This is a genomic window from Streptomyces sp. NPDC005435, from assembly GCF_040703155.1.
Classification (GTDB): Bacteria; Actinomycetota; Actinomycetes; order Streptomycetales; family Streptomycetaceae; genus Streptomyces.
The window spans coordinates 112,646-166,198 of sequence record NZ_JBEXEQ010000018.1; the positions used below are offsets into that span (position 1 = coordinate 112,646).

The following is a 53,553-nucleotide window of genomic DNA, read 5'->3' on the forward strand; positions in this document are numbered from 1 at the left end:
GTGGCCTTCGGCGCGCCGCCCTGGGAGCAGCCCCGCTTCCGGCCGGAGTCGCCGTTCGGCCGCGCCTGGTCCCTGTGGGCGCTCAGCTACCACGCCGACCCCTACCGCTTCCTGCCCGAACCCGTCCGCCACTCCCTCGTCCGCCGGGTCCTCGGCCCGCTCGGCGCGTGGTGGCTGCGCGACCGCTTCGAGGGAAAGGTGCAGGTGCAGGAGGTCGAACGGGTCCTGTCCGCCGACGTGTCGGACGGCGCCCCCGTCCTGCGGGTCCGCACCCACGGCGGCCGCACCGAACACCTCACCGCCGACCACGTCATCGCCGCCACCGGCTACCGCGTCGACGTCTCCGCGATGGACTTCCTCAGCCCCACCCTCCGCACCCGCCTCACCACCACCCGAGGCACCCCCCGCCTCGGCCCCGGCTACCTCTCCTCCATCCCCGGCCTCTACTTCACCGGCCTCCCCGCCGCCTCCTCCTACGGCCCCATCATGCGCTTCGTCTGCGGCACCCAATTCGCGTCCCCCCGCCTGGCGAAACACTTGGCCGCGGCACACGGGTGAGGCGCGCGGGGTGGAAGCCCTGCTGGGCTGCCCCTCGGCGGGGCCACGCACGCTGTCATCCCGGTGCCGTGTTGTCCTCGCTGGCGGGACCGCCCGGCACGCGGCCGGGCGGCGATGTCGTCAGGCATCGCCTTGTCCCTGCCGCGCTTCGCACGGCACCCGGAACCGTGTCACCGCCTGTCGGTCGATCGTGCAGCTGCTCCGGCTGTCAGACCTGAGGCTGTACCGTCTTCAACATCTTCAAGGCAATGCTGATCTCTTCGACCGCACTTGCGCGATCGTCATCCAGCTCGTGGAAGTGCATCGTCATATTCCGGATCGCCCTCACCCGGTCCATCCGTTCGGCAAAGCTCTGCTGCGGGAACTGCCAACCTGTTGCCTCCCACACGTCAGGGCGCTTCAGCAAGTTGACGTAGTCGATGAAGTTCATGCCACTAGTCGCGAGTTTCTGGATCTTCGCGGGGTCGCCCGGCAGCCCGTATTCCCCGGTCGTCTCTTTTATTCGACGCAGCGCGGCGGCCAGAGCCCGCCGCAGCCGACGCTCCAGTTCCTCCAGAAGCGCGTAGGGGCGCAGTTCCTGCTCAAACCGGTGCGCCAGGTCATGCCCCGTCACAATGCCCGACAGGGTCCCGTCCGGATTCACCACGAACACGCACCCGTGGTCCGCTACGTCGGCCAGGCAGTCCACCATCGGCTCGTCGGTCCTTACTGCCCGGACCTTCAAGATGGCAGCGTCCTTGACAACCGCATTCGCGGGACGGTTCGTCGCCCCGATCTCCCGCCAGGTGATGGAGCCCCGGAGATGCCCGTCATCGTCCAGGACAGGGAGCTGGTCGAACGAGTGCTCCGACATCAACTCCACGGCCCGCGTGAGCGGATCGGACAGACGGACCGACTTCAGCTCGCTGCGCGCTGACGGCAGCCGCCCCACGGTGACAACTACAGGCGCTGCCGACGGAGCCTCTGCCTCCTCGCCGTCCTGTTCCTCCTCACTGTCGTCCTCTGCCTCTGTCGCCTCGTCAGCCGGCGTGTCTTGGATGTCGAGGATTTCCGGTCCTGGATCGTCAGGCTCTACGTTCTCGAGCTCCAGGGTGCCTGTCTCTTGTCCCAGAGACTGCCGCTCGGCTTCCGGTGCCTGCCCGATGGGGATGACGCGGATGGTGCGATCGATCGGGACTTCGGTGAACGGCGGAACTGTGGAGAGGCCGAACTCCGCAAGGTCTTTCCGGATGGCCGTGACGGCTTTGGACGAGCGGCTCACGACGTCCCAGATGCTCAGGAAGTCGCGCAAGGTGAGTTCGATAGTCCGACCCTTGGGTGCTTCAGCAACCTTCTCGGCCAAGGCGGCAGCGCCGTCCAGGAGTCGGAGGTCCTTGGGCGCATCGGGATTGCCTGGGTCCGGCTTGCCGTCAGCCAGCGCCGCGAGCCTGGACACCGCATCGAAACGGCGCAATTCGCTCACGGTGAGGAGTGATCCCAGCGTGGCTCGCAAGTCTGCTCGAATCTCGGAGCGGGGCACGTCTTTTCGGTTCCACTTGACGCTGCGGACGTGCCGGAAGCCTGGCGCTGCATCAGCCCGGTACTGGTATTCCCCAGTGACATACCCGATGGCGAATTTGCCGTCCTTCAGTGGGAGGACCACGAGGTCACCGGGCGTCAGGGCGGATCGAAAACGCCAGAGCTGACCCTGCCAGTTGCTGAGGACACGGGGGCTCTCGCGGGGATATGCCTTGGCTATCTCGGCCCGGAGGCCTTCCCAGGACACGCAATGCGTGAGGTCACCGAGTTCCGGCCAGCCCGCGATCGTGAGGCCTTCACCGAGTGAGGCATCCTCTCGTTCACCGTCGGCGCCGGCGCGAACCATCCAGGCCCTTACCACGTCATCCCCCAAGAAGCTGTCGATGCCGATTGCTCGTGCGATTATCGGTGGGCGTTGCCTGGGCGGTCAAAGGGGATCCGGGAGCGGCCTTGAAATTCACTTCATCGCCTGGCGCACGCCAGGGCTGCTTTCAATTGGTGGTCAGTCTCGTCATCCAGGCGTCGAGTGCCTGCGACAACCGGGGCTCCCTCTGCGTGTTGGGTGAGGTTCGGACTTCGCTCGGGGGCGCTGTCGGAGGTCGAGCTGCGGCGCAGCTGGTGTGCGCTTCTTGGGTTGGCGGCGAGCAGTTGACGCCACGGATACGACTCTCAGTATGGGAGCGCATCTGGATCCGTGACCACCCGTAGCTGCGATGGCCCCAGCAACGGACAGATATTGACTGTTGTCCAGCTGTCAGACCCCGTCCTTACGCTTTCCCCGTACACGCGGTCCGAGGTAAGGAGCGGTTCATGGCTAGACAGTTGACGTATGACCAGCGACTCGTTCTGATCAACAAGTGGAAGAGCCCGCCGGGTCCTTCTGAAAAGCGTCGGCTGGAGCGAGCCGAACGCATGGTGAGGGCCGCGGTGAGTCAGCACGAGCCGTTCCAGGCACTCGACATCACGGTCGCGGCGAAGGGTTCGTACCCCAACAAGACCAACGTTCGCGGTGACAGCGACGTTGACATCATGGTGAAGCTCAACGACCCCATCCACACCGACGGCGTGGCGGAATGGTGGTTTGGCCAGCCCGCCAGGTACCGGGGGCCGTGGACTAAGGCCGCGCTCCGTGAGCAGGTCCACGCGGCACTCACCAACCACTTCGGGTGGGTGGATGCGGACCACAACCTCGCCTTCTACGTCCCGGAGGTCGTCGGCAGTCGCCCCAGTATCGACGTCGTGCCGTGCTTCAAGTGGGTGAAGTACGACTCCACGGTGCCCGGAGGTGAGTACGTGGGGAGCGTCGTCTATGGACGTGACGGCAAGAAGGTCATCAACTGGCCCGAGCTCCAGCTGGCCAATGGCCGCACCAAGAACGACAACACCAACCAGCGCTACAAGTTCGTGGTGCGGGTCCTGAAGAACGTGGAGAACGACCTCGCGGCCGAGGGCGTGATCAAGGCGTTGCCCTCGTACTTCTCCGAGTGTCTGATCTACAACGTGTCGGACCATGTCCTCCTCGCCGGCGATCTCGATGCCGCGGTCCGTGCGAGCTTGCGGGAGGTCTATCGGCAGATCACGTCCTTCTTCGGTCCTCAGCGCATGCGGGAGCCGAACGGGATGAAGAAGGTGTTCGGCGAAGGTCAGAAGTGGAGCGAGAAGGACGCACGAGCACTGATCGAAAATGCTTTGCACTACCTTGGATACGAGGAGTGACGATGAGTACCGCCACCACCATGCGCGCAGGCGCCACGATCGCGGCCACTCTGTACACAGTCGTCCTGATCCTGCTGGGCCTGTACCCGTCGCAGTTCCGGTACCTGTTCGCCTATATACCGGCCGCTGTCGGATACAGCGTCATCGTCTTCGACAAGTGGGCCTGGCGCTGGCCCATCGTTCACCGCTTCACCGGTCGCCCCTGGGTCGCCGGCACCTGGCGCGTGGTGCTGTCCCCGAGTCCGGGCAGCCGAATACCCGTGGGGGGAAACCGGGGCCCGATCGTCACCTACATGACGGTCGAGCAGACTTTCTGGAGCCTGCACGCCACGCTTCGCACGAGGGAGAGCACCTCGCGGTCGAGCAACGCCACCATCGGCTCACCCGAAATCTCCAGTACTGCTGAAATCGGGTTCCTGTACGACAACACGCCCCGAGCGGAGCACCAGCACCGAAGCCCCCGGCACGAAGGAGCATGCCGGATCTCCGTCACGGGGCTGACCCCCCGGGCGGCTGCCGGACACTACTACACCAGCCGGTTCACCGCCGGCGACATGGACTTCACCCTGATCAACCGCTCCACCGACTACAGCACCTTTACCGAAGCCCAGTCTGCCGACCCGGAGCACACCACTCTTTGACCACAGCCACCGTCGCCGCCGGCCGGGCAGAGTGCGGGAGGGCGGCCCGGCGGCCAGGGTGCGTCTCGGCCCACGGACCGTGGCTCTCCCCGCACGCTGCAGGTGCTCCCGTTCGGGTGGCCGCGCCCCACGGTCACACGTGACCGCGTACCGGGAACCGCCCGTGGCGTCCACCGGCAGCCCGGTCGCATCCCGCGCCGCCCGAGTGTGGCCCCCAGGTTCGCCTCCCGGTCGCATCTCGGCAATCCCCGACCAGCCCCTCCGCTCAGCCGCCTCTGACAAGCCGGGCGGGGTCAACTCCCTTACCCCGCCGATGAGTCGGAGACCACCCCCATCCGTATTCTCTGATCATGGCCGCACCCCCCGCCCCCGCACTGATCGCCACCGACCTGGACGGGACGCTGTTGCGCGGTGATGACACGGTTTCCGTGCGGTCGCGGGCGGCGCTCGCGGGGGCTGTGAGAGAAGGGGCTCGGCATCTGGTGGTGACCGGGCGGCCGGTGCCGAGGGTGCGGGGGTTGTTGGAGTCGCTGGGGGCGGGCGGGCTCGCGGTGTGCGGGCAGGGGGCGCAGGTGTACGACGCGGGGAGCGGGAGCCTGCTGTGGTCCGTGCGGCTGGACCGGGAGCTGGCCGAGACCGCGCTCGGGAAGATCGAGGCCGAGGTCGGGCAGGTGTACGCCGCGGTCGACCAGGACGGGGTGGACGGGCTCACGCTCATCGAGCCGGGCTACCGGATGCCCCACCCCACCCTGCCCGCCGTACGGGTGGACCGGCGTGACGACCTCTGGCGCGCGCCCATCAGCAAGGTGCTGCTGCGCCACCCCGACCTGTCCGACGACGAGCTGACCGAGACCGCCCGCTCGGTCGTCGGCTCGCTGGCCACGGTCACCATGTCGGGACCCGGCACCGTGGAGCTCCAGCCGTGCGGCATCACCAAGGCCACCGGACTCGCCCTGGCCGCCGAGCACCTGGGCCTCGGCCGCGCGGACACGATCGCCTTCGGCGACATGCCGAACGACATCCCCATGTTCCAGTGGGCCGCCCACGGCGTCGCCATGGCCAACGCCCACCGCGAACTGCGCGCGGTCGCGGACGAGATCACCCTCTCCAACGAGGACGACGGCGTCGCGGTCGTGCTGGAGAGGGTGTACGGCGTCCGGCAGGACGACGGGCGGGGCGCCCGTAGGTGAATCCCCTACGGGCGCCCCGCCCCGGAAACGTTCCCCTACGGCCTAGTACGGGCCGTTGACGTTGTCGATCGAGCCGTAGCGGTGCCAGGCGTAGTTGCAGGCCGCCGTGATGTTCGCGACCGGGTCGTACGGGTCGAGGGAGGTGCCCGCCACGTGGTACGCCGTGAAGGTCGGGTCGATGACCTGGAGCAGACCCTTGGACGGCGTGCCGTTGACGGCGTTGATGTCCCAGTTGTTGATGGCGCGCGGGTTGCCGGAGGACTCCCGCATCACGTTGCGGTAGATGCCGTTGTAGGTACCCGGGATGCCCTTCTGGCCCATGATCGCGAGGGACTCGCGGATCCAGCCGTCGAGGTTGTTCGCGTACCCGGCCGGCGTGGTCACGGCCGCCGGAGCGGCGGCGGGCGCGACGGCGGGGGCGGCGGAGGCGCTGGTGGCGCCGATGAACGGGATCGCGAGCACGGCGGCACCGGTACCGGTGACGGCGAGCGTACGGAAGACGCGCTGGGCGCGGGCACGGCGCGGCTGAGCGGCAGCAGACATGACACGTTCCTCTCCGGCGCCTGCGAGGTGAGCTGTCGGGTTCGGGCGGGGAGGTGCCCGGCCGCTCACATCCGTGTCCGTGGGACACGAACGCTCCGTGCCCGATGGACACGAAGTCGCGGCTTCACCCCGAGCCGTTGCCGGGTCGACGCGCGTCAGTCAACGCGCGTCGACCCGTCCCGGCGGCCTACCTGGTTCCCCCGCTCCTGCCGTGCGAAATGAGTTCGTCGAGTGGGTGTGTCGGGCCCGGCAGGATTCGGCGTCGCCCGACGGGCCGGAACGTATGCGAGAGCACATGTCGGGAACAAGTGCCGGATTCACACAAAGCAATGGTTGATCTTGACTTGTCCCGATTGGGATACTTGATCCTTTGCGTCCGCCCGCGCTCAACTGGCCCATGGAGCAAGGTGAACGGGGTACTTGGGACCTGTCGGCCGCCCCGGGGTGTCTGGTGACCCAACTCACGAAACCGCAAAATACGCAAAGTCAGACATGAGCGATTAGGTGGATTTGATCCGTCTGTGGGTATTAGGGAGTGTCGGTCCGGTCGGATGCGGAACCTCTGGGGTGGTCCCGTTCGTTGGAGAGACGACCCCCTCCGCATGGGGGCCGGACGGACGTCCGCCCGGCGCGCCGAGCTCCGGCAGCAGGCACATCGTCCTGTTAAGTCGATGAATGTCCGTCCATGTACGCCAAAGAAGAAGACGACCGCTGTGACCCGATACCTCCCGTGCTGGGCGGTGGGTGATGGCGGTGATGGAAACGCGACCGGATACGCTGATCCGAGTGATGGCAGCGACCTATCGACAAACCGTGTAGTCGCCAGCAGACACCAGCAGACAGGAGACCCCTCGTGACCGTCGGCGAGCCGTTCGGGCTGAGCGTGCGGGACCAGGCACTGGAAGCCGATGTCCAGGCCGGATTGACGGCTGTCGAGGAGGGCCTGCTAGAGGCCACCAAGAGCGAGGTCCCCTTCATCACCGGCGCCGCGCAGCACCTCGTGCGGGCCGGCGGCAAGCGGTTCCGTCCCCTGCTCGTGCTCCTCGCCGCCCAGTTCGGCGACAAGTACGCGCCGGGCATCGTCCCCTCCGCCGTCGTCGTGGAGCTGACCCACCTCGCGACGCTCTACCACGACGACGTGATGGACGAGGCCGCCGTGCGCCGGGGCGTGGACAGCGCCAACACCCGCTGGGGCAACTCGGTCGCGGTCCTCACCGGAGACTTCCTCTTCGCCCGCGCGACGCAGATACTGGCCGACCTCGGCCCGGAGGCCGTCCGCGTCCAGGCCCTCGCCTTCGAGCGGCTGGTCACGGGCCAGATAATGGAGACCGCGGGTCCCATGGACGGCCGCGACCCGGTCGAGCACTATCTGGACGTGCTCTCCGGCAAGACGGGTTCCCTGGTCGCCGTCTCGTGCCGGTTCGGCGCGATGATGTCCGGCGCCGACGAGACCGTGGTGGACGTGCTCACCCAGTACGGAGAGCGGCTCGGCGTCGCCTTCCAGCTGTGCGACGACGTCCTCGACATCGCCTCCGACACCCGGGAGTCCGGCAAGACCCCGGGCACCGACCTGCGCGAGGGCATCCCCACCATGCCCGTGCTCCGGCTGCGCGAGCGCGCCGCCCGGCTCGGGGACGCGGACGACATCGCGCTGTGCGAGCTGCTCGACTCCGACCTCACCGACGACGCCCGGCACGCCGAGGCGCTGGCCGCGCTCCGTACGCACCCGGCCCTGGAGCAGGCCCGCCGCGACGCCGTGCGGTACGCGGAGGAGGCCCGCGCCGCGCTGGCCCCCCTCAAGGAGTGCACCGCCAAGGCGGCCCTGCTCGAACTGTGCGACGCGGTGGTGCACCGCACCGGCTGACCGGGCAGACGTGATGCGAGGGGCGGTGCCGCCCGCGCGACCCCTACGGGTCGGGTGGTGGGCACCGCCCCTCGCGTCATACCGCAGGTGTACGCCGAGTTGGCTCCGTGGACTGACGTGTTCACGCGGCTGATTTGGTCTGATGGTGACCACGGAAACCACCACTCCTCACCGATTCGGGTGAGAATGGCGGCTGGGTGGACCAACAGCGAGGGGCAGCCGCCGCCGACCACGGAGGTAAGGCACACATGGCACCGTACGCATCCGACGACACCAGGGGCACGGCACCGGACGAGAACCCGCGCGCCGGCCGTCGCAAGGCCGTCCGGTACGTCGTTCCGGTCGCGGTGACGGGGGTGGCCGCGGCCACGATCGGACTGGTTCCGGCACTCGCCGACTCCGGTGACCCCGATCTGCCGAAGATCAGCACACAGCAGCTCGTGGAGAAGATCGCCCGCTCGGACGTCCAGCAGCTGTCCGGCACGGTCAAGATCAGCACCGACCTCGGGCTGCCCGACCTCGGCGGCCTGGAGAACAGCCTGGGCGGCTACGGCAGCCACGACGACGGCTCCTCCGCCGACCCGAGCAGCAAGATCACCGAGCTGGCCTCCGGCACCCACACCCTGCGCGTGGCCGCCGACGGCCCGGACCGGCAGAAGGTCTCGCTGCGCGAGCGCGGCGCGGAGTACAGCCTGATCCACAACGGCAAGAACGTCTGGGGCTACGACAGCGGCAGCAACGAGGTCTTCCACGGCACCGCCGAGCAGCACGAGCACGGCAAGGAGCGGCGCGAGGAGGAGCGGCAGGGCACTCCCGGGGACTTCGCCAAGGAAGCCCTGAAGGCGGTGGACGACACCACGTCCGTCACCGTGGCCGGCACCGAGCGGGTCGCCGGGCGCGACGCCTACAAGCTGCAGATCAAGCCCAAGCAGCAGGGCAGCACCGTCGGCGCGGTCACCATCGCGGTGGACGCGAAGACGGGCACGCCGCTGAAGTTCACGCTCACCGCGAAGAGCGGCGGCAAGCCGGTCCTGGACACCGGCTTCACCCAGGTCTCCTTCGCCAGGCCGGCCGCCTCCACCTTCGACTTCACCCCGCCCAAGGGCGCGAAGGTCACCGAGGAGAAGGACTCCGGCAAGCGGGAGCACGGCCCGGACCTGCGCGAACTGTTCGGCGGGGCCGCCCTCGGCAGCGATGTCGTCGGCAAGGGCTGGACCAGCGTCGCCACCTTCGACACCGGCGCCAAGGGCGGCATGCCCTCCGGCTCGGAGGGCGGCTTCCTCGGCTCGCTCGGCACCCCGGTCACCGGCGACTTCGGTAAGGGCACGGTGTTCTCCACCCGCCTGGTCAACGCCCTGATCACCGACGACGGCAAGGTCTACGCGGGCGCGGTCACCAAGCAGACCCTGGTGAAGACGGCCGACGCCGACAACTGACGGGCCGCTTCCGCGGAGGACGAGGACGAGTGGGGATCCGATGAACGAACCGTCCTCCGCGGAAGAACCCGGGAGTTCCGAGGCCGGTTCCCCGGCTCTGTCCGGCGCCGGTTCCCCCGCCCGGTCCGGCGCCGGTTCCCCCGCCCGGTCCGACGCCGACGCGGTGATCGCCACCCACGGCCTCACCAAGCGCTACGGCGGCCAGCTCGCCGTGGACGGCCTCGATCTGACCGTCCCGGCGGGCAGCGTGTTCGGGTTCCTCGGGCCCAACGGATCGGGGAAGACCACCACCATCCGCATGCTGATGGGCCTGATCGAGCCGACCTCCGGCACCGCGCGGGTCCTCGGCCGCCCCATGCCCCGCTCCACCCGCGCCGTCCTGCCGCAGGTCGGCGCGCTCATCGAGGGCCCGGCCCTCTACGGCTTCCTCTCCGGCCGCGACAACCTCCTGCGCTACGACGCGGCCGACCCCACCGCCGACCCCCGCACCCGGCGCGCCCGCGTCGCCGCCGCCCTGGAGCGGGTCGGCCTCGCGGCGGCCGCCGGCAAGAAGGCGAAGGCGTACTCCCTCGGCATGAAGCAGCGCCTCGGCCTCGCCGCCGCCCTGCTCCAGCCGCGCCGCCTGCTGGTGCTGGACGAGCCGACCAACGGCCTCGATCCCCAGGGCATGCGGGAGATCCGTACCCTCGTGCGCGAGCTGGCCGGCGACGGCACCACCGTCTTCCTCTCCTCCCATCTCCTCGACGAGATCGAGCAGGTGTGCACCCACGCCGCCGTGATGAACCGGGGCCGCCTGATCGTCCAGGGCGCGGTGGCCGAGCTGGCCGCCGGGGCACACGGACGGCTGGTGGTGCGCACCCCGGACCCGGCCGACGCGGCCCGGGTGCTGAAGGAACAGGGCGTCGCGGACGTGGCCGTCGAGGGCGGGAAGGTGTCCGGCGCCCCGCCCGCGCGGGACCTCGCCGAGATCAACGCGGCCCTGGTGACGGCGGGCGTCCGGGTCCGCGGGTTCACACTCGAACGCGCCTCGCTGGAGGACGCGTTCGTGGCACTGACCGGAGAGGGCTTCGATGTCGCGGGCTGAAACGGCGTACCGGGTCACGCGCCCCCTGTGGACGCTGGGGCTGCTGCGCAGCGAGCTGGTGATCACGGTGCGCCGGTGGCGTACCCTCGCGCTGCTCGCCGTACTGGCCGCCGTACCCGTACTGATCGGGATCGCGGTGAAGGCCCAGACCGGCGACGGAGGGTCGGCCGGAGGTGGCGGCGGGGGACCGGCGTTCCTGTCGCAGATCACCAACAACGGCCTGTTCCTGGTGTTCACGGCGCTGGCCGCGACCCTGCCGTTCTTCCTGCCGATGGCCGTCGGCGTCGTCGCCGGGGACGCGATCGCGGGCGAGGCGAGCGCGGGCACCCTGCGCTATCTGCTGGTCGCCCCGGCGGGCCGCACCCGGCTGCTGCTGACCAAGTACGCGACCGTCGTCGCCTTCTGTCTGCTCGCCACGCTCGTCGTCGCCGTCACCGCGCTGGTCGTCGGCGCCCTGCTGTTCCCGCTGGGCGACGTCACCACCATCTCCGGCACCCGGATCTCCTTCGCCGACGGCATCGGCCGCGCCCTGCTGATCGCGCTGGTGGTGGCCGCCTCCCTGACCGGTGTGGCGGCGCTCGGCCTGTTCGTGTCGACGCTCACCAACAGCGGCATCGCGGCGATGGCGACCACGGTCGGCCTCCTCATCACCGTGCAGATCCTCGACCAGCTGCCCCAGCTGCACGCCCTCCAGCCGTACTTCTTCTCCCACTACTGGCTGTCCTTCGCCGACCTGCTCCGCGACCCGATCCCCTGGGAGGACGTGGGGCGGAACCTCGGTCTACAGGGGCTGTACGTGGCGGTGTTCGGCGCGGCGGCGTGGGCGCGGTTCACCTCGCGGGACATCGAGGCGTAGGGCCGTTCGGCGCGCGGGCCCGCCGGTCAGGCGTCCTGGTGCGGGAAGCGCGCGAGGGGCGCGTCGCCCGCGAAGAAGGTCTTGGCCCGCGTGAGCGCGTCCGTGTCCTTGCTTACGTCGCCGGGCGCGGAGCCGTTGCCGAGCAGGACCCCGCCGAAGCGCATCCCCATGTACGCGGCCGAGTTGTTCAGCGTGCCCACCAGCGGGTCGGCGACCGAGGGGTTCGCGCCCGCCAGCGCCGTCACGCCCCACAGGGTGCGCCCGGCCATGTGCTCCTTGAAGCCGAGCCCGGGGATGCGCAGCCAGGCCGACCAGTGGTCCAGGTAGTGCTTGGTGAGGTACGAGACCGAGTACCAGTACAGCGGCGAGGCGATCACGACGTCCGTGGCCGCGAGGGTGGCGTCCAGCAGCCGGCCGGCCGGGGTGTCCGACGCGGGCCGTACGTGCTCGCTGTCGTGCCGCAGATCGACGAACTCCGGCAGCGGCAGCTCGGACAGCCGCAGCCACTCCTGCTCCGTGTCGGCGGGGAGCTGCTCGGCGGCGGCGCGGGCCAGGAACTCGGTGTTGCCCTCGGTGCGGGCGCTGCCCAGGACGAAGACGAAGCGGCGGTTCATGGTTCTCCCGGAGTGGTGGCGGGCGGCTTCCCTGATACAGACGCCAGCATCTTATGCGTACGCATTTATTCCGGCCGGTCCTTAGGTCGGTCCCTTCCGGCCGGTCCTCCCCGGCCGGTCCTCCTCCGGCTGATGCGAGGCTGTGACGCGCCGGTGACGGCCCGGCCGAGACGCGCCGGGCACACTGGCAGACAGGAGGCGTACGGCCGGATGGCGGCGCCGGGGGAGTGAGGAAGCGATGTCCGGACTGAGTCTGGCGAAGAAGCGTGCGGTGCCGGGGCAGACGGGGGTGCCGGTGCCTGCTGGGCGGCAGACGACCGCAGGACCGCAGACGTCCGCTGAACCGATTCAGCAGACCGAGGCCGTCCCGCCCGCGAGCCGCTTCGACACGCTGGCCGAGGACATCCTCTCCGGCTCCCTCACCGGCCCCCTGGCCCCGATCGCCGAGGCGATCTGCGGCGGCCGCACCACGGAGGCGGCGTCCCTGGCGTCCCAGACGGTCGTCCTCGCGGCCCGCGCGCTGGGCCCCCGCCATCCCGAGGTCCTCACCCTGGGCGAACTCTCGGCGTACATCGCCTACTTGACCGGCGACGTCCGCCACGCCTGCGAACTCTCCCTCAACCTCGCCTACCGCCACCGCGAATCCGCCGACCCCACCGCGGCCTACGCCAACGTCCTCAGCGCGGCGGCGGCCTGGCGGGCGATCCCGGACCCGGGCGTCGCCCTCCCCCTCGGCCACACCCTGACCACCCTCTGGACCCTCCTGACCACGGAACCGGGCCCCGCCTCGACGGACGACCCCCACCTCCTGGAGTCGGCCCACGCCCGCCTGCCCCGCCTGGCGGCCCGCGCCCGAGCGCACGGCGCGTCCGGCTGAAACTGCGGCCGCCGACGTCCTCGAACCGGCGCCGGCACTGCCCATGACCTGCGCGAACGGCCTTAAGATCGGCCAGGAGTTCCATTATCGAGGGCGCCGTCACGCGCACTCCGCTCCAGAAGGACCGCGCTTTCGTGAACGAGATCCGCCCGCACGCCCTGTTCTCCTTCGGGACCCTCCTGGACGAGCGTGTCCAGAAAACCCTCTTCGGGCAGGCGGTCCCCCGGACACCGGCCGCGCTCGCGGGGCACACGACGCGGCCCATCCGGATCACCGACCCCGAGGTGATCGCCACCAGCGGCCTCGACGTCCACCTCACGCTGGAGCGCCGCATCGGCGCCGAGGTCGAGGGTGCCGTACTGCACCTCACGGACGCCGACCTGGCCGCCGCCGACGACTACGAGGTCGACGACTACGTCCGTCGCCGGGCGCGGCTCTCCTCGGGCGCGAGCGCCTGGGCGTACCTGGACGCGCGGCCGCTGCGGTCCGCCTCCCGCATCGTGATCGTCGGCGACAGCATCGCCTACGGCCGCTGCGATCCGCAGGGCGGCTGGGCGGCCCGCCTGGCCGCCGGCCACATCGCCGCGAACGAGACCGACAACCGCGTCTTCAACCTCGCCGTTCCCGGCGCCACTCTCGCCGAGATCGCCGAGCAGACCCCCGCCCTGCTCCCGGCCCGTCTCCCCGACACCCTGGTGGTCGCGGCCGGCATCAACGACATGGCCGCGGCCGGCGACGGCCCGGTCCGCCTGGACGGACATCTCGACGCCCTGGCGGCGACGGCCCGGACCCACGGCGCGCGGCTGGTCGTCCTCGGCCCCCTCTGGCTCGACGAGGACCGGGCTCCCGCCTACGAAGGCCTCTCCTTCACCCAGGAACGCGCCTCGGCCCTCCGCGAGACCCTGCGCTCCTGGTGCGCGGCCCACCACATCGACCACCTCGACCTGTGGGAACCCCTGCGCGACCGCCCCGACCTCCTCACCGACGGCCTCCACCCCACCCCCGAGGGCCACGCCACCCTCCACCGCCACCTCATGAACGTCGCCTTCTGACACCCGCGGCTGCCGGGTCCGCGAGCACCTCCTGCCTCCTCCTGATCACATCCGGGAGGGCTTCTCCCTGGCGAAGAGCCAGGTGTCGAAGAGGGGGGTCAGGTTCTTGCCGGACTTGGTTTCGCACAGGGTGATGAACTGGCGGGTGTCGGCGTTGCCGTGGTGGTGCCGGCGGGTCCAGGTGCGGAGGATGTCGAAGAAGGTGGCGTCGCCGACGGCCTGGCGGACCTTGTGGACGACCATGGCGCCGTGTCCGTAGACGGGCGGGTCGGAGAGGCGGGCCGCGCTGGGCGGACTCGCGGGAGGGAAGGCCCAGATGCCGGCGCTCTCGTCGTCCTTGCCGTCGTAGTAGTCCCTGAAGATCTTCTCGGTGCTGCGGCCGCCCCGTTTCTCCTCCCAGAGCCACTCCGCGTAGCTGGCGAGGCCCTCGCTGAGCCAGATGTCCTTCCAGGTGCGCGGGGTGACGGAGTCGCCGAACCACTGGTGCGCCAGTTCGTGCAGGAGCAGCCCCTCGTCGGGGGCCTCGCCGAAGTAGGGCTTGGTCTGGGTCTCCAGGGCGTATTCGAGGTCGGGCAGGTGGTCGACGACGGCGCCGGCCGAGGAGAAGGGGTAGGGGCCGAAGAGCGTGCTGCCCCAGTCGACCATCTCGGGCACCAGGTCCGGCACACGGGCGGCGGCCTTGGCCTCGGCGGGGTCGGTGGCGACGTAGACGGGCACGCCGTTCCTGCTCCGGCCCCGGTGGATCTCGAAGTGACCGACGGAGACGTGGGCGACGTAGGAGGCCATCGGCTCCTCGGTGCGCCAGTGCCGGGTCACCGCCCCGCCCCGGTCCTTCTCCGTGAGCAGCTCGCCGTTGGAGATCACGTCGTACGGGTCGCCGTCCTCGTCCTTGGGCACGGTGACCGTGATGTCGTACGTGGCCTTGTCCGAGGGGTGGTGGTTGCCCGGGAACCAGGTCATGGAGCCGGACGGCTGGCCCAGGGCCGTCGAGCCGTCCTCGGTCTCCAGCCAGCCCTCCCTGGCGTCGCCGCCGCCGTACGGGAGCGTGCGCGGAGTGCCGTCGTAGGTGACGACCGTCTCGAAGACCTCGCGGGCGCGCACCGTCCTCGCCGGTGTCACCAGCAGCTCGTCACCCGCGCGGGTGAAGCGGGCCCCGGCTCCGCGCACCGTGACGGTACGCACCCGCAGTCCCGCCAGGTCGAGGTCGAAGCGGCCGAGGTCCTGGGTGGCCCGCGCCGTGATGACCGCGGTGCCCTTCAGGTGGTTGGTCTCGGGTACGTAGTCCAGCGTCAGCCCGTAGTGCGACACGTCGTAGCCGCCGTTTCCGAGCGCCGGGAACAGCCGGTCGCCCACTCCCGCCGCGCCGTGCTTTCCGGCCGCCACGGCAGCGCTGCCCGGCGGGGAGCCGGTGCAGGACGTGGTCACGGCCAGGAGGAGCGCCACGGCCGGAGCCCAGCGGGCCACACGGCCCGCGCCCGCTGCCGGACGGCCCGCGTCCGCGTCCGCAGGGATCGCGCGCACCAGCTCACCACCCGTCTCGTCCGTACGGCCCCGGTACCGCCGGAGCCGCCTCCCGTGCCGTATGGCTCACGACCGCCTAGCTCACGCAGAACTCGTTGCCCTCCGGGTCCGTCAGGATCACCCACTCGCCCGCCGGTTCCGAGACCTCGCGCTGGACGCGGGCGCCGAGGGACTTCAGGCGGGTGATCTCCTCGTCGCGGTGGTCGGGACCGGGGTGGAGGTCGAGGTGGAGGCGGTTCTTCCCCGTCTTCGCTTCGGGGACGCGCTGGAAGAGGAGGCGGCGGCCGAGGCCGGTGCCGGTGGCGGGGTCGTACGGGTCGTCGGGGTGGCGGACGCCCGCGAGGTCACGGAAGGCGGGGTGGCCGTGGTACTCCACGGTGGCCTCGCCGTCGAGCGCGCCGAAGGACAGCAGGCGTTCGATCAGCGCGCTGTTGTCCTCGGGCTCGTAGCGCAGCGCGGCGGCCCAGAAGTCGGCCTGCGCGTGCGGGTCGGCCGCGTCGATGACGAGCTTCCAGTGCAGCGGGGCGGGGGAGGGCGGGTTCGTCATGTCCCACTTATAGCCGTGGGGGCGGGCGGGTGCCCGGTGATCGGCGGAACGGGGCGCCGAAGTTCCGCGCCGTGATCCGTCCGTTCAGGACTCCGCCGTAGCCGCCTCCGCCGCGGCCGCCGTCGGCTCCACCCGTGCCCGCTCGGCCGCGGCCGACCGTGCCACCACCCGCGCCCGGCGCGCCGAGTGCATCGCGTTCCAGGTGAGGAGGATCAGGGCGAGCCAGACCAGGGCGAAGCCGGCCCAGCGCTCGGGGGGCATCGCCTCGTGGAAGTAGAGGATGCCGAGCAGGAACTGGAAGACGGGGGCCAGGTACTGCAGGAGGCCGAGGGTGGAGAGGGGGACGCGGATCGCCGCCGCGCCGAAGCAGACCAGGGGGAGCGCGGTGACGACGCCGGTGGAGGCGAGGAGCGCGGCGTGGCCGGGGCCGTCCGTGGCGAAGGTGGCGCCGCCGTGGACGGAGAGCCAGATCAGGTAGGCCAGCGCGGGCAGGAACTGGACCGCGGTCTCGGCGGCCAGCGACTCGACACCGCCGAGGCCGACCTTCTTCTTGACCAGCCCGTACGTCGCGAAGCTGAAGGCGAGACAGAGGGAGATCCACGGCGGGCGGCCGTAGCCGACGGTCAGGACGACCACGGCGGCGAAGCCCACCCCGACCGCCGCCCACTGCACCGGCCGCAGCCGCTCCTTGAGCAGCAGCACGCCCATCGCGATGGTCACCAGCGGGTTGATGAAGTACCCGAGGGACGCCTCCACCACATGACCGGCGTTCACGGCCCAGATGTAGACGCCCCAGTTGACCGTGATGACGGCCGCCGCCAGCGTGATCAGCGCCAGGCGGCGCGGCTGGCGCAGCAGCTCACCGGCCCACGCCCAGCGCCGTACGAAGACCAGCGCGGCCGCGACGAACACGAGCGACCACACCATCCGGTGGGCCAGGATCTCCATCGCCCCGGCCGGCTTGAGCAGCGGCCAGAACAGGGGGACCAGGCCCCACATGCCGTAGGCCGCGAGGCCGTTCACCAGGCCTATGCGGTGCTCACCCTTGGACGTCCCGGCCACGGGCCCCTCCTTCTCACGTTCCAGTCGCGCGAGAAAGAAGGTAGCGCCGCCCGGGCCGCATGTCATGCCCGTATCGCCATACGGTCATGACAGGCGGCCGGGCGAGGACGCTCAGCCCTTCAGCGCCGCCTCGACGGCCACGGCCAGCGGCGTCGTCGGACGGCCGATCAGACGGGACAGCTCCCGGCCGGGGACCACCAGCTCGCCCCGCTCGATCGCCCCGTCCACCTCGGCGAGCACCACCGCGATCGCCTCCGGCAGCCCGGCGCCGGTCAGGATGCCCTCCAGCTCCGGCACGGAGACCGCCCGGTAGACGATCTCCCGCCCAGTCGCCCGGCTCAGCTCCGCCGCGTACTCCGCGAAGCTCCACGCCTCGTCGCCGCCCAGCTCGTACGTCGTGTTCTCGTGGCCCTCGCCGGTCAGCACCGCGACCGCCGCGGCGGCGTAGTCGGCGCGCGCGGCCGAGGAGACGCGGCCGTCGCCCGCCGCCGCGACCACCGCGTCATGGGCGAGGACCGGGGCCAGGTTCTCGGTGTAGTTCTCGTGGTACCAGCCGTTGCGCAGCAGGGAGTACGGCAGCCCGGAGGCCACCAGCGCCTTCTCGGTGGCCCGGTGCGGGTCGGTGAGCCGTGCGTGCAGCGTGCCCGGCGCGCTGGTGTACGCCAGCAGCGCGACGCCCGCCGCCTTCGCCGCGTCGATGACGACCCGGTGCTGGGCCGCGCGGTCCTCGGCCAGCTCGTTGCCCGAGATCAGCAGCACCTTGTCGCCCTCGGCGAAGAGGCCGGCGAAGGTCTCGGGGGCGTTGTAGTCCGCGACGGCGATCCGCACCCCGCGCGCGGCGAAGCCGGCGGCCTTCGCCTCGTCCCGTACGACGGCGGTGATCTCCCCGGCGGGGACCTTCTCCAGCAGCTGTTCGACGACGAGACGGCCGAGGTGTCCGGTGGCTCCGGTGACGACGATGCTCATGGGATGCGCTCCTTGAGGTGACAAGCGGGGTCGGTATGACACTCACCCTAGGAGCGGCACTAACCAAATGAAAGTACCCACTTTGAAGTAAGGTACTGGCATGGCAGTAAGTGACATGGCGGAGGCCGAGGCCCTGTGCCCGTACCGGCTGATCCTGGAGCACGTCACCAGCCGCTGGGGCGTCCTCGTCCTGATCGAGCTGCTGGAGCGCTCCTACCGGTTCGGCGAGCTGCGCCGCGCCATCGACCGGTGGAACGGCCGGGGCGTCAGCGAGAAGATGCTCACCCAGACCCTCCAGACCCTGGAGCGCGACGGCCTGGTCCACCGCGACGCCCGGCCCGTCATCCCGCCCCGCGTGGACTACTCCCTCACCCCGCTCGGCCGCGAGGCCGCCGAACAGGTCCGGTCGCTGGCCCAGTGGACCCACGACCGCATGGAGCGGGTGGACGCGGCGCGCCGGACGTACGACGAGGCCCGGGCCGCGTCCGCCGCCCGGGTTTCCTGAACCCGGCCGCGCGGACCCGCCCGGGCCCCGTCACCTCGGCGTGGTTCAGCCGATGACCGTCCAGCTGTCCCCGCCCGCGAGCAGCGCGGCCAGGTCGCCCTTGCCCCGCTGCTCGACCGCCGTGTCGAGCTGGCCGGACATGAGCGTGTCGTAGACCGGACGCTCCACCGAGCGGAACACCCCGATCGGGGTGTGGTGCAGGGTGTCGGGGTCGGCAAGGCGGGACAGGGCGAAGGCGGTGGTGGGGGAGTCGGCGTGGGCGTTGTGGACCAGCAGGTCGGCCTCGTTCTCCGGGGTGACGTCGACGACCTTCAGGTCACCGGTCGCCCGGTCGCGGACGACCCCGCGCTCGCCGTCCGCGCCGCCGAACCGCACCGGCTGCCCGTGCTCCAGGCGGATCAGCGCCTCCTCGGCGCGCTGCTTGTCCTTCAGGGCGTCGAAGGCGCCGTCGTTGAAGATGTTGCAGTTCTGGTAGATCTCGATCAGGGCCGTGCCGGGGTGGTCGGCGGCCTGGCGCAGGACCTCGGTGAGGTGCTTGCGGTCGGAGTCGATCGTGCGCGCCACGAAGGACGCCTCCGCGCCGAGCGCGAGCGAGACCGGGTTGAACGGCGCGTCCAGCGAGCCCATCGGCGTCGACTTGGTGATCTTGCCCAGCTCGGAGGTCGGGCTGTACTGGCCCTTGGTCAGGCCGTAGATCCGGTTGTTGAACAGCAGGATCTTCAGATTGACGTTGCGGCGCAGCGCGTGGATCAGATGGTTGCCGCCGATGGAGAGGGCGTCGCCGTCGCCCGTGACCACCCACACGCTCAGGTCGCGCCGGGAGGCGGCGAGTCCGGTCGCGATGGCCGGGGCGCGGCCGTGGATGGAGTGCATCCCGTAGGTGTTCATGTAGTAGGGGAAGCGGGAGGAGCAGCCGATCCCGGAGACGAAGACGATGTTCTCCTTCGCCATCCCCAGCTCCGGCATGAAGCCCTGGACGGCGGCGAGGATCGCGTAGTCACCGCAGCCGGGGCACCAGCGGACCTCCTGGTCGGACTTGAAGTCCTTCATCGACTGCTTGGTCTCCGCCTTGGGGACCAGTTGGAGCAGCCCGTTGCCGTGGTCAGTCATGGATGGCCTCCTTCAGCGCGGCGGCGAGCTGTTCCGCCTTGAACGGCATCCCGTTGACCTGGTTGTAGGAGCGGGCGTCCACCAGGTACTTCGCCCGGATCAGGGTGGCGAGCTGGCCGAGGTTCATCTCGGGGATCACGACCTTGTCGTAGCGCGCGAGGACCTCGCCGAGGTTGGCCGGGAAGGGGTTGAGGTGGCGCAGATGGGCCTGGGCGATCGGCTCGCCGGCCGTGCGCAGCCGCCGTACCGCCGCCGTGATCGGGCCGTACGTCGAGCCCCAGCCGAGGACCAGGGTGCGGGCGCCGTCCTGGTCGTCCACCCGGAGGTCGGGGACCTCGATGCCGTCGATCTTGGCCTGGCGGGTGCGGACCATCAGATCGTGGTTGGCCGGGTCGTACGAGATGTTGCCCGTGCCGTCCTGCTTCTCGATGCCGCCGATGCGGTGTTCGAGGCCGGGTGTGCCCGGGATCGCCCAGGGGCGGGCCAGGGTCAGCGGGTCGCGTTTGTACGGCCAGAAGACCTCGGTGCCGTCCTCCAGGGTGTGGTTCGGGCCCTGCGTGAACTGGACGGTCAGGTCCGGGAGTTCGTCGGACTCCGGGATGCGCCAGGGCTCGGAGCCGTTGGCCAGGTAGCCGTCGGAGAGCAGGAACACCGGGGTGCGGTACGTCAGCGCGATCCGGGCCGCCTCCAGCGCCGCGTCGAAGCAGTCGCCCGGGGTTCTCGGCGCGACCACCGGGACCGGTGCCTCGCCGTTGCGCCCGTACATCGCCTGGAGGAGGTCGGCCTGCTCGGTCTTGGTCGGCAGACCGGTGGAGGGGCCGCCGCGCTGGATGTCGACGATGAGGAGCGGGAGTTCGAGGGAGACCGCGAGGCCGATGGTCTCGCTCTTGAGCGCCACGCCGGGACCGCTCGTCGTCGTCACCGCGAGGCTGCCGCCGAACGCCGCGCCCAGCGCCGCGCCGATGCCCGCGATCTCGTCCTCCGCCTGGAAGGTCCGCACACCGAAGTTCTTGTGCTTGCTGAGCTCGTGCAGGATGTCGGAGGCCGGGGTGATCGGGTACGAGCCGAGGAACAGCGGCAGATCCGCCTGCCGGGAGGCGGTGATCAGGCCGTAGGACAGGGCGAGGTTGCCCGAGATGTTGCGGTAGAGGCCCGGCGGGAAGGCGCGGGCGGCCGGGGCGACCTCGTAGGAGACGGCGAAGTCCTCGGTGGTCTCGCCGAAGTTCCAGCCCGCGCGGTACGCCGCGATGTTGGCCGCCGCGATGTCCGGCTTCTTGGCGAACTTGGTCCGCAGGAACTTCTCGGTGCCCTCGGTGGGCCGGTGGTACATCCAGCTCAGCAGGCCGAGGGCGAACATGTTCTTGCTGCGCTCGGCCTCCTTGCGGGAGAGGTCGAACTCTTTCAGCGCCTCCACCGTGAGCGTGGTGAGCGGCACCGGGTGCAGCTGGTAGCCGTCCAGCGAGCCGTCCTCCAGCGGGTCGCCCGCGTAGCCGACCTTCTGCAGGGCGCGCTTGGTGAACTCGTCGGTGTTGACGATGATCTCGGCGCCGCGCGGCAGATCGCCGATGTTGGCCTTCAGGGCGGCCGGGTTCATCGCGACCAGGACGTTCGGCGCGTCGCCCGGGGTGAGGATGTCGTGGTCGGCGAAGTGGAGCTGGAACGAGGAGACACCCGGCAGGGTGCCGGCGGGCGCGCGGATCTCGGCGGGGAAGTTGGGGAGCGTGGAGAGGTCGTTGCCGAAGGACGCGGTCTCCGAGGTGAAGCGGTCGCCGGTGAGCTGCATCCCGTCACCGGAGTCCCCCGCGAACCGGATGATCACCCGGTTCAGGCGCCGCACGTCCTTCGCGCCGCCCGGTGTGCGCTGCTCTCCCACGACCGTGTCGTCGGCCGGTTCCGCTGGGCTGCTGACCTGGCTGGTCACTGAACTGGACCTCCTTCGAGGCGGCTGTTCATGGGCGGCCGTCCCACCGGCCGTCCAGGATCAACCCTACGTCGCTCAGGGTCGCCTTCCGAGGCCATCCACATGGTGGACGGCTCCCCGGGACGGCCTCGGCGGGCTGACATCTCATGATTTCCCGTCCCGGCCGAGGACCACTCGAAAGACACTCCCCAGGTGGTCCCTGGTTTCTCCCGGATGCGGGGGAGAGTCGGGCGGGCGGGGTCCCGTAGGGGTGGCCCTGAGGGGTCCGCGTCCCCTAGGGGCCGCTCTGGGAGTTTCCAGGGGCCGCCCTAGGAGTTCAGGTACGTCAGCACCGCCAGCACCCGCCGGTGGTCCCCGTCGCTCGGGGTCAGGCCCAGCTTCAGGAAGATGTTGCTGACGTGCTTCTCCACCGCGCCGTCGCTGACCACCAGCTGCCTGGCCACGGCCGAGTTGGTCCGGCCCTCGGCCATCAGCCCCAGCACCTCGCGCTCGCGCGGGGTCAGCCCGGCCAGCACGTCCTGCTTCCGGCTGCGGCCGAGCAGCTGGGCGACGACCTCGGGGTCGAGGGCCGTACCGCCCCCGGCGACCCGGACCACCGCGTCCACGAACTCGCGCACGTCGGCGACCCGGTCCTTGAGCAGATAGCCCACGCCCCGGCTGGACGCGGCCAGCAGTTCGGTGGCGTACCGCTCCTCCACGTACTGCGAGAGGACCAGCACCCCGAGCCCCGGGTGCGCCTTGCGCAGCTCTACGGCGGCCCGTACGCCCTCGTCGGTGTGGGTAGGGGGCATCCGTACGTCCGCCACCACCACGTCGGGCAGCTCGCCCGCCGCGCTCAGCTCGGTCACGGTCTTGACCAGCGCCTCCGCGTCCCCGACCCCGGCCACCACCTCGTGACCCCGGTCGGTCAGCAGCCGGGTCAGCCCCTCCCTGAGCAGCACCGAGTCCTCGGCGATGACCACACGCACCCTGTTCTCCACGATCTCCCGGCCCCCTGCGGTCCGCTGCGACACCTTCTCCGCCATGCGGAGAAGCATCCCGCAATCCTGGGGGTGCGGGGGGTTCCCTGTTGTGGTTCGGTCCGGGCGGGGCCGCGACGGGAGCGGGTCCCCGCGAGGCCGCCGGCTCGGTTCTACTGCGGCTGCCGGCCAGGTTCCGCTGCGGTCATCGGCTGGGTCCGGTGAGGTCGCCCGGCTGGGTCCGGCCATGGACGCCGGCTGTGCCTCGCGGGAGCGTCCGGCTCGGTCCGGTCGGGGGCGTCGGCCAGGTTCCGCTGCGGTCGTCGGCTGGGTCCGGTGAGGTCGCCTGGCTGGGTCCGGCCATGGACGTCGGCTGTGCCTCGCCGGCACGTCCGGCTTGATCCCGCCGGGGGCGTCGGCCGAGTCCCGTGACGGTGTCCGGCTCGGTCACGGCGGGTGCGCCAGCCTGGTCCTGCGGCGGCGTCCGGGCCGGCCCGGGCGGGACCGTCGGCTGTGCCTGGCCGGCGCGTCCGGCGCGACCCCGCTGTGGCTGCCGGCCAGGTCCCGTTGCGGCTGCCGACCAAGTCCCGCTGTGACTGCCGGCCGGGTCTCGCGAGGCCGCCCGGCTTCGTCCGGCTGGGATCACCGGCTCAGCCTGGTGGGTGGGTCCGGCCAGGTCTCGTCAGGGCTCCGGCTCAGCCTGGTGGGTGGGTCCGGCCAGGTCCCGTCAGGGTCCCCGTTCAGTCCCGCCAGGGGAGTTCCGCCGTGATCCGGGTCGGGCCGCCGGGTGGGGAGTCGATGACGAGGAGGCCGTCCACGGCGCCCAGCCGGGCCGACAGGCCGGCCAGTCCGGACCCCTGGGCGGGGTCGGCGCCGCCCACGCCGTCGTCCGTGACCAGCAGCATCAGGCGGTCGTCGGTGCGCCAGAGGTCGACCGAGGCGTGGCGGGCCCGGCTGTGTTTGCTGATGTTCTGGAGGAGTTCGGAGGCCGTGTAGTACGCGATGCCCTCGATGGCGGCGGCGGGACGGCTCGGCAGGTCGGTCGTGACCGTCACGGGGACCGTGCAGCGGGCGGCGACGGCGGAGAGGGCGGGGTCGAGGCCCCGGTCCGTGAGGACGGCGGGGTGGATGCCCCGGGCCAGGTCGCGCAGCTCCCGCAGGGCCGTCTTCACCTCGCCGTGCGCCTCGTCCACCATGCGGGCGGCCGCCTCCGGGTCCTCGCGCAGCTTCTCCTTGGCGAGCCCGAGGTCCATGGCGAGGCTGACCAGCCGCGCCTGGGCCCCGTCGTGCAGGTCCCGCTCGATGCGCCGCAGGTCCGCCGCCGCCGTGTCCACCACGGTCCCGCGCCCCGACTCCAGCCGCTCCACGCGCTGCGAGAGCCGCGAGGGGCCGAGCAGCCCGCGTACCAGCAGCCCGTCCACCGTGGTCAGCCCCCGCAGCACCCACGGCGTGAGCAGCGTGAGCACCAGGCCGAGCAGCGAGGTCACGGTGATCTCGAAGGGGTTGTCCAGGTACACGCTGTGGTGCGCGTCGCCGTAGAGCTGGATGCCGCCCTGACCGGCGTACATCGGGAACACCCAGAACCACAGCGGGTACGTCAGCAGCGCCCAGCCGTACGTCCAGAAGCTGATCCCGACCGCGAACGAGAACACCGCCCAGGGGAAGCGGAGCAGCGCGAAGAGGAGGTTCCGCCAGGAGCTGCCGCTCTTCAGCACGGCGCCGATCCAGGCGAGGGCGCCGGGTCCGCGTACGGTCAGCGGCTCGGGCTCGTCCACCCGGACCCGCAGCAGCCCGCGCGCCCGCGCCCGCTCCAGCGCCCCGAACCCCCGGCAGCCGGCCAGCCCCAGCGCCAGCACCGGAATCCCGACGAACGTCACCAGCAGCCCCGCGCCGAGCGACACCGCCGTCACCGCCCACACGAACATCACGATCGCGATCGGCAGGCTCAGCAGGACGTACCCGAACTCCCGCCAGGTCCGCCCCTCGAACGGCGCCCGCAGCCCGGCGGGCACGCGATGCCCCCGCTCCTCGGGCACGCGGAGACTCCGGTACCCCTGTCCGTCGTACTCGCTGGCCATCGCCGTGGTCCGTCCTCTCGTCGCATGGGCGTCGAACCGTGCGCCCAGCGTCCCGCCCGGCGGGTCTCCGGGGCCATGACGTGGGCCGGTGTCCCCGGACGGGGGTTTTCCCCACCGTCAGGGCGGGGCGCGACGGTCAGTCCCGGGCGTCGTAGCCGGCGCGGGCCGCGCGCACCTCGGTCATGTGGTCCTCGGCCCAGTCCTTGATCGCGCGCATGACGGGCAGGAGGGAGCGGCCGAGCGGAGTGAGCTCGTAGTCGACCCGGACCGGGACGGCGGGGGTCACGGTCCGGGTGACCAGGCCGTCGCGCTCCAGGTGCCGGAGCGTCTGGGTGAGCATCTTCTGACTCACCCCGGCCAGCCTGCGCCGCAGGTCGCTGTACCGCTTCGGGCCGTCGGCGAGCGCGGTGACCGTGAGGCTGACCCACTTGTCGGCGATGCGGTCCAGGAGCTGACGGGCGGGGCATTCGGCGAGGTAGGCGTCGTACTCACGCTTCGCCTCGGCCCTGCGCCGCGCGGCGGTACGGGTGGGCATGGCTCTCCTTCCGGTGCCCTGGGCACCTCGAAGTACGTACTTCCCGTTGGAGAGTAGCCCTCCCTACGGTGAGCGACATGAGCGTTGGACACACGGACGGGACGATGCGGGCGACGGTGGCCCGGGGGTACGGCGGGACCGAGGTGCTGGAGACGGTGACGGTCGCGCCGCCGGAACCAGGGCCCGGACAGGTACGGATCAGGGTCGAGGCGGCGACGGTCAACCCCGTTGACCTGGCCACCCGTTCCGGCGCGCTGGTCGAGGCCGGGCTGATGGCGGCGCGGCCGCGCACGGGCCTCGGCTGGGACGTGGCGGGCGTGGTCGACCGGCTCGGGGCCGGGGTGACGGCGTTCGCGCCGGGGGATCCGGTGATCGGGCTGCGCGATCTGCTGGACGTGTCGCTGGGGACGTACGCGGAGTACGTGGTGCTGGACACGACGGCGGTGGCGCCGGCGCCGCGCGGTGTGTCTCCGGCGGCCGCCGCGACCCTGCCGCTGAACGGCCTCACGGCGGCGCAGTCCCTGGACCTGCTGCGGCCGGCCCCGGGGGACACCTTGCTGGTGACCGGGGCGGCCGGCGCGGTGGGCGGCTTCGCCGTGGAACTGGCGGTACGGCGTGGAGTCCGGGTCATGGCCCAAGTGGGCTCTGCGGACCGGGAGTTCGCATACGGTATCGGCGCGGAGTGGATCGTGGGCCGGGACGCCCTGGACCTTGCGGCCGAGGTCCGTCGGCTGGTCCCCGGCGGTGTCGACGGAGTCCTCGACACGGCCGGTCTCGGCATCCGGGCCCTCGCCGCCGTCCGCACGAGGGGCGCCTACGTCACGGCGGCCGTGGGCACGGCGCCGCCCCCGCTGCGCGGCATCCGGGTCCACGAGCAGTGGATCAGCGCGGACGGAGCGGCCCTGGCCCGCCTCGCCGCGCTGGACCTGACCCTGCGCGTGGCGGACGTACTTCCCTTGGACCGCGCGGCCCAGGCGCAGGAGCGGCTGGCGGAGGGCGGCCTTCGGGGGCGGCTGGTGCTGGCGCCCTCGGTGCACTAGGGCGCCCGCTCCTACGCCGGCCGGTCCCGCCAGGGCAGTTCCGCCGTGATCACCGTCGGGCCGGCCGGCGGGGAGTCGATCACCAGGAGGCCGTCGACCGCGCCGAGGCGTTCGGTGAGGCCGTGGAGGCCGCCGCCGGGGGATGCCGTCGCGCCGCCCGTCCCGTCGTCGCGGACCTGGAGCATGAGGCGGTCGTCGGTGCGCCAGAGGTCGATGGAGGCGTGGCGGGCCCGGCTGTGCTTGCTGATGTTCTGGAGGAGTTCGCTGGCCGTGTAGTACGCGATGCCCTCGATGGCGGGGGCCGGGCGGGTGGACAGGTCCGTGGTGACGGTCACCGGGACCGTGCAGCGGGCGGCGATGGAGGAGAGGGCCGCGTCGAGGCCCCGGTCCGTGAGGACGGCGGGGTGGATGCCCCGGGCCAGGTCGCGGAGTTCGCGCAGCGCGGTCTTCACCTCGCCGTGCGCCTCGTCGACCATGCGGGCGGCCGCCTCGGGGTCCTCCAGGAGCTTCTCCTTCGCCAGCCCGAGCCCCATGGCGAGGTTGACCAGCCGGGCCTGGGCCCCGTCGTGCAGATCCCGCTCGATGCGCCGCAGGTCCGCCGCCGCCGTGTCCACGACCACTCCCCGGTCCGACTCCAGCTCGGCTATCCGCCGCTCCAGCTCGTCCGACGGCGACAGCAGACCCCGCGCCAGCGCCCGGTCCACGTTCGTCAGCCCCCGGGCGATGAACGACAGCACCGGCCAGAGCACGAACAGCGAGGTCAGGACCGTGCAGAAGGTGAAGATGCCCCAGGGCAGCCGGATGAAGAAGTAGAGCAGCGTCCGCCAGCCCACCGGATCGCGCAGTACGAGCCACAGCCGCCGCGACAGCTTCCGGTCCCGCCCGCGCAGCAGCGACAGCGACGACGGCTCGGGCACCCGCACCCCGAGCAGCCCGCGCACCCGCTCCCGCTCCAGCCGCCCCAGCAGCCGCGCGCCCAGCAGACAGCCCGCGAGCAGCGGCAGCCCCAGCACCGTCACCGTCAGCCCCGCGCTGACCGAGACCAGGGTGACGACGTAGACGAACCCGAACACCGCCACCGGCAGGTTCAGCAGCAGATGCGCGATCTCCTTCCAGGTGGGGGCGCCGAAGGGGAGGCGGGCGGGGGGCAGGGGGTCGGAGTCGGGCCGGGGGCCGGGGGCGGGCGCGCGGGTGTCGGTCCGGAGGGCACCGGCACCCCGGAGTGGCTCGGCGTGGTGATCGACGTCGGCGACCCGGGGGGCATCGTCCCCGTCCCGGCCCGCGGCGGAGGCGGCAGCGGTCATGGCGGTCAGCCTGCCGTGCCCGACACCCCCCGCGCCATGCGGCAGTCCGCCTTCCGCCCCCGGGGGAAAACCCCACCCCACGCCCCGCCCGGCCCCTCTCAGCGCGTGACGACCTGCTTACCGCTCCTTTGCCAGGGCCTAGACTCCCGTGCATACAGACCCTCGGATCGCGTCACGCCACGCGGTTCACAGGGGTCACCCAGGGCACGCGGAACACACAGGTCAGGGAGCGAGGAGAAGGACGGTGCGGGAGACGTTGGGGGACTCGACGGTCGCCGCGGCCAGCCTCGCGGCGGGCCACCCCGGGTCGTACTTCGGGTCGTACTCGGTCGTGGGGCTGCTCGCCGTCGTCGGCGTGCTCTTCGTCGCGGTCGCCTTCGGCGCGGGCCGGCTGCTGCGGCCGGTCGTCCCCACCCCCGAGAAGCTCATGACGTACGAGTGCGGCGTGGACCCGGTCGGCGAGGGCTGGGCGCACACCCAGGTCCGCTACTACGTGTACGCCTTCCTGTACGTGATCTTCGCCGTCGACTCGATCTTCCTGTTCCCCTGGGCGACGGTCTTCGCCGCCCCCGGCTACGGCGCGACGACCCTCGTGGAGATGTTCGTCTTCCTGGGCTTCCTCGCCGTCGGCCTGCTGTACGCATACAAGAAGGGCGTCCTGACATGGACGTGAACCCGGCCGCCGCCTCTGCGCCGGTGTCGCTCCCCGACCCGGTACTGCTGCCCGAGCCGAAGAGGCTCGGCGCGCTCGCCCGGCTCGCCCCCGAGCCGATGAAGGTCGTCCTCAACTGGGGCCGACGCTACTCCCTCTGGGTCTTCAACTTCGGCCTCGCCTGCTGCGCGATCGAGTTCATCGCCGCGTCGATGGCCCGGCACGACTTCATCCGCCTCGGCGTCATCCCCTTCGCGCCGGGCCCCCGCCAGGCCGACCTGATGGTCGTCTCCGGCACGGTCACCGACAAGATGGCGCCCGCCGTGAAGCGGCTCTACGAGCAGATGCCCGAGCCGAAGTACGTCATCTCCTTCGGCGCCTGCTCCAACTGCGGCGGCCCGTACTGGGACTCGTACTCCGTCACCAAGGGCGTCGACCAGATCATCCCCGTCGACGTGTACGTCCCGGGCTGCCCGCCGCGTCCCGAGGCGCTCCTCCAGGGCATCCTGAAGCTCCAGGAGAAGATCGCGCGCGAGTCGCTCAGCGAGCGGTACGGCTCCGCCCGGCCTTCCACCGCCGCCCTCCAGAGCGGCCTGGTCAAGCCGCCTTTGATGCCTTCCTCCGTCGAGGGGGACGCGCGATGAGTACGACCGGCTGGCTGCCCGCCGGCACCGAGGAACTGTTCGGAGCGGGGGCCACGGCGGAGGAGTCGTACGACGTCCTCACGGTGGACGTGGCCCCGGAGGCGTGGCTCGACGCCCTGGAGACGGCGCGTACGACCCTGACCTGCACGTACTTCGACTGGCTGAGCGCGGTGGACGAACCCGGCACCGGCTTCCGCGTGTCCGCGCACGTGGTGGCCCTGGGTCCGGTACGGCGCCTGCTGCTGCGGACGACCGTGCCCCACTCGGCACCGGTCCTGCCGTCCGCCGTCGGCGTCTACGCCGGTGCCGCCTGGCACGAGCGCGAGACCCACGAGATGTTCGGCGTCGACTTCACGGGCCACCCCGGCCTGGAACACCTCCTCCTCCCCGAGAACTTCGAAGGCCACCCCCTCCGCAAGGACTTCGTCCTCGCCGCCCGCGTCGCCAAGGCCTGGCCCGGCGCCAAGGAGCCCGGCGAGTCGGAACACGGCACCCCCAAACGCCGCCAGATGCTCCCGCCCGGCGTCCCCGACCCGAACGAATGGGGCCCCCTGAAGGGCCAGCTCCCACCTGCACCGACGCGCGAACGCCCTGCGCGAGCGGGGGCGGGGGACCGTCCGGTGCGCCGCACGCGCTCGGTGTCGGAGGGCTCGGCAAGCCAGGAGGCGGCTGCGGCGGGTGAACGTCCGGCACGGCGCACCCGTTCGGCTTCGGAGGGTTCGGCGAGTCAGGTGCCTTCGGCGCCGGAGGGTTCGGCAAGTCAGGAGGCGGCTGCGGCGGGTGATCGTCTGGCACGTCGTACTCGCTCGGCTTCGGAGGGTTCGGCGAGTCAGGTGCCTTCGGCGCCGGAGGGTTCGGCGAGCCAGGTGCCTTCGGCGCCGGAGCGTCCGGCGCGGCGTACGCGCTCGGCGTCGGACGGTTCGGCGAGCCAGACGGCGCCTGCGGCCGGGGAGCGCCCGGTACGGCGTACCCGCTCGGCGTCGGAGGGTTCGGCGAGCCAGATCGCGGGGGCGCCGGAGGCCGCTGAGCCGGCGTCGGCCGGGACGGCTGGTGCTGCCGACGGCTCTGCCGGTTCTCCCGGGGCCGCGCCGACCGGCGAAGCCGCCGCTTCGGCAGGGGCTGCGGGGTCCAGGCCGGCCGACGGCCCTGCCGGTACCGACGTTGCCGGATCGGCGGACGGAACCGCCGACGCCGTACGCCCTGCTGATGCCACGTCGGCAGACGAGACCGCCGGAGGCACCCGGCCCCGCCGCACGCGGAGCGCGAGCGAGGGTTCGGTGAGCCAGGCGTCCGGTACGGACCGCCAGGACACGGAGTCCGCACCGGAGACCCCGACGCCGTCCGAGACCCCGCCGCCGGGGGAGTCCCGTACCCCGGGCCGCCCGCGCCGCACGCGCAGCGCCTCCCAGGGCTCCGCGTCCCAGCAGACGCCCACCCCCGAGCCTCCGGCCCGCCGCACCACGGCTCCACGCAGCGCGGACGCCCCCTGGCACCACGCCCGCCCGGCCTTCGACGAACCGACCTCGCAGGACACCCCGGAACCGACCGAGCCCCCACAGGCCGACCAGCCCCCGGCCCCCAAGCCGGAGGACACGCCGGCCTCTGAGCCCAGCCCTGCCCCGGACAGCACACGGGAACGTGGCGCGACTTCGACCCCGTCGCAGGCGCCGGATCACGCGGCCCCGCCCGAGCAGGCCTCTGAGTCCAGGCCGGAGTCGGACAACGCGCCGGAGTCCGACGCGACTTCGGTCCCGTCCCGGGCGCCGGAGCGGACAGGCGACTCGGCCCCGGCCTCTCACCGGACCCCCGAGCCGGACCACGCGGCCCCGCCCGAGCATGCCTCTGAGTCCAGCCCGGAGTCGGACAACGCGCCGGAGCCCGACGCGACTTCGGTCCCGTCCCGGGCGCCGGAGCGGACAGGTGACTCGGCCCCGGCCTCTCACCGGACCCCCGAGCCGGACCACGCGGCCGCGCCCGAGCAGGTCTCCGAGCCCAGCCCTGCCCCGGCCCCCAAGCCGGAGGACACGCCGACCCCTGAGCCGAGCCCGGCGTCGGACAGCGCACCGGAGCCCGACGCGACTTCGGCCCCCTCCCAGGTGCCGGAGCCGACCCGCGACTCGGCCTCGGCCCCCGGCCGGGCCCCCGAGCCGGACCGGGCCCCCGAGCCCACCCCGGAATCGGACAGGGGACGTGCGTCCGGTGCGGTTCGCTCCGTAGAGCCGGCCCCGGAACAGGTGGGGGAGCGGCCCGCGAGCCAGACGCCCGAGCCGGGCCACGCCTCAGGCACCGCCCAGGCCCCCGGTTCCGGCCAGGCTCCGGACAACGCGCGCCGGCCCGGCCCGGCCCCGGCCCCCGGGCAGACCTCGGACTCGGCCGCCGACTCCGACCACGCCCCCGAACCGGACCGGACCTCCGACCCCGACCCGGCCCCGGACCCTGGGCAGACCCCGGACCCGGCCGCCGCCCCGGCCCCCACACCGGACCCGGACCGAACCCCCGGGCCCGGCCATGACCCGGCCCCCGAGCCCGGCCATGACCCGGCCCCCGGCCACCCCGCCGAGCCCGCTCAGACCCCGGACCGCCCCGCGCGCTCCGACCCCCCAGCTCCCGAACCCCCCACCCCCGACACCCCCTCAGGAGGCCCGCAGTGAACGACGCATGGCCCGTCGCCCTGCGGCTCCTGATCGTGTTCGGTGTGTTCCTGACCTTCCCGCTGATCGTGGGCCAGACCGAGCACAAGGTGATGGCCCACATGCAGGGCCGGCTGGGCCCGATGTACGCGGGCGGGTTCCACGGCTGGGCCCAGCTCGTCGCGGACGGGGTGAAGTTCGCACAGAAGGAGGATGTCGTACCGGCGGGAGCCGACCGGCGGATCTTCCAGCTGGCACCGGCGGTGGCGCTGCTGCCGTATCTGCTGGTGCTGCTTGCGATCCCGATCGGACCGGGCAGCGGCGCGGTAGGGCAGGTGATCGACGCGGGGATCTTCTTCGTGCTCGCGGTGATGGGCGTCGGCGTGCTCGGCTCGCTGATGGCCGGCTGGGCGAGCGCGAACAAGTTCTCGCTGCTCGGCGGCCTGCGGACGGCGGCGCAGCTGCTGGCGTACGAGCTGCCGATGCTGCTCGCCGCCGCGTCGGTGGCGATGGCGGCGGGGACGGTCTCGCTGCCCGGCATTCTCGACGCCTTCCACTGGTGGTGGGTGCCCTGGCAGCTCATCGGCGCGGTCGTCTTCTTCGTGGCCGGACTCGCGGAGCTGCAACGCCCGCCGTTCGACATGCCCGTGGCGGACTCGGAGATCATCTTCGGCGCGTACACGGAGTACACCGGCCTGAGGTTCGCCCTGTTCCTGCTCGCGGAGTACGCCGGGATCGTCGTGCTGTGCGGCCTGACCACCGTCCTGTTCCTCGGCGGCTGGCACGGCCCCTGGGGCGCCGACGGCCTCGGCTGGGTGTGGACCCTGCTCAAGACCGCGGTGCTCGCGTTCCTCGTGATCTGGCTCCGCGTCACCTACCCCCGCCTGCGCGAGGACCAGCTCCAGAAGCTCTCCTGGACCCTCCTCGTCCCCCTTTCCCTCGCCCAGATCGCCCTCACCGGCGTCGTCAAGGTGGTGATCTCCTGATGCCCCGTATCCCCGGCTCCGGCCTGGCCAAGGGCCTGGCCGTCACCCTGCGCACGATGACGAGGAAGACCGTCACCGAGCGGTACCCGGACGTCGAGCCCGACCTGCCGCCCCGCACCCGCGGAGTCATCGGCCTGTTCGAGGAGAACTGCACGGTCTGCATGCTGTGCGCCCGCGAGTGCCCCGACTGGTGCATCTACATCGACTCCCACAAGGAGACGGTCCCCGCCGCCACCCCCGGCGGCCGCGAGCGCAGCCGCAACGTCCTGGACCGCTTCGCCATCGACTTCTCGCTCTGCATGTACTGCGGCATCTGCATCGAGGTCTGCCCCTTCGACGCGCTGTTCTGGTCACCGGAGTTCGAGTACGCCGAGACCGACATCCACGAACTCACCCACGAGCGCGACAAGCTCCGCGAGTGGATGTGGACGGTCCCGGCGCCGCCCGCCCTGGACCCGCACGCGGAGGAGCCCAAGGAGATCGCCGCCGCCCGCAAGACCGCCGACAAACTGGCCGCCGCGCAAGCGGCCGAGGCAGCCGAGGCAGCCGAGGCCGCCCAAGAAGCAGAGACCGCAGAGAAGTCCACCGAGCAGGAAGGAGAGTCGTGAGCCCCGCCCCGGCCGTACTGGCCGCCGCCGCCCCCCACGGCTTCCTGTCCCCGACCGGCGTCGAGATCGCCTTCCTGCTCGTCGGCCTCGCCACCTTCGGCGCCGCGCTGATCACCGTCACCACCCGGCAGCTGGTGCACGCCGCCCTGTGGCTGGTGGTCGCGCTCGGCGGGCTCGCCGTCGAGTACCTCCTGCTCACCGCCGAGTTCATCGCCTGGGTGCAGGTCCTCATCTACGTCGGTTCCGTCGTCGTCCTCCTCCTGTTCGGGCTGATGCTCACGCGGGCCCCCATCGGCCGCTCCCCGGACGCCGACTCCGGCAACCGCTGGGCCGCGCTCGCCGTCGCCGTCGGCGCCGCGGGCGCGCTGGTCTGGGTGGTCGTGGACGCCTTCCGCGCCACCTGGATCGACCTGGACGGACCGGCCGCCGGCACCACCCGCGTCACCGGCGAGAGCCTCTTCCGCGGCTGGGTGCTGCCCTTCGAGGCGCTGTCCGTGCTCCTCCTGGCCGCCCTGGTCGGCGCGATCGTCCTGTCCCGCAAGGCCCCGGCCGACCAGGACGAGACCCCCGGCGCCCCCAGCCTCACCAAGGCCCCCGGCGTCCCGGGCCCCGCCAAGTCCCCCGGCAGCCCCACGCGGACCGCCGCCGGGCCCACGCAGCCCCCCGGCGACCAGGAAGGCGCCCGCTGATGCACCTCGCCTACCCCGCCGTACTCTCCGCCCTCCTCTTCTGCACCGGCCTCTACGGCGTCCTCGCCCGCCGCAACGCGATCCTGGTCCTGATGTCGGTCGAGCTGATGCTCAACGCCGTCAACCTCAACCTCGTCGCCTTCGACGTCTGGCTCAGCCGCGCCGCCCGCGACACCCTGCACTCCGGGCAGGCGCTGACCCTGTTCACCATCGCCATCGCGGCCGCCGAGATCGGCATCGGCCTGGCGATCGTGCTCGCCGTGTACCGCAACCGGGGCACCTCCGACATCGACCGGCTCCGTGACACCGCCGAGGGCCCCGACGCCGCCCCGGGGGCCGAGAAGGCTGAGGCCACCGCGTGACCACGACCACCCTCGCCGCCCTCGTCCCCGTCCTGCCCTTCCTCGGCGCCGCCGCCGGACTGCTGCTCGGCCGCACCGCGCCCGGCTTCGTCCGGCCGCTCGCCGTACTGCCCGTCCTCGCCTCCCTCGTGCTGACCGCGCTCGTCGCGGCCCGCCAGGGCGGCGGCCGGGCCCTGGACGCGTCCACCCTGCTGACGCCCACCGGCTCCGTACCGGTCGACCTCGCCCTGCACATCGACGGCTTCGCCGCGCTCGTCGCCGTCCTGGTGGCCTTCGTCGCGAGCTGCGTGCAGATCTACTCGACCGGCTATCTGCGCGAGGACCCCCGCTACCCCTCGTACGCGGCCCTCGTCTCCCTCTTCACCTCCGCCATGCTTCTCGTCGTCTACTCCGGCGACCTGATCGTGCTGCTGGTCGGCTGGGAGGTCATGGGCATCTGCTCCTACTTCCTCGTCGGCCACTACTGGGAGACCCCGGAGGCTCGCGCCGCCTCCCTGAAGGCGTTCCTGGTCACCAAGCTCGGCGACGTGCCGTTCCTCATCGGCCTGTTCGCGCTCGGCACCGACGCCGGGTCCTTCCGCATCACCCGCGTCCTCGCCACGGTCGCGAGCGGCGGACTCGACCACCCGACCCTGATCGCCCTGCTGCTCCTCGCGGGCGTGGCCGGCAAGTCGGCGCAGTTCCCGCTGCACACCTGGCTCCCGGACGCGATGGCGGGCCCCACACCCGTCTCCGCGCTGATCCACGCCGCGACCATGGTCGCCGCCGGTGTCTACTTCATCGCCCGTCTCCTGCCCGTCTTCGAGGCGTCCGCCGCCGCGATGGTGGTCCTCGCCGCGATGGCCGCCGTCACCATGGTGGGCTCCGGCCTCTCCGCGCTCGCCCAGGACGACATCAAGCGCGTCCTCGCCTACTCGACCATCGGCCAGCTCGGCTACATGACCGGCGCCCTCGCCGTCGGCGACCGGGGTGCCGCCGTCTTCCACCTCCTCGCGCACGGCGCCTTCAAGGCGCTGCTGTTCCTCGCCGCCGGAGTGGTCATCCACGCCGGCGGCACCAACTCGCTCGCCGCCATGTCCCGCATGAGCCATCTGCGCGACCGCGTCCCGGACGCCTTCTGGACGATGACCGTGGCGCTGCTCGCGCTCGCCGCGATCCCGCCGTTCAGCGGCTTCTTCTCCAAGGAGTCCGTCCTCGGCGCCGCCGAACACACCGCCACCGGGCACGAGGGTCCGGTCCCCGGCGCCGCGGGCTGGATCGTCCTCGTCGCCGGTCTCGTCACGGCCCTCCTCACCGCCGCGTACGCGACCCGGCTGTGGCTGCTCGCCTTCCGCGGCCGGGGCGCCGAGGCCCCGGAGCACGTCCGTGAACCGCTCACCATGACCGTGGTGCTCTGGGTGCTCGCCGTGCCCTCGCTGGCCTTCGGCGGACTCGCCTACCGCACGCTGCCCGGCTGGTTCGACGGCCGCGGCCTCGCGCCCACCCTGCTCACCTCCGTCCTCGGCACCGGCCTCGCCGTCGTCGGCGCACTGCTCACCTACGGCGTCTGGCAGCGCACCTCCGCCCGCGCCGCCCGCGTCCCCCTGGGCGCCGTCGCCGCGCACCCCGAGGGCGACGCCGGCCAGGTGGAGGCCGAGGCCATCGCCGCGCACGAGCCGGCCTACGGCGACATCGCCCGCGCCCCCGACCCGGCGGACCCCGCGCGCGTCCTGCTCGGCCCGCTGTTCAGGCCCGCCGCGAGCGGCTTCCACCTGGACGCCGTGTACTCCGCGCTGTTCGTCCGCCCGGTCCTCGCCGCGGCGAGCCTCGTACGCTTCCTCGACCGCGAGGTCGTCGACACCTACGTACGCGGCGCCGCCGCCCTGCCCCGGCTGCTCGGAGCCGCCGTACGCCGGGCACAGACCGGCAACGTCCAGACCTATGTGAGCGCGCTGCTCGCCGGCACCGTCGTCCTGACGGTCGCCGTCCTCCTCGTCGCCTCGGGAGCGTGAGCAGGCGTGATCGGTATCAACGAGTCAGTGATGCGGTTTCTTCTGGCGTTCATCGTCGCCGTCCCGCTTCTCGGCGCCGCCGCGGCTCTCCTGCCGGCACCGCCCGGGCTGAAGGGGAAGTCCCCCGACCAGGCCGTACTCCGCCACGGCGTGACCGTGACCGGCGCCGTCCTCATCGCCGCGATCGTCCTCGCGCTCGGCTTCGACCACGACCACCCGTCGAGGATGCAGGCCCAGACCGACATCAGCTGGATCCCCGCACTCCATGTGCGCATCCACCTCGGCATCGACGGCATCTCGCTCCCCCTCGTCGTCCTGACCGCGCTGCTGACCTTCCTCTGCGCGCTCTACTCCTCCTCCAAGCCGCCCACGGGCCCGTCCCCGAAGGCGTTCACCGCCCTGGTCCTGCTGCTCGAAGGCGGCACCCTCGCCTCCTTCTCCGTGCTCGACCTCGTCCTCTTCTTCCTCGCGTTCGAGACCGTGCTCGTCCCCATGTACTTCCTCATCGCCCGCTGGGGCGGCGAGGGCCGGAGCAGGGCCGCGTGGAAATTCATCCTGTACACGCTGCTCGGCTCCGTGATCATGCTGCTCGGCCTGCTCCTGATCGGGATCAAGGCGGGCACATTCGACATGGTGGCACTAGCCACTGACAACGGCCGGTCCCTGAGCACATCCGTGCAGGTCATCGCCGTTCTGGCGATCGGCATCGGGCTCGCCGTGAAGACCCCGATGTGGCCCCTGCACAGCTGGCTCCCGGACGCCCACACCTCCGCCCCGACCGTCGGCTCGGTCCTCCTCGCCGGCGTCCTGCTGAAGATGGGCACGTACGGGTTCGTCCGCATCCTGCTCCCCGAGGCCCCGCAGGGCTTCCACGTCTTCGCGCCCTACCTCGCCGCCTTCGCCGTGGTCGGGATCGTCTACGGCTCCCTGGCCTGCCTCAACCTCGCCAAACCCGGTGCCAAGGGCGACCTCAAGCGGCTCATCGCCTACTCCTCCGTCGGCCACATGGGCTTCGTCCTGCTCGGCATCGCCACGATGACCCCGACCGGCGTGAACGGCGCCCTGTTCGCCAACATCGCCCACGGCCTCATCACCGGCCTGCTGTTCTTCCTGGTCGGCGCCCTCAAGGACCGCACCGGCAGCACCGACCTCGACACCCTGGCCGAGCACACCGGCGCCGCGCTGTACGGCAGGGCCCCGCGCCTCGGCGGACTGCTCGCCTTCGCCGCCGTCGCCTCGCTCGGACTCCCCGGACTCGCCGGGTTCTGGGGCGAGATGCTCTCCCTGTTCGGCGCGTTCCGCCCCGCCGCCGACCTCAACCGCACCGCCTACCTCGTCTTCATGGCGATCGGCGCCTTCGGCACCCTGCTCACCGCCGCCTACCTCCTGGTCGTGGTCCGCCGGGTCTGCATGGGCGACACGCGGCGCGACCTGCCCGAACTCACCGACGTCCGTGGCTACGAGCTGGCCGCCTGGACCCCGCTCGTCGTCCTCACCCTCGTCGCCGGACTCTGGCCGAGGTCCCTGCTCGGCCTCACCGACCCGGCCGTGCAGCAGCTCCTCGCGGGAGGCACCCGATGACCGCCCCGGCCCACTACCTCGCCCAGTCGTGGGGCGGCCACGTGGCCCACTTCGCGTTCGACGCGGCGGCCCACACCGTGGCCGACCCCCTCCTCTCGGCGGCGAGCAGGCCCGTGGCCCACGCGCTGTCCCAGCCGGTGGTCCAGTCCGTCGACTGGCTCGCCATCGCCCCGCCCGTCCTCGCCGCCATCACGGCCCTCGTCGTGCTCGTCGCCGACCTTTTCCTGCCGGACGCCCGTAAACCCCTCCTGGGGTGGGTTTCCATCGCGGGCCTGACCGCCGCCGGGCTCATGCTGCTGCCCCTCCTGGACGGCGACCGCGCCACCTTCTGCGCGGGAAGCGGCACCACGCGCGCGTGCAGCTACACCGCCGACCACTTCACCCTCGCCATCCAGCTCCTCGTCCTCGGCGGCGCCCTCCTCGCCGCCCTGCTGTCGATGACCGGCCTGAGGGACGAGCACCGGCGCGTCCCGGCCGGCGAGTTCTGGTTCCTGCTGCTCTCCTCGGCCGCCGGAGCCGCCCTGCTGCCCGCCTCCCGCGACCTCGCCACCCTGGTCGTCGCCCTGGAGGTCGCCTCGCTGCCCGCCTTCGCCCTCGTCGGCATCCGGCACGGCGACCGGCGCTCCGCCGAGGCGGCCCTGAAGTTCTTCCTCTCCTCGGTCACCGCCACCGCCGTCAGCCTCATGGGCGTCAGCTTCGTCTACGCCTCCACCGGCAGCCTCTACCTCACCCAGATCGCCCAGCACCTGCCGCACGTCGACGGCCAGTTCCACGTCCTCGCCCAGACCGGCGTCGTCCTCACCCTGATCGGCTTCGCCTTCAAGACGGCCGCCGTCCCCTTCCACTTCTGGGTGCCCGAGACCTACGTCGGCGCGCCGCTGCCCGTCGCCGCCTACCTCTCCGTCGTCGGCAAGGCGGTCGGCTTCTCCGGCCTGATCCTCGTCACCGTGATCGGCTTCCCGTCGTACGCCGACGTCTGGGGCCCCGCCCTCGCGGTCCTCGCCGCGCTCACCATGACCGCCGGAAACGCCGGCGCCCTGCGCCAGAGCGGCACGCGCGCATACAGCGCGGTACGGCTGCTCGCCTGGTCCTCCGTCGGCCAGGCCGGCTACCTCCTCGTACCGATCGCCGCCGCCGGATACACCCGCGACGCCCGCCAGGCCATCGGCTCCACCGTCGCGTACGCGCTCATGTACGGCGCGGTCAACCTCGGCGCCTTCGCCGTGGCCGCCCTGGTGGGCCGTACGCGCTCCGCCAACCGCATCGCCGACTACCGGGGCCTGTACGCCACCAACCCCGTCACCGCGCTCCTCCTGGCCTTCTTCCTGCTGTGCCTCGCGGGACTGCCCCCCGGCGTCATCGGCCTCTTCGCCAAGGTCACCGTGTTCTCCACCGCCGTGAACGCGGGCCTCGGCTGGCTCGCCGTCGTCATGGCCGTCAACGTCGTGATCGCGCTGTACTACTACCTGAGGTGGACGGCCCTGCTGTTCCGCGCCCCCGAGGGCGAACCGGCCCGCCACCACGTTCCGGCCCCCCTCACGCTCGCCCTCGCCCTCACCGGTGTCGTCGGCGTCGCCCTGTCCGGGGCACCGGAACTGGTCCTGCGCTTCGCCGTCACGAACCTGTTCTGAGCCACCCGCCCCACCCGTACGGACGTACGGCGCCCCCGCCCGCACCTGGGAACTCGCGGCCGCCGCCTGGCGTTGACCAGTGCGGGAGGGTCCACTGGACCGAAGGGTTCGCTGCACGACTTGGAGGGCGCACCGTGCACCGCCGGCACAACGGGCTCAGGACCGCAGTACTCCTCGGGGGACTGTCGGCGCTCATCATCGTCATCGGCAGCCTCTTCGGGCGTACGGGCCTGATCGTCGCCGTCCTGGTGGCGCTGGCCACCAACGCGTACGCGTACTGGAACAGCGACAAGCTGGCCCTGCGCGCCATGCGGGCCCGCCCGGTCAGCGAGTTCGAGGCGCCGGAGCTCTACCGGATGGTGCGCGAGCTGTCCACGCAGGCCCGCCAGCCCATGCCGCGCCTGTACATCTCGCCCACCGAGGCCCCCAACGCCTTCGCCACCGGCCGCAACCCGCGCAACGCGGCCGTGTGCTGCACCGAGGGCATCCTGCGCCTGCTCGACGAGCGCGAACTGCGCGGGGTCATCGGCCACGAGCTGAGCCATGTCTACAACCGCGACATCCTCATCTCGTCCGTCGCCGGCGCCCTCGCCTCGGTGATCATGTTCCTGGTGAACTTCGCCTGGCTGATCCCCATCGGCCGCTCGGACGACGACGACGGACCCGGCCTGCTCGGCATGCTGCTGATCATGATCCTCGGCCCGCTCGCCGCCACCCTCATCCAGCTGGCCATCAGCCGCTCCCGGGAGTACGAGGCGGACGCCTCCGGCGCCCAGCTCACCGGCGACCCGCTCGCCCTCGCCGGGGCGCTGCGCAAGCTGGAGACCGGCACCCAGCAGCTTCCGCTGCCCCCTGAGCCGCGCATCGAGACCGCGAGCCACATGATGATCGCGAACCCGTTCCGCCCCGGCCAGGGGCTGTCGCGGATGTTCTCCACGCACCCGCCGATGGCGGAGCGCATCGCCCGACTGGAACAGATGGCAGGTCGAAACCGGTGAAGACAGTCCTCAACATCATCTGGCTGGTCCTGAGCGGCTTCTGGCTCTTCCTGGGCTACCTGCTCGCGGGCCTGCTGCTCTGCATCACGATCATCGGCATCCCCTTCGGGATCGCCGCCTTCCGTATCGGTGTCTACGCCCTGTGGCCCTTCGGGTACACCACCATCGAGCGGCGCGACGCGGGCGCGCCGTCCTGTGTCGGCAACGTCCTCTGGCTGGTCCTGGCGGGCTGGTGGCTGGCGCTCGCCCACATCACGACCGGCGTCGCGCTGTGTCTGACGATCATCGGCATCCCGTTCGGCATCGCCAACTTCAAGATGATCCCGGTCTCGCTGCTGCCGCTGGGCCGCGAGATCGTGCGCACGGACGAGCCGTTCGGCGCGCGCTGACGCAACCGTCACCTGCCCGGAAGGCGTCTTCCCGGACGAATCGGAAGACGTACGCCTTGTCTCCTCACCCACATGGTCCTCACCGAATTCTCAGCGGTCGGACAGTGAGGAGACAGCGCGGAAGGGCAGGTAACTCGGCATGAGCATCATCGGTTGGATCATCCTGGGCCTGCTGGCCGGCGCCATCGCCAAATTCCTGCTGCCGGGCCGCGACCCGGGCGGCTTCATCGGCACGACCCTGATCGGCATCGCGGGCGCCTTCATCGGCGGCTGGATCTCCTCCCGCTGGCTCGACCACCCGATCAGCAAGCACTTCTACGACGGCGCGACCTGGGCGGCGGCGATCGGCGGCTCACTGGTGCTGCTGATCCTGTACCGGGTGCTGTTCGGAAACTCGCGGGACTGACACGTCCGGCGGACGACGGAGGGGGCTGCCCGGCCGGGCAGCCCCCTCCGTCCGTCTGTGCCTGTCTGTGCCTACCGGTAGTTCACGAACTGGAGGGCGAAGTCGAAGTCCTTGCCCTTGAGGAGGGCGATGATGGCCTGGAGGTCGTCACGGCTCTTGGAGCTGACGCGCAGCTCGTCGCCCTGGACCTGCGCCTTGACGCCCTTGGGGCCCTCGTCGCGGATGATCTTCGCCACCTTCTTGGCGTTCTCCTGGGAGATGCCCTCCTCGATGGAGGCGAAGATCTTGTACTCCTTGCCGGACAGCTGGGGCTCGCCCGCGTCCAGCGCCTTCAGCGAGATGCCACGCTTGATCAGCTTGGACTCGAAGACGTCGAGAACGGCCTTCACGCGCTCCTCGGAGTTCGCCTCCATGAGGATCTTCTCGCCGGACCACGAGATCGAGGCACCCACGCCCTTGAAGTCGTAGCGCTGCGAGATCTCCTTGGCGGCCTGGTTGAGGGCGTTGTCGACCTCCTGCCGCTCGACCTTCGAGACGATGTCGAAACTGGAGTCGGCCATGTCCTGTGGCTCCTTGCATCGGGGTGCGGATCGAGTGCGGCCCGGCCCAGGAGGCGACGGCCGCCGCGCCCGGCATCCTGCCGGGCCGCATCCGCACCAGCCTAGGGCCTGTCTGACAATTCCCGTCTGCCTCGCCCTTCGGGCGACGACGCGAATTGTCAGACGGGCCCTGCCACCCCGCACGCCCTGAGGCGGAGATCAATCGGGTGGCGAAGCACCCCTCCGCATCGGGTATTGTTTACGTCGTTGCCAGGGAGCACCGCCCACAGCGGGGCCTTCCGAGCGACAACCCCCGGCGGTGTGCCCGAGCGGCCAAAGGGAGCAGACTGTAAATCTGCCGGCTCAGCCTTCCCAGGTTCGAATCCTGGCGCCGCCACACTGGGGAAAACCCCCTCCGACCTGCCATTACGGCAGGTCGGAGGGGGTTTCTTCGTTCCCACTGCGCGTTCGAATCATCGCGGACAGGCGCGGACGTGTCTCACTCAGTCCCGCCCGAATCCCACTCCTGATCAGTGCGTGTCCCCCAGGTGTCCCCCAGGGGAGAGCATGATCACTCCGGTTCGTTCCACTCCCGGAGGGCCGCGTCGATCCGGCTGTTCGCACGCTCGCGGGTCTGGTCGAGCACCTTGGCGTACACCTTGTGCAGCACCGCGATGCTGTGCCCCGCGCGGCGGGCGCACTCCATGGCGTCCACTCCCGAGCTGAGCCAGAAGGAGACCCCGGCGTGCCGTAGGTCGTAGGGGCGGCGGGCGAGCAGTGAGGCTGTCTCCGCTTCGGTCAGCACCTCCCTGCGGGCCTTTGCCCACACCTCCCCGTAGCCGGTCTCCTGAAGCGGGCCGTTGCGGTTCGTCCTGAACAGCCGACCGTCCGGCGCCGTGCCTTCGGTGGCGATGTGCTGCCGCAGCATGCGGACGAAGTGCGGCGGGATGGGCACTGGACGGGAGTCCTTCTTGGCTCGGGCTTTCAGGTGGCGTGTCTCGTGAGCCGATCCGTCGTCGGTCCAACTACGCCCAGCTCGAACGATGCCTTGCCTGAGCGTGAGCGTCCCCCATCCCATTTCGGGGAGATGGCACTGGCTCACGCGTAGGCCGGTCGCTTCAGCGGGTCGCATGGCCGCGTAGTACAGGCACCCGAAGAACGCTTCCAGATGTCGCCCGCGGGCCCCTTGCTCCCGGACTCCGACCAGCAGCGCGCGCACCTGGCGGGGATTGGCGACGCTCTCGGGGTCCACCTCCTCCACGGACTTCGGGGCGGTCCACTTGACGGTGGAGATCGGGTTGACCGGAAGGGCGAAGTACTTCTCTTCCACGGCAAGTCCGAGAACGTCGCTCAGGCATGCCCGCTTCCGCTTCGCGGTACGTGGGGAAGCCGTCTTGCCGTCCAGTCGCAAGGACAGAGCGTCCAGGGCCAGGCGCACGGTAGCCGGGTCTTCCAGCGCCGACACCTGCATTGAGTGCTTGGTGACCCATGCGAGGGCGCGGGCAACGTCATCCGGCGGGGTCTCGTCCCAACGGTTCCGGTTGTACGCCCACCCATACAACGCCCGCCGCAGGAGAGAGGCATCCGGCATTCCCACCTTCGTTTTCACGAGCGCGGGGGTAATGGTGGCCAGCGCATCGGCGTAGTTCTTCCGCGACTTCGCCGGCGCCTGCGCCCACTTGCGGTCGATGTAGGTGCGGCTGTGCTCGTACCAGGTGACGGAACCCTGCTTCGCGCGCAACTCGGAGACGGGCAGGCCCGTTTCCTCGTCGAACTGGTCGCCACGGCGCACGGCGGACATCAGTTCCGAGCGGCGGCCCTCGGCCTGCACCTTCAGCGTGTAGCTCTTGGAGTGCTTGCGCTCACCGACCAGCCAGCGCAGGCGATAGGGCTTGGGGCGATCCTTGCGGACTTCGATGGAGTAGAGGCGAACGTCGTAGGTCAGTGGCATGCAGACTCCAGAGGGGCCCGCTGGAAGCGGGCCCCTCTCATCTCGTGTGCGGAAGGTGGTCAGGCGGCGATGTCCTCGAAGGACGACCACCAGGCGTCGAGGTCGGTGCGACGGCAGCGGAGCTGCCCGTTCGGAAGCTTGATGAGCTTCGGGGCCTGGCCGCGGGCGCGCATGCGGTAGAAGGCGGCGCGGCTCATGCCGATTTCGGTGAGGACTTTGGGGAGCTTGAGCATCTTGGTGCCGGCCAAGGTGATGACTCCTTCGGGGTGTCGGGCCGTGGGGCCCCTCTCAGAAGTCCGCTACTTCCGCTACCGCCGCTACCGTGCAGGTCAGAGGGCCTGTCGGAGGTAGCGGACGGGGTAGCGGTAGCGGATGGGTAGCGGCAAGCACCGGGGCTTGCCGCTACCGCATTGGGGCAGGTCAGGCCAGGTTTTCGGTGCCGGGTAGCGGAGGTAGCGGACTTTCCGGGGGTGGGGGGCAGTAGCGCTGCCAGGCGTCGTGCAGATCGGCGGCGTAGTAGCCCTTGAGGACGCTCGCTCCGGTCTTGATGTTGCGGGAGGCGATGGGCTCGTTGTCGGCCGTCATGTACTCCGCGAGCATCTTGGACAGGCGCCGGTTGTCGAGCGGCTTGCCGCCCATGTCGGCCCAGGGGGCGTCGTCCATGGAGTTGAGCCGGTCCAGGATGGCGACGGTGGGCAGGCGGTCGATGCCGGTCATGACGTGGTCGCGCAGGTCGGTGAGGAGCCGGACGCCGACGCTGCCCTTGTCGTTGGCGCGGGAGGCGGTCACGAGCGTGACGCACGCGGCGCGGGCCCGCTCGGGCCAGGTGCCTCCGACCGCGTCCGCGATGGCGAGCAGCGGCTCCCACACGTCGGCCGGCCGGTCGGTGACCCCCTCGGGCATCTCGGGCCAGGCGCCCATGACGAACCCGCGGGCGTGTTCGGCCCACGCGGCGAGCCGGTCGCGGAGCTTGTGGCCCTCGGCTTCGTGGACGCGGGCCCTGAACGGCTCGACCTTCTCGTTGCGTGCGCGGCGGCGCATGCGGATGATGACCGACCGGCTCAGGATCGTGTCGGGCAGGGAGCCGAGTCCGGCGACCGCGACCGCGCAGTACGACGGGAACGCCTGGACGGTCTGCTGCCCGCCGTCCCCGACGCACCGGTAGGTGACTCCGGCACGGCGGTGCCCGGCGTTCAGAAACCCGCGCAGTTCCTCGTTGTCTCCCGCTTTGGGGCCGAAGACGGTGTCGATCTCATCGAACAGGATCGTCGGCTTCCCGTTACCACTGGAGACGGACCGGAACAGCGCGGCGGCGGACGCGTTGACGGCCGTCATCGGCTGCGGGACCAGCGTTTCCACGATCTCCAGCGCCCGTGTCTTACCCGACCCCGGCTCGGGGGAGAGGAAGGCGATGCGGGGGGTGGAGTCGAAGCAGTCGAGCAGGTGCGCGTGAGCGTCCCACAGGGCGACGGCCACGTAGGCGGCTTCGCTGGGGAAGACGTTGAAGCGGCGGTGGAATGCTTCCACCTCATCGAGCAGCGCGGCCCCGTCGATGGTGTCGGTCATGCGACGGCCCTCCTTTCGGGGGTGGTCTTGGGAGCTCCCGCGCAGGCGGATGTGTGGGCGTCGTACTCGGCCACGAGCGCGGCAACCCGGCGGGCGCCCCTGGCCGTGCCGGTCTGCCCGCACCGGCAGGCGTAGGCGGCGCTGGGTGGACTGCCCTCGCGGGTGGACCAGCGGGCACCATCCCCGTGATCGCGGTAGACCGGCGGGGCGAAGACCCGGATGCCGGGCCGATCCGGGGTGGGGTCGGGGCTGGTGTACAGGTCGGATGCAGTGAACTTCTTCGACCGAAGGGCAGTTACGACGCCCTTGCGGGCGGCGCCCTTCGGCTCGCCCACGGCCGTCGGGTCCACAGCCTGTGGAGCGGCGCGCCGTTCGGTCGTGGTGGGGGAAGGGCAGTCCAGGAGGGGGGAGTTGGGGCCGGTCATGCGGCTTCCCGCGGTGTGGCATGGGACAGGACCCAGTCCATGGCGCTGCGGATGGTGGTGCGGCACTCGGCCGGCGGGAGTCCGGTAGTCTCTCCCGCCGCCTGGATTGCCTGCTCTGCCACGTGCCGGGGGAGGTGGCCCCACGCGACGAACCGGGCCACCTTGCAGGCGCTTTTGTGCAGGGTGTTGTTGCGGCCGTCTGGCCCGCCCTCGGCCGCGGCCGTGATGACCGCGCATTCGCGTTCCAGCGCCACCTGAGCGGCCCGCGTCCCGTCCCGCACGGGCGCGAGGTCCACGGCGACCGGCTTGGGGTGTTCGGTGAGCAGCGCCGCCAGCCATCCGGGGAGCGGGACGACGGGGGCATCATCTGTGACCTCGTACGCCCCATCGGGGGTGGTGCTGCCGGGGGCGACGACGTATCCGCCCCATGCTCGGGTGTCGATGTGGGGTCCGAGCTTGCCCGCGCTGCACTTCAGCCGCAGCTCGGTGGGGGCGGTGAAGTACAGGTGCTCACCGCCGCGTGCGGTCCGCACCCGGTAGGTGGTGGGGATGGTCTGCCCGGTGCGCTCGCAGAGCGCCGCGAGGGAAGTGGCGCCGTCAGGCGCTCCTTCTCGTTCTTCGGGCTTGCGCACGTCCAGGTCGACTACGAGCAGCCCGGCGGGGCCGGTAGCGATCCCGACGTTGTACGGCCGCATCGCCCACGTCGCGTGGATCAACTCGGGGTCGGTGGTGGCGCGCTGCTCGGGCTTGCGGTGCCCGCCCGTGCAGCGTCCCGTGCCAGGGCAGGCCCGTTCGGGGTGCCCGGCGGGCCGCTTCGCCCGCGGATGCAGGGGGATGACCGGCCAACCACGCTCCGCCGAAGAGAGGGCGGAGGCGAGCAGCGGCAGGCAGGACAGGTCAACGGTCAGAGGCTTCATGCCGCGCTCCCGTCGATGAGTAGCGTCTGCTGGTGCACGGGGATGGCGTTGATGACGCGCTGGCGCCACTTCAGGGCGTAGTCGATGCAGTTCGCGCAGTTCTTGTGCGTGTGACCGGGCAGCGGGGGTCGGCGGCGGGCGTGGGAGCTCCACGCGGCGGAGTCCGCGGAGGCGAGGAGGTGCCCTACGCGTTCCAGGCCGAGGATTTTGAAGCCGAAGCCGTGCAGGTTGAAGCCGTGGGCGGCCATGGCGGTGACGATCGCGGCGCCCTGGTGGGTGGACTGCAACCGGCACACCGATCCCAGCCCCACGACCGGCTCAGCCCGCAGGTCGACGCCGGCCGTCTCGTACAGCTCCACACACTGCTCGTACTCCGGGATGCGGCGGCCTTGCAGGACGGGCGCAATGCGCAATTCGGGTGCGAGGGAGCGCAGTTCGAGGAAGTTGGCGACGGTGCGCCGCTGGTGTTCTTCCACGCTGAGGTGGGTGCCGACGAAATGCTGTCCGCCGAACCAGCCGCCGTTGATGATGGCGTCCTCGCACATCCAGTCCTGCGGGGCGGCCCAGTCGTAGGGGCCCACGTGCTCCCAGATCCGGCGCAGGTCCTGCACGTACTGGCGGGGGGTGCGGGTCCATGTGCCCCGGTCCTTGAGCTCCGAGAAGCCGCCGGAGTCGATCGCGTACGGGCCTTGGGCCACGTCCCACTTCACAGCCCGGTCGAAGTGCTCGGACTTCAGGAACAGCGGCACATCGGTCAGACGCAGCCAGTGCCGCTTGTGAGTGGTCAGGTAGAACCGCATCCGATCCGCGCCGGGAGCTCCCACCCCGGAGGGACGGTTGTCCGGCGGTAAGGCTCGCCGGGTGGGGATGAGTTGGGTCATGCTGGAGGTCTCCAGTTCGTTACGACCGTGCTGGATTGGCGGCGGCCCCGGTTCTTGGCGGAGTGGGGGCCGCCGTTGTCGTGTTCGTGTGGTTCAGGCGGCGGCGGTTTTGTCGCCGCGGTTGGTGGTGGTGAGGGTGCCGTCGGGGGTGCGGGTGATGTGGCCGGTGCCGGTCAGGTGCTTGACCGCCTTGGACACCGCGCCCTTGGACAGGCCCGCCAGTTCGGCCAAGTCCTTCTGCCTGACGGGCGTGTCCGCGGTCTCGATGGCCTTGAGGACGCGGGCCGTCGCACTGTCAGCGGCCGGAACGGTCGCCGTGGCTGCGGTGTCCTTGACCAGCGTCAGCGTCGGCGCGCTCGCGGCGGCCGGGGTCGTGGCACGGCTCCAGGGCTCGCGGGCGGGCAGGGCGATGACGACGGCCTTGTCCATGTAGCGGACCTTGACGGGGTCGGGCTTGCGCTTGCCATCGCGGATCAGGGCGACGCCGGGGACGGGAAGTTCGTCGGCGTTCCATCCCTTGGCCTGTGCGTCTTCTCCGAGGACGACGCGGGCTTCGGCCGGTGTGCGGACCGCGAGGCAGATGGAGACGCCGATCTGCGGGGCGATCTGCTTGGGGATGCCGTCGTTGATGGTGGGCTTCTGCGTCATCCACCACAGGTCGATGCACGCAGCGCGGCCCATGCGGGCCAGGGACTCAAGGCCCGGCAGGGCGGAGCGGGTGATGGTGCGGGTCTTGCCCTCGTCGGTGGTCTCGGTCTCGTAGGGGACCTTGTCCGCGGCGGTCATGACCTCGGCGCCCTCGTCCACGACGATCGTGATCCGCGGTCGCTCGGGGGTGGGGGTCCAGGTGTCCTGGCCCTTGGGCAGGATGGACAGCCGGTCCAGCATCTCCGCTTCCAGCTCATCGATCACGTCAATGACTTCGCGCGGGGTGGACGCGACGCGGGCGCGGTGGTCCCACAGGCGGCCTTCCACGCGCTTGAGGTCGATGATGACCAGCGCGTTCGTGGCGCCCTCGGATGCGTCGAACAGCAGCGGCCGGGACGCCACAGACTTGCCGGCGCCGGAGCGTCCGGCGATCAGCAGCCGTTCCCCGAGGGGGACGCTCACCGGCTCGCCGGTCACGGTGTCCACCCCGAGCGAGCGTCGGTCGGGCGTCCACGTCAGGTCGTCGCCGTCGGCCGCGCTGCGGGTGCGCAGGGTCAGTTCGGCCCAGCCGCCGCGCTTGCCCGCCGTGATCTGCATGCGCAGACCGGTGCGGGCCCCGAGCAGCGCGCGGATGTGGTCTTCGGCGCTGCGGAGCTTGCCCGCGGTCCATGTGCCGTCCAGGCGGACCGCGCACACGATCCCGGCATCGGTCAGCGCGGGGCGGCCGGTGAGGGTGCCGGCGAGTCCGCGTTGCTCGGCGTGCTCCTTCCAGTGCTGCGGCTGGAGACGCTTGAGGAGGGCGGACTCTTCCGCGGTGGGCTTGAGTCCGTCGTCCTCGCGGTTGCGCAGCACTGCCCACACGATCGCGGTGGTGAGGGCGGCGGCCACGGCGACCGCGGTCCACATCCAGACGCGGCCGGGTACGAGCGGCAAGCCGATGTAGCCGGCCGCGGCGAGCGCGGTGGTGGTCTTGGTGGTGAACAGCCACATCGGGTCCGGCACGCGCCGCTTGGCGTTGCGGAGTTCGCGTTCGGCGCGGTGGCGGATGGGGGTGATGCCCTCGGGGTCGATGGCGCGGGCGGTTGCGAGCGCGCGAGCCGCGTCCCGCACGAGGGGCTTGCGGTCAGCGCGCAGGGCGCGGCGACGTTCGGCTTCGCGCCGGTAGTGGTCGGCCGTCCAGCGGGCGGCGGTAGCGGCGTACTGGCGGTGAGTGCGCCAGACTTGCTCTCGGCTCACGGGTCCTCTTCTCAGAGTGAGTGGGTCGGACGGTGGCGGGCCGTGCAGGGCCCGCCACTGTCACGGTGAGTAGCCGGTTTCCGGGTTTCCTGGTTTCCGACAGCCCTCTTAAGCGTGCGCGCGCGAGGGCGGAAACTTCCGTCACTGAGCGTCGTGGTGGGGGTTGTGGCGTCCTGGCAGCCGTCCGCGGGTCTCGACCCACACGGAGGGGGTGTCAGGCGCTCCACGGGCCGCCTGCGGCTTCCGCCCTGCTCGGAGCAAGACGTAGGCGAGGCCCGCGGGTTAAGGGTGTGTCAGCGTCCGCGGCGCAGGCGCTTGGCGGCGGCCTTGCCGTCGCTGCCACCGACGGAGCGGACGACGGTGACCACGCCCCAGGCCATGACCGCGGCCAGCAGGGCGAGGATGGCGAGGTTCGCGGCCATCGCGGTGAGCACCCCGACCAGCAGCGGGCCGAAGTAGACCCCGGCGGCGACCGCACCGGCCCCGACACCGGAGCCGAGCGCGAGGCGCTGAACGGTGCGGTCCGGCGGCGCGTGGTGGATGTGCTGCACCACCACCGGCGCCGAACCCGACTGCTGCACCACAGGGGCGGTGCTGCCGTCGTAGACGAACCGGCCGTCCGGCAGCCGGACGACACTGGGAACGGGCAGGCGCTCGGAGTCCATCAGGAACCTCCCACAAGCGGGGTGTCAGCGCAGGGCACGCAGGTGCCAAGCGCGGTCGGGATGACGTATCCGGCGTCACGCCGGCAGGCGTGGCAGGTACGTCGGGCGCGGTTGGCCTTGGCCAGAGCCGCAGACCTGCCCGGCGTCATGGGCCGCACGGGCTTGGCCAGGTCGATGCGGTACAGGTAGGCAACCAGCGGGCCGCGTCGGCGGCGGGGGCGTTCAAGCTGAGCGGCCACGTCCTGACCGCCGGGCCGAAGCCCAGCGGCACGAAGCTGACGACGGGTGGCGTAGCCGTCCGGCGCGGGCCGCCACCGGTAGACCGGCAGCGCGCTCATGCCGCACCCCGGCGGCCGGGGCGACGCCCGGCGACCGACGCGAGCAACCGACCGAACCTGGCCCGGTGCACGAGCGAGGACGACCGCTTGGCGGCGTACATGGCCTCATCCGCGCGGCGCAGCAGGCCAGGGAGTTCCTCGCCGTGGTGGTCGGCGGCACGGACCCACCCGAGTGACACGGTGGTGTGTAGCTGCGGGGTGCCGTCGACCGGGCGGGCGAGGATGCGAGCCAAGGTGTCGAGCCGGTCCGGCGCGGTGTGGTCGCGGTCGATGAACACGGCCGCGAACTCATCCCCACCCAGCCGGCCGACCGTGCCGCCGTGGCCCACAGCGTGGGCGAGGCGGGCGGCGGTTGTGGCGAGCAGGGCATCACCGGCGGCGTGGCCGTGGGTGTCGTTGACCTGCTTGAAGTGGTCCACGTCCGCCAAGAGCACGACCGCCCGCCGGTCGCGGAGCAGGCGGCGGGCGCGGCGGGTGAAGGCGTCCCGCGTCCACAGCCCGGTCAGCGGGTCACGGCGCGCGGTCCGTAACCGGCGCACCATCCACACCGTGTGCACGGACCATCCGGCACCGAGTGCGGCCGCGGCCACGGCGAGGGTGAGAGTGCTCATGAGGACGCCCCCTCAAGGACGAGACCGGCGCCGTCGCGGTGCTCGGCGTAGCGGGCGGACACCCAGCCGACCGACCAGCCGCACAGCTCCGCAGCCGCCCGCACCGGCAGGCCCTCACCGAACGCCGCGTGCACCACCGCGCGAGCCTGGTCCTCGGGAAGCTTCTCGATGGCGGGGCCGGCGGAGAGCAGCGCGGCGCGTTCACGGCGTTCACGCTCGGCCCGCTCCTGCTGCTGGCGGCGTGCTTCCTGCTCGCGCTCCAGCCGGTCCCGCTCACGGCGCTGCGCGGCTTCCCGCTCGGCGTGTTCACGCTCGCGCTGCTGCTGTTCACGCTCACGCTCACGGCGTTCACGAGCCTCCCGCTCCTCCCGCTCACGCGCCTCCCGCTCGGCTCGCTCGGCGCGCCGGGCGGCTTCCTCGCGTTCGGTCTGCTCACGGGCGAGCCGGGCCTCATGCTCATGCTGTTCACGCAGCAGTTGGGCGTTGTGCTCGCGTTCCTCACGGGCCCGCCGGTCCGCCGCTTCCCGGCGTTCCAGGGCGGCCCGCTCGCGGGCTTCCCGCTCGGCGCGCTGCTCGGTCTCCAGCCGCGCCACGGCGGCGGCGATGGCTCGCCGGTAGGCGAGGCTGGTCTCTGCGGTGACGATCAGCAGCAGGGGCGCGACCGAGTGGACGACCACGCCGACCAGGTCTTTCTTCAACGCGGAGTCGGCCGTGTTGAGGGCGAGCGTCATGAGCCCGGTCATCCACCGCAGGACGACCGGCCAGCGTCCGCCGTGCCCACCCAGACGGGCCAGCACGTCATCGAGCTTGACCACGATGACGACAGCGGCATCCACCACGAGCGGCAGGATCGGAGCCGTCCAGGCCCACTGGTCGGCCGTGTGCTGGGCCATCAACGGGGTGACCGTGAGGATGGAGTAGAGCATCGCCCCGCACACGATCAGCCACGTCCCACCCGACAAAGCCTTCTCTGCTGAACGGGTCTGAACGCTGTTCACGCCGCCTCCCCGAGCGTCTTCTCAGCGGGCATGTGCAGCCGACGGAACCTGTTGGACGCGGCGTTGTAGATGAACGCCTCACAGCGCCACGTGAACGCGGCGGCCGGGCGTTCATCGCACCGCTGCCACACGTGGTCCGCCGGCATCCCGTGCGCGCCGGTGTCGGCGTGGGCGTCCGCGCGGGAGGCGTAGATGGTGTGCGGCTCGCCGTGGTGCAGCAGCACCGTCAGCGTCTGGCCCTCCACCGGCCCGGGCCCCTGTTCCTCGCGGAGCCGGCGGATCTCGATGTCCTTGAGCAGGAGTTCCTGCTGCGCGGCGGACAGCTCCCGCATGGCCTGCGTGAGGATCGCCCCCACCTCGGAGGCAGCCGCCTCCGCCCGCTCAGCGCGGTCGGTAGCGGCGCGGGCGTCTTCCTCAAGCTGCGCGATGCGGGACCGGGTGACGATGCGGATCACGCGGCACCGCCCGTCTGCCCGCTCAGGCCGTTGACGTGGTCGCGGTGAGCGGCGAGCAAGCGGCGCCGGGCCCGGCGGATACGGCGGGCGTCCAGCTCGCTCGGCGTACGGTCGATCGTGATGATCTGCGCGTCCAGCAGCTCAACGTCGGCCAGGATGACGGGCATCTCCCGCTCGATCGCGTCCAGCTCCGCGCTGGTCGGCTCCATGAAGTCCTCGAACGCCGTAACAGCGTCCTGAACAGTAACGATGTGGCTCATTGGGTCTGGTTCCTCTCAGACAGGAACGGCCCGAACAGCGGCCCCGGTGTTCCAGCACCGGGGCCGCACGCCGTTGAAGACGGAACATCCGGCTCCCCGCACCCCCGTCCGTACGCCCTCACGCAGTGCGCTGGACGGACAGGCGGGGGAGGCAGCCGGCCGCAGCATCAACGCTGCGAAGCCAGGGGCGGACCGGATACCGCTCAGACGCCGCCGGCCGGTCCAATCACGGCGGCGCCCAAAGCTGTCGTTGACGCATCAGAACTCCTGTAGGCCGAAGGAACGGGACAGTGCTGCAAGGGGGACGCAGTCCCCACCCTCCGGCCGTTGCTCGCGGTCACCGGGCCACCTCGCCAGTCGGGCGAAGCCCTGTCCTCTGGCCTTCGCGGGCGGTCTTGCAGCGTCCTCCGCCCTTGCACACCACGAACCGGGCGCTAACCCGTTATCTGGTGCGCACCAATAGCTTGGCATCTGGTGCGCACCAGATGCAAGGTGGTTCGCCGGATTGGATGGCGTCGACCTTGTTGCGGTGCCTCTCCAGGAGACCGCCATGGGCAGGACCTCCGGTAGCCAACAGGGCTTAACTCTCGTCTTGTTAACCCCTGTTGACCTGCTGCAACGTGCGGCATCCTGTGAGAGTCAGTGATGGCATCAATCGCCGGACGGTGACCTGTGACCACAGGACTTCGGGGCGCGCGAACGGCGCGTGGTTGGTCCCAAGAGCGGCTGGTTCGCGAGATCGAGCAGTACGCCCGACGGCACATCATGGATGTTGCTACGACCGCGAGTTTGCGGGTCTACGTGTCCGAGTGGGAGAACGGCAAGCGCACCATCTCAGACCGGTACGCGGTCATCTTGCGCCAACTCCTGGGGCTGACCGACGGAGAGTTGAGGAACACGGCGCCGTCGTCGGCGCCGCGAGGCCGTGCACGTCGCCGTGTTCGCTGCGGTCCACCTCGCGGACCTCGCCCGTCTCGCGCTCGACGAGCAGCAGCCGGC

At 71.4% G+C, this 53,553-nt stretch carries 52 protein-coding genes, 1 tRNA gene, 1 pseudogene and 1 riboswitch (1 of these 55 running past the window's edge); of the genes and pseudogenes, 27 read left to right on the top strand and 27 right to left on the bottom strand.

Going from position 1 to position 53,553, the window contains the following annotated elements:
- Positions 1-558, top strand: partial view of an FAD-dependent oxidoreductase gene (locus AB0898_RS23200; RefSeq protein WP_366804881.1) — the 3' portion only. It extends 648 nt beyond the left edge of the window; 558 of the gene's 1,206 nt are visible here — the last part of the coding sequence; the start codon falls outside the window, past its left edge; its stop codon occupies positions 556-558.
- Between the two features lie 208 nt (positions 559-766).
- On the opposite strand, the gene AB0898_RS23205 is transcribed toward AB0898_RS23200, so the two are convergent.
- Positions 767-2,449 (bottom strand): CBS domain-containing protein, encoded by a 1,683-nt coding sequence (locus AB0898_RS23205; protein ID WP_366804882.1) that lies wholly within the window; start codon positions 2,447-2,449, stop codon positions 767-769.
- A gap of 437 nt (positions 2,450-2,886) precedes the next feature.
- On the opposite strand from AB0898_RS23205, the gene AB0898_RS23210 reads away from it, so the two are divergent.
- The 3 genes from AB0898_RS23210 (at position 2,887) to AB0898_RS23220 (ending at position 5,623) form a co-directional block, all read left to right on the top strand.
- On the top strand, positions 2,887-3,792 hold the full coding sequence (locus AB0898_RS23210) for a nucleotidyltransferase (protein ID WP_366804883.1): 906 nt from the start codon (positions 2,887-2,889) through the stop codon (positions 3,790-3,792).
- Positions 3,793-3,794: 2 nt separating this feature from the next.
- Positions 3,795-4,433: a hypothetical protein gene (locus AB0898_RS23215; protein WP_366804884.1), complete on the top strand. Its 639-nt coding sequence runs from the start codon at positions 3,795-3,797 to the stop codon at positions 4,431-4,433.
- A 350-nt stretch (positions 4,434-4,783) separates the two neighbouring features.
- A complete protein-coding gene (locus tag AB0898_RS23220) occupies positions 4,784-5,623 on the top strand; it encodes an HAD family hydrolase (RefSeq protein ID WP_366804885.1) in 840 nt (279 codons plus the stop codon).
- 42 nt (positions 5,624-5,665) lie between these two features.
- On the opposite strand, the gene AB0898_RS23225 is transcribed toward AB0898_RS23220, so the two are convergent.
- Positions 5,666-6,166, bottom strand: a complete 501-nt coding sequence (locus AB0898_RS23225; RefSeq protein WP_366804886.1) for a transglycosylase SLT domain-containing protein — start codon at positions 6,164-6,166, stop codon at positions 5,666-5,668.
- A 2-nt stretch (positions 6,167-6,168) separates the two neighbouring features.
- Positions 6,169-6,406, bottom strand: a riboswitch (cyclic di-AMP (ydaO/yuaA leader).
- 613 nt (positions 6,407-7,019) lie between these two features.
- On the opposite strand from AB0898_RS23225, the gene AB0898_RS23230 reads away from it, so the two are divergent.
- The 4 genes from AB0898_RS23230 (at position 7,020) to AB0898_RS23245 (ending at position 11,406) form a co-directional block, all read left to right on the top strand.
- Positions 7,020-8,030 carry a polyprenyl synthetase family protein gene (locus AB0898_RS23230; RefSeq protein ID WP_366804887.1) on the top strand — a complete coding sequence of 337 codons (1,011 nt, stop codon included), beginning with the start codon at positions 7,020-7,022 and terminating at the stop codon, positions 8,028-8,030.
- A 248-nt stretch (positions 8,031-8,278) separates the two neighbouring features.
- A complete protein-coding gene (locus AB0898_RS23235) occupies positions 8,279-9,466 on the top strand; it encodes a DUF2092 domain-containing protein (RefSeq protein WP_366804888.1) in 1,188 nt (395 codons plus the stop codon).
- A gap of 40 nt (positions 9,467-9,506) precedes the next feature.
- Positions 9,507-10,550: an ABC transporter ATP-binding protein gene (locus AB0898_RS23240; RefSeq protein WP_366804889.1), complete on the top strand. Its 1,044-nt coding sequence runs from the start codon at positions 9,507-9,509 to the stop codon at positions 10,548-10,550.
- Complete coding sequence (locus AB0898_RS23245) at positions 10,537-11,406, top strand: ABC transporter permease (protein WP_366804890.1); 870 nt, start codon at positions 10,537-10,539, stop codon at positions 11,404-11,406. Before AB0898_RS23240 ends, AB0898_RS23245 begins: the two co-directional genes overlap by 14 nt.
- 26 nt (positions 11,407-11,432) lie before the next feature.
- Here the strand turns inward: AB0898_RS23245 and AB0898_RS23250 are convergent, their stop codons facing one another.
- Positions 11,433-12,020: an NAD(P)H-dependent oxidoreductase gene (locus tag AB0898_RS23250; protein WP_366804891.1), complete on the bottom strand. Its 588-nt coding sequence runs from the start codon at positions 12,018-12,020 to the stop codon at positions 11,433-11,435.
- Positions 12,021-12,258: 238 nt separating this feature from the next.
- Between AB0898_RS23250 and AB0898_RS23255 the strand changes: the two genes are divergently transcribed.
- Complete coding sequence (locus tag AB0898_RS23255; RefSeq protein WP_366804892.1) at positions 12,259-12,897, top strand: hypothetical protein; 639 nt, start codon at positions 12,259-12,261, stop codon at positions 12,895-12,897.
- Between the two features lie 134 nt (positions 12,898-13,031).
- Positions 13,032-13,949 carry a GDSL-type esterase/lipase family protein gene (locus AB0898_RS23260; protein WP_366804893.1) on the top strand — a complete coding sequence of 306 codons (918 nt, stop codon included), beginning with the start codon at positions 13,032-13,034 and terminating at the stop codon, positions 13,947-13,949.
- 45 nt (positions 13,950-13,994) lie between these two features.
- On the opposite strand, the gene AB0898_RS23265 is transcribed toward AB0898_RS23260, so the two are convergent.
- The 4 genes from AB0898_RS23265 to AB0898_RS23280 all read right to left on the bottom strand — a co-directional run bounded on the left by AB0898_RS23265 (position 13,995) and on the right by AB0898_RS23280 (position 18,045).
- Entirely contained in the window at positions 13,995-15,470 is a 1,476-nt protein-coding gene (locus tag AB0898_RS23265) for a M1 family metallopeptidase (RefSeq protein WP_366804895.1), read from the bottom strand.
- Between the two features lie 76 nt (positions 15,471-15,546).
- Positions 15,547-16,017 carry a VOC family protein gene (locus AB0898_RS23270; RefSeq protein WP_366804896.1) on the bottom strand — a complete coding sequence of 157 codons (471 nt, stop codon included), beginning with the start codon at positions 16,015-16,017 and terminating at the stop codon, positions 15,547-15,549.
- A gap of 84 nt (positions 16,018-16,101) precedes the next feature.
- On the bottom strand, positions 16,102-17,079 hold the full coding sequence (rarD, locus tag AB0898_RS23275) for an EamA family transporter RarD (protein WP_366804897.1): 978 nt from the start codon (positions 17,077-17,079) through the stop codon (positions 16,102-16,104).
- 111 nt (positions 17,080-17,190) lie between these two features.
- A complete protein-coding gene (locus tag AB0898_RS23280; RefSeq protein ID WP_366804898.1) occupies positions 17,191-18,045 on the bottom strand; it encodes an SDR family oxidoreductase in 855 nt (284 codons plus the stop codon).
- 100 nt (positions 18,046-18,145) lie between these two features.
- Here AB0898_RS23280 and AB0898_RS23285 point away from each other — a divergent pair, with 100 nt between their 5' ends.
- Positions 18,146-18,550 carry a helix-turn-helix domain-containing protein gene (locus tag AB0898_RS23285; RefSeq protein ID WP_366804899.1) on the top strand — a complete coding sequence of 135 codons (405 nt, stop codon included), beginning with the start codon at positions 18,146-18,148 and terminating at the stop codon, positions 18,548-18,550.
- Between the two features lie 45 nt (positions 18,551-18,595).
- On the opposite strand, the gene AB0898_RS23290 is transcribed toward AB0898_RS23285, so the two are convergent.
- The 5 genes from AB0898_RS23290 to AB0898_RS23310 all read right to left on the bottom strand — a co-directional run bounded on the left by AB0898_RS23290 (position 18,596) and on the right by AB0898_RS23310 (position 25,153).
- Positions 18,596-19,660, bottom strand: coding sequence for a 2-oxoacid:ferredoxin oxidoreductase subunit beta (locus AB0898_RS23290; protein WP_366804900.1), 1,065 nt, complete (start codon positions 19,658-19,660; stop codon positions 18,596-18,598).
- Positions 19,653-21,581, bottom strand: a complete 1,929-nt coding sequence (locus AB0898_RS23295; RefSeq protein ID WP_366804901.1) for a 2-oxoacid:acceptor oxidoreductase subunit alpha — start codon at positions 21,579-21,581, stop codon at positions 19,653-19,655. The genes AB0898_RS23290 and AB0898_RS23295 overlap by 8 nt, the downstream gene beginning before the upstream one ends.
- A gap of 308 nt (positions 21,582-21,889) precedes the next feature.
- Positions 21,890-22,561, bottom strand: a complete 672-nt coding sequence (locus AB0898_RS23300) for a response regulator transcription factor (protein ID WP_366804932.1) — start codon at positions 22,559-22,561, stop codon at positions 21,890-21,892.
- Positions 22,562-23,280: 719 nt separating this feature from the next.
- Positions 23,281-24,618 carry a sensor domain-containing protein gene (locus AB0898_RS23305; protein ID WP_366804902.1) on the bottom strand — a complete coding sequence of 446 codons (1,338 nt, stop codon included), beginning with the start codon at positions 24,616-24,618 and terminating at the stop codon, positions 23,281-23,283.
- Between the two features lie 136 nt (positions 24,619-24,754).
- On the bottom strand, positions 24,755-25,153 hold the full coding sequence (locus AB0898_RS23310) for a helix-turn-helix domain-containing protein (RefSeq protein ID WP_366804903.1): 399 nt from the start codon (positions 25,151-25,153) through the stop codon (positions 24,755-24,757).
- A 77-nt stretch (positions 25,154-25,230) separates the two neighbouring features.
- On the opposite strand from AB0898_RS23310, the gene AB0898_RS23315 reads away from it, so the two are divergent.
- Positions 25,231-26,193 (top strand): NADP-dependent oxidoreductase, encoded by a 963-nt coding sequence (locus AB0898_RS23315; RefSeq protein ID WP_366804904.1) that lies wholly within the window; start codon positions 25,231-25,233, stop codon positions 26,191-26,193.
- An 11-nt stretch (positions 26,194-26,204) separates the two neighbouring features.
- Here the strand turns inward: AB0898_RS23315 and AB0898_RS23320 are convergent, their stop codons facing one another.
- Positions 26,205-27,497, bottom strand: a complete 1,293-nt coding sequence (locus tag AB0898_RS23320; RefSeq protein ID WP_366804905.1) for a sensor domain-containing protein — start codon at positions 27,495-27,497, stop codon at positions 26,205-26,207.
- Between the two features lie 244 nt (positions 27,498-27,741).
- Between AB0898_RS23320 and AB0898_RS23325 the strand changes: the two genes are divergently transcribed.
- The 13 genes from AB0898_RS23325 to AB0898_RS23385 all read left to right on the top strand — a co-directional run bounded on the left by AB0898_RS23325 (position 27,742) and on the right by AB0898_RS23385 (position 41,064).
- The gene (locus tag AB0898_RS23325) at positions 27,742-28,170 is read left to right on the top strand and encodes an NADH-quinone oxidoreductase subunit A (RefSeq protein WP_407078388.1); all 429 of its coding nucleotides are present in this window, start codon (positions 27,742-27,744) and stop codon (positions 28,168-28,170) included.
- Positions 28,161-28,793: an NADH-quinone oxidoreductase subunit B family protein gene (locus AB0898_RS23330; protein ID WP_366804906.1), complete on the top strand. Its 633-nt coding sequence runs from the start codon at positions 28,161-28,163 to the stop codon at positions 28,791-28,793. Before AB0898_RS23325 ends, AB0898_RS23330 begins: the two co-directional genes overlap by 10 nt.
- Positions 28,790-31,444 (top strand): NADH-quinone oxidoreductase subunit C, encoded by a 2,655-nt coding sequence (locus tag AB0898_RS31890; protein ID WP_407078389.1) that lies wholly within the window; start codon positions 28,790-28,792, stop codon positions 31,442-31,444. The genes AB0898_RS23330 and AB0898_RS31890 overlap by 4 nt, the downstream gene beginning before the upstream one ends.
- Positions 31,441-32,409 (top strand): complex I subunit 1 family protein, encoded by a 969-nt coding sequence (locus AB0898_RS23340; protein WP_366804907.1) that lies wholly within the window; start codon positions 31,441-31,443, stop codon positions 32,407-32,409. The genes AB0898_RS31890 and AB0898_RS23340 overlap by 4 nt, the downstream gene beginning before the upstream one ends.
- Positions 32,409-33,017, top strand: coding sequence for an NADH-quinone oxidoreductase subunit I (locus AB0898_RS23345; protein ID WP_366804908.1), 609 nt, complete (start codon positions 32,409-32,411; stop codon positions 33,015-33,017). Before AB0898_RS23340 ends, AB0898_RS23345 begins: the two co-directional genes overlap by 1 nt.
- Positions 33,014-33,706 (top strand): NADH-quinone oxidoreductase subunit J, encoded by a 693-nt coding sequence (locus AB0898_RS23350; RefSeq protein WP_366804909.1) that lies wholly within the window; start codon positions 33,014-33,016, stop codon positions 33,704-33,706. The genes AB0898_RS23345 and AB0898_RS23350 overlap by 4 nt, the downstream gene beginning before the upstream one ends.
- The gene (nuoK, locus tag AB0898_RS23355) at positions 33,706-34,068 is read left to right on the top strand and encodes an NADH-quinone oxidoreductase subunit NuoK (protein WP_361117919.1); all 363 of its coding nucleotides are present in this window, start codon (positions 33,706-33,708) and stop codon (positions 34,066-34,068) included. The genes AB0898_RS23350 and nuoK overlap by 1 nt, the downstream gene beginning before the upstream one ends.
- Entirely contained in the window at positions 34,065-36,059 is a 1,995-nt protein-coding gene (locus tag AB0898_RS23360) for an NADH-quinone oxidoreductase subunit L (protein WP_366804910.1), read from the top strand. The genes nuoK and AB0898_RS23360 overlap by 4 nt, the downstream gene beginning before the upstream one ends.
- 6 nt (positions 36,060-36,065) lie before the next feature.
- Positions 36,066-37,640 carry an NADH-quinone oxidoreductase subunit M gene (locus tag AB0898_RS23365; protein WP_366804911.1) on the top strand — a complete coding sequence of 525 codons (1,575 nt, stop codon included), beginning with the start codon at positions 36,066-36,068 and terminating at the stop codon, positions 37,638-37,640.
- A complete protein-coding gene (locus tag AB0898_RS23370) occupies positions 37,637-39,271 on the top strand; it encodes an NADH-quinone oxidoreductase subunit N (protein ID WP_366804912.1) in 1,635 nt (544 codons plus the stop codon). Before AB0898_RS23365 ends, AB0898_RS23370 begins: the two co-directional genes overlap by 4 nt.
- A gap of 134 nt (positions 39,272-39,405) precedes the next feature.
- Positions 39,406-40,269 carry a zinc metalloprotease HtpX gene (gene htpX, locus AB0898_RS23375; protein ID WP_366804913.1) on the top strand — a complete coding sequence of 288 codons (864 nt, stop codon included), beginning with the start codon at positions 39,406-39,408 and terminating at the stop codon, positions 40,267-40,269.
- Positions 40,266-40,658 carry a YccF domain-containing protein gene (locus AB0898_RS23380; protein ID WP_366804914.1) on the top strand — a complete coding sequence of 131 codons (393 nt, stop codon included), beginning with the start codon at positions 40,266-40,268 and terminating at the stop codon, positions 40,656-40,658. Before htpX ends, AB0898_RS23380 begins: the two co-directional genes overlap by 4 nt.
- A gap of 139 nt (positions 40,659-40,797) precedes the next feature.
- Positions 40,798-41,064: a GlsB/YeaQ/YmgE family stress response membrane protein gene (locus tag AB0898_RS23385; RefSeq protein WP_366804915.1), complete on the top strand. Its 267-nt coding sequence runs from the start codon at positions 40,798-40,800 to the stop codon at positions 41,062-41,064.
- 71 nt (positions 41,065-41,135) lie between these two features.
- On the opposite strand, the gene AB0898_RS23390 is transcribed toward AB0898_RS23385, so the two are convergent.
- Positions 41,136-41,624 (bottom strand): YajQ family cyclic di-GMP-binding protein, encoded by a 489-nt coding sequence (locus tag AB0898_RS23390; RefSeq protein WP_366804916.1) that lies wholly within the window; start codon positions 41,622-41,624, stop codon positions 41,136-41,138.
- Positions 41,625-41,918: 294 nt separating this feature from the next.
- Between AB0898_RS23390 and AB0898_RS23395 the strand changes: the two genes are divergently transcribed.
- A tRNA-Tyr gene (locus AB0898_RS23395) sits at positions 41,919-42,000 on the top strand.
- 174 nt (positions 42,001-42,174) lie between these two features.
- Here AB0898_RS23395 and AB0898_RS23400 read toward each other — a convergent pair.
- From AB0898_RS23400 to AB0898_RS23460, 13 genes are all read right to left on the bottom strand, one after another.
- Positions 42,175-43,554, bottom strand: a complete 1,380-nt coding sequence (locus tag AB0898_RS23400) for a tyrosine-type recombinase/integrase (protein ID WP_366804917.1) — start codon at positions 43,552-43,554, stop codon at positions 42,175-42,177.
- A 59-nt stretch (positions 43,555-43,613) separates the two neighbouring features.
- Positions 43,614-43,802: an AlpA family phage regulatory protein gene (locus AB0898_RS23405; RefSeq protein WP_366804918.1), complete on the bottom strand. Its 189-nt coding sequence runs from the start codon at positions 43,800-43,802 to the stop codon at positions 43,614-43,616.
- 172 nt (positions 43,803-43,974) lie between these two features.
- Complete coding sequence (locus AB0898_RS23410; RefSeq protein WP_366804919.1) at positions 43,975-45,120, bottom strand: DUF3631 domain-containing protein; 1,146 nt, start codon at positions 45,118-45,120, stop codon at positions 43,975-43,977.
- The gene (locus AB0898_RS23415; protein WP_366804920.1) at positions 45,117-45,545 is read right to left on the bottom strand and encodes a hypothetical protein; all 429 of its coding nucleotides are present in this window, start codon (positions 45,543-45,545) and stop codon (positions 45,117-45,119) included. The genes AB0898_RS23410 and AB0898_RS23415 overlap by 4 nt, the downstream gene beginning before the upstream one ends.
- Entirely contained in the window at positions 45,542-46,462 is a 921-nt protein-coding gene (locus tag AB0898_RS23420) for a bifunctional DNA primase/polymerase (protein ID WP_366804921.1), read from the bottom strand. Before AB0898_RS23420 ends, AB0898_RS23415 begins: the two co-directional genes overlap by 4 nt.
- On the bottom strand, positions 46,459-47,262 hold the full coding sequence (locus AB0898_RS23425; RefSeq protein WP_366804922.1) for a hypothetical protein: 804 nt from the start codon (positions 47,260-47,262) through the stop codon (positions 46,459-46,461). The genes AB0898_RS23420 and AB0898_RS23425 overlap by 4 nt, the downstream gene beginning before the upstream one ends.
- Before the next feature lie 174 nt (positions 47,263-47,436).
- Positions 47,437-49,227 carry a MarR family transcriptional regulator gene (locus AB0898_RS23430; protein ID WP_366804923.1) on the bottom strand — a complete coding sequence of 597 codons (1,791 nt, stop codon included), beginning with the start codon at positions 49,225-49,227 and terminating at the stop codon, positions 47,437-47,439.
- Positions 49,228-49,520: 293 nt separating this feature from the next.
- Positions 49,521-49,892 (bottom strand): DUF6251 family protein, encoded by a 372-nt coding sequence (locus tag AB0898_RS23435; protein WP_366804924.1) that lies wholly within the window; start codon positions 49,890-49,892, stop codon positions 49,521-49,523.
- Complete coding sequence (locus AB0898_RS23440; RefSeq protein ID WP_366804925.1) at positions 49,892-50,230, bottom strand: RRQRL motif-containing zinc-binding protein; 339 nt, start codon at positions 50,228-50,230, stop codon at positions 49,892-49,894. Before AB0898_RS23440 ends, AB0898_RS23435 begins: the two co-directional genes overlap by 1 nt.
- The gene (locus AB0898_RS23445; protein ID WP_366804926.1) at positions 50,227-50,841 is read right to left on the bottom strand and encodes a GGDEF domain-containing protein; all 615 of its coding nucleotides are present in this window, start codon (positions 50,839-50,841) and stop codon (positions 50,227-50,229) included. Before AB0898_RS23445 ends, AB0898_RS23440 begins: the two co-directional genes overlap by 4 nt.
- The gene (locus tag AB0898_RS23450) at positions 50,838-51,839 is read right to left on the bottom strand and encodes a DUF2637 domain-containing protein (RefSeq protein WP_366804927.1); all 1,002 of its coding nucleotides are present in this window, start codon (positions 51,837-51,839) and stop codon (positions 50,838-50,840) included. The genes AB0898_RS23445 and AB0898_RS23450 overlap by 4 nt, the downstream gene beginning before the upstream one ends.
- Positions 51,836-52,294, bottom strand: a complete 459-nt coding sequence (locus AB0898_RS23455) for a hypothetical protein (RefSeq protein ID WP_366804928.1) — start codon at positions 52,292-52,294, stop codon at positions 51,836-51,838. The genes AB0898_RS23450 and AB0898_RS23455 overlap by 4 nt, the downstream gene beginning before the upstream one ends.
- A complete protein-coding gene (locus AB0898_RS23460) occupies positions 52,291-52,554 on the bottom strand; it encodes a DUF6284 family protein (protein ID WP_366804929.1) in 264 nt (87 codons plus the stop codon). Before AB0898_RS23460 ends, AB0898_RS23455 begins: the two co-directional genes overlap by 4 nt.
- Before the next feature lie 672 nt (positions 52,555-53,226).
- On the opposite strand from AB0898_RS23460, the pseudogene AB0898_RS23465 reads away from it, so the two are divergent.
- Positions 53,227-53,469, top strand: a pseudogene (locus AB0898_RS23465) (multiprotein-bridging factor 1 family protein); the annotation flags it as partial.
- Between the last annotated feature and the right edge of the window lie 84 nt (positions 53,470-53,553).

What these genes read in the sequence shown, in the direction of transcription:
- AB0898_RS23210 (WP_366804883.1), top strand. Translation starts at nt 2,887, where the DNA reads ATGGCTAGACAGTTGACGTATGACCAGCGACTCGTTCTGATCAACAAG.
- AB0898_RS23215 (WP_366804884.1), top strand. Translation starts at nt 3,795, where the DNA reads ATGAGTACCGCCACCACCATGCGCGCAGGCGCCACGATCGCGGCCACT.
- AB0898_RS23220 (WP_366804885.1), top strand. Translation starts at nt 4,784, where the DNA reads ATGGCCGCACCCCCCGCCCCCGCACTGATCGCCACCGACCTGGACGGG.
- AB0898_RS23225 (WP_366804886.1), bottom strand. Translation starts at nt 6,166, where the DNA reads ATGTCTGCTGCCGCTCAGCCGCGCCGTGCCCGCGCCCAGCGCGTCTTC.
- AB0898_RS23235 (WP_366804888.1), top strand. Translation starts at nt 8,279, where the DNA reads ATGGCACCGTACGCATCCGACGACACCAGGGGCACGGCACCGGACGAG.
- AB0898_RS23240 (WP_366804889.1), top strand. Translation starts at nt 9,507, where the DNA reads ATGAACGAACCGTCCTCCGCGGAAGAACCCGGGAGTTCCGAGGCCGGT.
- AB0898_RS23245 (WP_366804890.1), top strand. Translation starts at nt 10,537, where the DNA reads ATGTCGCGGGCTGAAACGGCGTACCGGGTCACGCGCCCCCTGTGGACG.
- AB0898_RS23250 (WP_366804891.1), bottom strand. Translation starts at nt 12,020, where the DNA reads ATGAACCGCCGCTTCGTCTTCGTCCTGGGCAGCGCCCGCACCGAGGGC.
- AB0898_RS23255 (WP_366804892.1), top strand. Translation starts at nt 12,259, where the DNA reads ATGTCCGGACTGAGTCTGGCGAAGAAGCGTGCGGTGCCGGGGCAGACG.
- AB0898_RS23270 (WP_366804896.1), bottom strand. Translation starts at nt 16,017, where the DNA reads ATGACGAACCCGCCCTCCCCCGCCCCGCTGCACTGGAAGCTCGTCATC.
- AB0898_RS23280 (WP_366804898.1), bottom strand. Translation starts at nt 18,045, where the DNA reads ATGAGCATCGTCGTCACCGGAGCCACCGGACACCTCGGCCGTCTCGTC.
- AB0898_RS23285 (WP_366804899.1), top strand. Translation starts at nt 18,146, where the DNA reads ATGGCAGTAAGTGACATGGCGGAGGCCGAGGCCCTGTGCCCGTACCGG.
- AB0898_RS23290 (WP_366804900.1), bottom strand. Translation starts at nt 19,660, where the DNA reads ATGACTGACCACGGCAACGGGCTGCTCCAACTGGTCCCCAAGGCGGAG.
- AB0898_RS23305 (WP_366804902.1), bottom strand. Translation starts at nt 24,618, where the DNA reads ATGGCCAGCGAGTACGACGGACAGGGGTACCGGAGTCTCCGCGTGCCC.
- AB0898_RS23310 (WP_366804903.1), bottom strand. Translation starts at nt 25,153, where the DNA reads ATGCCCACCCGTACCGCCGCGCGGCGCAGGGCCGAGGCGAAGCGTGAG.
- AB0898_RS23315 (WP_366804904.1), top strand. Translation starts at nt 25,231, where the DNA reads ATGAGCGTTGGACACACGGACGGGACGATGCGGGCGACGGTGGCCCGG.
- AB0898_RS23320 (WP_366804905.1), bottom strand. Translation starts at nt 27,497, where the DNA reads ATGACCGCTGCCGCCTCCGCCGCGGGCCGGGACGGGGACGATGCCCCC.
- AB0898_RS23330 (WP_366804906.1), top strand. Translation starts at nt 28,161, where the DNA reads ATGGACGTGAACCCGGCCGCCGCCTCTGCGCCGGTGTCGCTCCCCGAC.
- AB0898_RS31890 (WP_407078389.1), top strand. Translation starts at nt 28,790, where the DNA reads ATGAGTACGACCGGCTGGCTGCCCGCCGGCACCGAGGAACTGTTCGGA.
- AB0898_RS23345 (WP_366804908.1), top strand. Translation starts at nt 32,409, where the DNA reads ATGCCCCGTATCCCCGGCTCCGGCCTGGCCAAGGGCCTGGCCGTCACC.
- nuoK (WP_361117919.1), top strand. Translation starts at nt 33,706, where the DNA reads ATGCACCTCGCCTACCCCGCCGTACTCTCCGCCCTCCTCTTCTGCACC.
- AB0898_RS23370 (WP_366804912.1), top strand. Translation starts at nt 37,637, where the DNA reads ATGACCGCCCCGGCCCACTACCTCGCCCAGTCGTGGGGCGGCCACGTG.
- AB0898_RS23385 (WP_366804915.1), top strand. Translation starts at nt 40,798, where the DNA reads ATGAGCATCATCGGTTGGATCATCCTGGGCCTGCTGGCCGGCGCCATC.
- AB0898_RS23390 (WP_366804916.1), bottom strand. Translation starts at nt 41,624, where the DNA reads ATGGCCGACTCCAGTTTCGACATCGTCTCGAAGGTCGAGCGGCAGGAG.
- AB0898_RS23400 (WP_366804917.1), bottom strand. Translation starts at nt 43,554, where the DNA reads ATGCCACTGACCTACGACGTTCGCCTCTACTCCATCGAAGTCCGCAAG.
- AB0898_RS23410 (WP_366804919.1), bottom strand. Translation starts at nt 45,120, where the DNA reads ATGACCGACACCATCGACGGGGCCGCGCTGCTCGATGAGGTGGAAGCA.
- AB0898_RS23415 (WP_366804920.1), bottom strand. Translation starts at nt 45,545, where the DNA reads ATGACCGGCCCCAACTCCCCCCTCCTGGACTGCCCTTCCCCCACCACG.
- AB0898_RS23420 (WP_366804921.1), bottom strand. Translation starts at nt 46,462, where the DNA reads ATGAAGCCTCTGACCGTTGACCTGTCCTGCCTGCCGCTGCTCGCCTCC.
- AB0898_RS23425 (WP_366804922.1), bottom strand. Translation starts at nt 47,262, where the DNA reads ATGCGGTTCTACCTGACCACTCACAAGCGGCACTGGCTGCGTCTGACC.
- AB0898_RS23435 (WP_366804924.1), bottom strand. Translation starts at nt 49,892, where the DNA reads ATGGACTCCGAGCGCCTGCCCGTTCCCAGTGTCGTCCGGCTGCCGGAC.
- AB0898_RS23440 (WP_366804925.1), bottom strand. Translation starts at nt 50,230, where the DNA reads ATGAGCGCGCTGCCGGTCTACCGGTGGCGGCCCGCGCCGGACGGCTAC.
- AB0898_RS23445 (WP_366804926.1), bottom strand. Translation starts at nt 50,841, where the DNA reads ATGAGCACTCTCACCCTCGCCGTGGCCGCGGCCGCACTCGGTGCCGGA.
- AB0898_RS23460 (WP_366804929.1), bottom strand. Translation starts at nt 52,554, where the DNA reads ATGAGCCACATCGTTACTGTTCAGGACGCTGTTACGGCGTTCGAGGAC.